50 protein-coding genes, 2 pseudogenes and 1 riboswitch (2 of these 53 cut by a window edge) are annotated in these 57671 nt (G+C 39.2%); of the genes and pseudogenes, 10 read left to right on the plus strand and 42 right to left on the minus strand.

Translation table 11 applies throughout. The annotated features are described in order from the left end of the window. Positions 1-436, minus strand: partial view of a nitroreductase family protein gene (locus TR08_RS04490; protein WP_045516096.1) — the 5' portion only. The gene continues 233 nt to the left of window position 1, outside the view; only the first 436 of its 669 coding nucleotides appear in the window; the start codon lies at positions 434-436; its stop codon lies beyond the left edge, outside the window. A 481-nt stretch (positions 437-917) separates the two neighbouring features. Between TR08_RS04490 and TR08_RS04495 the strand changes: the two genes are divergently transcribed. Further along, positions 918-1535: an NUDIX hydrolase gene (locus TR08_RS04495; RefSeq protein ID WP_045516097.1), complete on the plus strand. Its 618-nt coding sequence runs from the start codon at positions 918-920 to the stop codon at positions 1533-1535. 181 nt (positions 1536-1716) lie between these two features. Here the strand turns inward: TR08_RS04495 and TR08_RS04500 are convergent, their stop codons facing one another. From TR08_RS04500 to TR08_RS04515, 5 genes are all read right to left on the minus strand, one after another. After that, positions 1717-2214 carry a peptidoglycan recognition protein family protein gene (locus TR08_RS04500; protein ID WP_045516099.1) on the minus strand — a complete coding sequence of 166 codons (498 nt, stop codon included), beginning with the start codon at positions 2212-2214 and terminating at the stop codon, positions 1717-1719. Between the two features lie 15 nt (positions 2215-2229). After that, positions 2230-3042 carry a protein phosphatase 2C domain-containing protein gene (locus tag TR08_RS04505; protein WP_045516100.1) on the minus strand — a complete coding sequence of 271 codons (813 nt, stop codon included), beginning with the start codon at positions 3040-3042 and terminating at the stop codon, positions 2230-2232. A 268-nt stretch (positions 3043-3310) separates the two neighbouring features. Continuing rightward, positions 3311-3817: a hypothetical protein gene (locus tag TR08_RS04510; protein ID WP_045516101.1), complete on the minus strand. Its 507-nt coding sequence runs from the start codon at positions 3815-3817 to the stop codon at positions 3311-3313. 311 nt (positions 3818-4128) lie between these two features. Next, positions 4129-4227, minus strand: a complete 99-nt coding sequence (locus TR08_RS33830; protein ID WP_441911153.1) for a hypothetical protein — start codon at positions 4225-4227, stop codon at positions 4129-4131. Then, positions 4214-4609, minus strand: a complete 396-nt coding sequence (locus TR08_RS04515; protein ID WP_370576272.1) for a YitT family protein — start codon at positions 4607-4609, stop codon at positions 4214-4216. The genes TR08_RS33830 and TR08_RS04515 overlap by 14 nt, the downstream gene beginning before the upstream one ends. Positions 4610-4781: 172 nt before the next feature. Here TR08_RS04515 and TR08_RS04520 point away from each other — a divergent pair, with 172 nt between their 5' ends. Further along, on the plus strand, positions 4782-8444 hold the full coding sequence (locus TR08_RS04520; protein WP_052427339.1) for a metallophosphoesterase: 3663 nt from the start codon (positions 4782-4784) through the stop codon (positions 8442-8444). A 263-nt stretch (positions 8445-8707) separates the two neighbouring features. Here TR08_RS04520 and TR08_RS04525 read toward each other — a convergent pair whose 3' ends face one another. The 18 genes and pseudogenes from TR08_RS04525 to pdxS all read right to left on the minus strand — a co-directional run bounded on the left by TR08_RS04525 (position 8708) and on the right by pdxS (position 30751). Continuing rightward, positions 8708-8902 (minus strand): hypothetical protein, encoded by a 195-nt coding sequence (locus tag TR08_RS04525; protein ID WP_045516102.1) that lies wholly within the window; start codon positions 8900-8902, stop codon positions 8708-8710. A gap of 616 nt (positions 8903-9518) precedes the next feature. Beyond that, a pseudogene (locus TR08_RS30740) lies at positions 9519-9869 on the minus strand (glycine betaine ABC transporter substrate-binding protein); the annotation flags it as partial. A gap of 227 nt (positions 9870-10096) precedes the next feature. Beyond that, entirely contained in the window at positions 10097-13690 is a 3594-nt protein-coding gene (locus TR08_RS04530) for an outer membrane protein assembly factor BamB family protein (protein WP_045516104.1), read from the minus strand. 98 nt (positions 13691-13788) lie between these two features. Continuing rightward, positions 13789-14874 carry a HupE/UreJ family protein gene (locus TR08_RS30155; RefSeq protein WP_052427340.1) on the minus strand — a complete coding sequence of 362 codons (1086 nt, stop codon included), beginning with the start codon at positions 14872-14874 and terminating at the stop codon, positions 13789-13791. A gap of 522 nt (positions 14875-15396) precedes the next feature. Beyond that, positions 15397-16683: a Glu/Leu/Phe/Val family dehydrogenase gene (locus tag TR08_RS04540; protein WP_045516106.1), complete on the minus strand. Its 1287-nt coding sequence runs from the start codon at positions 16681-16683 to the stop codon at positions 15397-15399. A 120-nt stretch (positions 16684-16803) separates the two neighbouring features. Further along, positions 16804-18306: an amino acid permease gene (locus TR08_RS04545; RefSeq protein ID WP_045516107.1), complete on the minus strand. Its 1503-nt coding sequence runs from the start codon at positions 18304-18306 to the stop codon at positions 16804-16806. A 295-nt stretch (positions 18307-18601) separates the two neighbouring features. Further along, the gene (locus TR08_RS04550) at positions 18602-18880 is read right to left on the minus strand and encodes a YokU family protein (protein WP_045516108.1); all 279 of its coding nucleotides are present in this window, start codon (positions 18878-18880) and stop codon (positions 18602-18604) included. A 2-nt stretch (positions 18881-18882) separates the two neighbouring features. Beyond that, a complete protein-coding gene (ablA, locus tag TR08_RS04555; protein WP_045516110.1) occupies positions 18883-20292 on the minus strand; it encodes a lysine 2,3-aminomutase in 1410 nt (469 codons plus the stop codon). A gap of 74 nt (positions 20293-20366) precedes the next feature. Next, on the minus strand, positions 20367-20846 hold the full coding sequence (locus tag TR08_RS04560; protein ID WP_045516111.1) for a GNAT family N-acetyltransferase: 480 nt from the start codon (positions 20844-20846) through the stop codon (positions 20367-20369). Next, positions 20834-22354: a M81 family metallopeptidase gene (locus tag TR08_RS04565; protein WP_045516113.1), complete on the minus strand. Its 1521-nt coding sequence runs from the start codon at positions 22352-22354 to the stop codon at positions 20834-20836. Before TR08_RS04565 ends, TR08_RS04560 begins: the two co-directional genes overlap by 13 nt. Before the next feature lie 21 nt (positions 22355-22375). After that, complete coding sequence (locus TR08_RS04570; RefSeq protein WP_045516114.1) at positions 22376-23836, minus strand: aldehyde dehydrogenase family protein; 1461 nt, start codon at positions 23834-23836, stop codon at positions 22376-22378. Between the two features lie 42 nt (positions 23837-23878). After that, the gene (locus tag TR08_RS04575; RefSeq protein WP_045516115.1) at positions 23879-25174 is read right to left on the minus strand and encodes an aspartate aminotransferase family protein; all 1296 of its coding nucleotides are present in this window, start codon (positions 25172-25174) and stop codon (positions 23879-23881) included. Then, positions 25158-26543 (minus strand): aminotransferase family protein, encoded by a 1386-nt coding sequence (locus TR08_RS04580; RefSeq protein ID WP_045516116.1) that lies wholly within the window; start codon positions 26541-26543, stop codon positions 25158-25160. The genes TR08_RS04575 and TR08_RS04580 overlap by 17 nt, the downstream gene beginning before the upstream one ends. Next, a complete protein-coding gene (locus TR08_RS04585) occupies positions 26531-27721 on the minus strand; it encodes a thiolase family protein (protein WP_045516117.1) in 1191 nt (396 codons plus the stop codon). The genes TR08_RS04580 and TR08_RS04585 overlap by 13 nt, the downstream gene beginning before the upstream one ends. Further along, positions 27721-28383: a 3-oxoacid CoA-transferase subunit B gene (locus TR08_RS04590; protein WP_045516119.1), complete on the minus strand. Its 663-nt coding sequence runs from the start codon at positions 28381-28383 to the stop codon at positions 27721-27723. Before TR08_RS04590 ends, TR08_RS04585 begins: the two co-directional genes overlap by 1 nt. Position 28384: 1 nt before the next feature. Beyond that, the gene (locus TR08_RS04595) at positions 28385-29041 is read right to left on the minus strand and encodes a CoA transferase subunit A (RefSeq protein WP_045516121.1); all 657 of its coding nucleotides are present in this window, start codon (positions 29039-29041) and stop codon (positions 28385-28387) included. A 187-nt stretch (positions 29042-29228) separates the two neighbouring features. After that, positions 29229-29558: a DUF3870 domain-containing protein gene (locus TR08_RS04600; RefSeq protein ID WP_045516122.1), complete on the minus strand. Its 330-nt coding sequence runs from the start codon at positions 29556-29558 to the stop codon at positions 29229-29231. Positions 29559-29827: 269 nt separating this feature from the next. Further along, on the minus strand, positions 29828-30751 hold the full coding sequence (gene pdxS, locus TR08_RS04605) for a pyridoxal 5'-phosphate synthase lyase subunit PdxS (protein ID WP_193747676.1): 924 nt from the start codon (positions 30749-30751) through the stop codon (positions 29828-29830). A gap of 341 nt (positions 30752-31092) precedes the next feature. Between pdxS and TR08_RS04610 the strand changes: the two genes are divergently transcribed. Continuing rightward, complete coding sequence (locus tag TR08_RS04610; RefSeq protein ID WP_045516125.1) at positions 31093-32535, plus strand: sigma-54 interaction domain-containing protein; 1443 nt, start codon at positions 31093-31095, stop codon at positions 32533-32535. Between the two features lie 282 nt (positions 32536-32817). Here TR08_RS04610 and TR08_RS33835 read toward each other — a convergent pair. Further along, positions 32818-32916 (minus strand): annotated as a pseudogene (locus TR08_RS33835) (recombinase family protein); the annotation flags it as partial. A gap of 284 nt (positions 32917-33200) precedes the next feature. On the opposite strand from TR08_RS33835, the gene TR08_RS04620 reads away from it, so the two are divergent. The 3 genes from TR08_RS04620 to TR08_RS04630 are packed head-to-tail and all read left to right on the plus strand — an operon-like array spanning position 33201 to position 34262. Next, positions 33201-33566, plus strand: coding sequence for a DUF2089 domain-containing protein (locus TR08_RS04620; RefSeq protein WP_045516129.1), 366 nt, complete (start codon positions 33201-33203; stop codon positions 33564-33566). A 13-nt stretch (positions 33567-33579) separates the two neighbouring features. After that, positions 33580-33969 carry an SHOCT-like domain-containing protein gene (locus TR08_RS04625; RefSeq protein WP_045516131.1) on the plus strand — a complete coding sequence of 130 codons (390 nt, stop codon included), beginning with the start codon at positions 33580-33582 and terminating at the stop codon, positions 33967-33969. An 11-nt stretch (positions 33970-33980) separates the two neighbouring features. Beyond that, a complete protein-coding gene (locus TR08_RS04630; protein ID WP_045516133.1) occupies positions 33981-34262 on the plus strand; it encodes a hypothetical protein in 282 nt (93 codons plus the stop codon). Between the two features lie 481 nt (positions 34263-34743). On the opposite strand, the gene TR08_RS04635 is transcribed toward TR08_RS04630, so the two are convergent. Next, on the minus strand, positions 34744-35502 hold the full coding sequence (locus tag TR08_RS04635) for an SRPBCC domain-containing protein (RefSeq protein WP_238579078.1): 759 nt from the start codon (positions 35500-35502) through the stop codon (positions 34744-34746). 462 nt (positions 35503-35964) lie between these two features. Further along, a complete protein-coding gene (locus tag TR08_RS04640; RefSeq protein ID WP_045516135.1) occupies positions 35965-37008 on the minus strand; it encodes a hypothetical protein in 1044 nt (347 codons plus the stop codon). Positions 37009-37306: 298 nt separating this feature from the next. Between TR08_RS04640 and TR08_RS04645 the strand changes: the two genes are divergently transcribed. Beyond that, on the plus strand, positions 37307-37996 hold the full coding sequence (locus tag TR08_RS04645; protein WP_045516137.1) for a class I SAM-dependent methyltransferase: 690 nt from the start codon (positions 37307-37309) through the stop codon (positions 37994-37996). Between the two features lie 202 nt (positions 37997-38198). Here TR08_RS04645 and fdhD read toward each other — a convergent pair whose 3' ends face one another. The 5 genes from fdhD to TR08_RS04670 form a co-directional block, all read right to left on the minus strand. Then, complete coding sequence (gene fdhD / locus TR08_RS04650; RefSeq protein ID WP_045516139.1) at positions 38199-39017, minus strand: formate dehydrogenase accessory sulfurtransferase FdhD; 819 nt, start codon at positions 39015-39017, stop codon at positions 38199-38201. Positions 39018-39046: 29 nt separating this feature from the next. Further along, entirely contained in the window at positions 39047-41404 is a 2358-nt protein-coding gene (locus tag TR08_RS04655; RefSeq protein ID WP_045516141.1) for an FdhF/YdeP family oxidoreductase, read from the minus strand. 155 nt (positions 41405-41559) lie between these two features. Then, positions 41560-41922 carry a DUF2294 domain-containing protein gene (locus TR08_RS04660; protein WP_045516143.1) on the minus strand — a complete coding sequence of 121 codons (363 nt, stop codon included), beginning with the start codon at positions 41920-41922 and terminating at the stop codon, positions 41560-41562. A gap of 95 nt (positions 41923-42017) precedes the next feature. Further along, the gene (locus tag TR08_RS04665; RefSeq protein ID WP_045516144.1) at positions 42018-43289 is read right to left on the minus strand and encodes an L-lactate MFS transporter; all 1272 of its coding nucleotides are present in this window, start codon (positions 43287-43289) and stop codon (positions 42018-42020) included. A gap of 573 nt (positions 43290-43862) precedes the next feature. Beyond that, positions 43863-44570: a DNA alkylation repair protein gene (locus TR08_RS04670; RefSeq protein WP_045516146.1), complete on the minus strand. Its 708-nt coding sequence runs from the start codon at positions 44568-44570 to the stop codon at positions 43863-43865. Positions 44571-44906: 336 nt separating this feature from the next. On the opposite strand from TR08_RS04670, the gene TR08_RS04675 reads away from it, so the two are divergent. Continuing rightward, positions 44907-47939 carry an efflux RND transporter permease subunit gene (locus TR08_RS04675; protein ID WP_045516147.1) on the plus strand — a complete coding sequence of 1011 codons (3033 nt, stop codon included), beginning with the start codon at positions 44907-44909 and terminating at the stop codon, positions 47937-47939. Between the two features lie 194 nt (positions 47940-48133). On the opposite strand, the gene TR08_RS04680 is transcribed toward TR08_RS04675, so the two are convergent. Together TR08_RS04680 and TR08_RS33540 are read right to left on the minus strand one after the other, a co-directional pair. After that, positions 48134-49066, minus strand: a complete 933-nt coding sequence (locus tag TR08_RS04680) for a DUF7916 family protein (protein WP_045516149.1) — start codon at positions 49064-49066, stop codon at positions 48134-48136. A 125-nt stretch (positions 49067-49191) separates the two neighbouring features. After that, positions 49192-49323: a hypothetical protein gene (locus TR08_RS33540; RefSeq protein WP_274520992.1), complete on the minus strand. Its 132-nt coding sequence runs from the start codon at positions 49321-49323 to the stop codon at positions 49192-49194. Positions 49324-49572: 249 nt separating this feature from the next. On the opposite strand from TR08_RS33540, the gene TR08_RS04685 reads away from it, so the two are divergent. After that, on the plus strand, positions 49573-50190 hold the full coding sequence (locus TR08_RS04685) for a hypothetical protein (RefSeq protein ID WP_045516151.1): 618 nt from the start codon (positions 49573-49575) through the stop codon (positions 50188-50190). Positions 50191-50328: 138 nt separating this feature from the next. Here TR08_RS04685 and TR08_RS04690 read toward each other — a convergent pair whose 3' ends face one another. The 8 genes from TR08_RS04690 to TR08_RS04725 all read right to left on the minus strand — a co-directional run bounded on the left by TR08_RS04690 (position 50329) and on the right by TR08_RS04725 (position 57417). Further along, entirely contained in the window at positions 50329-51069 is a 741-nt protein-coding gene (locus TR08_RS04690) for a nucleoside phosphorylase (RefSeq protein WP_045516153.1), read from the minus strand. Continuing rightward, the gene (locus TR08_RS04695; protein ID WP_045516155.1) at positions 51041-51703 is read right to left on the minus strand and encodes a sulfite oxidase-like oxidoreductase; all 663 of its coding nucleotides are present in this window, start codon (positions 51701-51703) and stop codon (positions 51041-51043) included. The genes TR08_RS04690 and TR08_RS04695 overlap by 29 nt, the downstream gene beginning before the upstream one ends. Before the next feature lie 20 nt (positions 51704-51723). After that, positions 51724-52641, minus strand: a complete 918-nt coding sequence (locus TR08_RS04700) for an ABC transporter permease (RefSeq protein ID WP_045516157.1) — start codon at positions 52639-52641, stop codon at positions 51724-51726. Then, complete coding sequence (locus tag TR08_RS04705) at positions 52628-53704, minus strand: ABC transporter permease (protein ID WP_045516159.1); 1077 nt, start codon at positions 53702-53704, stop codon at positions 52628-52630. The genes TR08_RS04700 and TR08_RS04705 overlap by 14 nt, the downstream gene beginning before the upstream one ends. Then, positions 53670-55208 carry an ABC transporter ATP-binding protein gene (locus tag TR08_RS04710; RefSeq protein ID WP_045516160.1) on the minus strand — a complete coding sequence of 513 codons (1539 nt, stop codon included), beginning with the start codon at positions 55206-55208 and terminating at the stop codon, positions 53670-53672. Before TR08_RS04710 ends, TR08_RS04705 begins: the two co-directional genes overlap by 35 nt. Before the next feature lie 63 nt (positions 55209-55271). Beyond that, positions 55272-56291, minus strand: a complete 1020-nt coding sequence (locus TR08_RS04715) for a BMP family protein (RefSeq protein WP_045516161.1) — start codon at positions 56289-56291, stop codon at positions 55272-55274. Between the two features lie 188 nt (positions 56292-56479). Next, positions 56480-56587: riboswitch (SAM riboswitch) on the minus strand. A gap of 190 nt (positions 56588-56777) precedes the next feature. Next, positions 56778-56969 (minus strand): hypothetical protein, encoded by a 192-nt coding sequence (locus tag TR08_RS04720; RefSeq protein ID WP_045516162.1) that lies wholly within the window; start codon positions 56967-56969, stop codon positions 56778-56780. A 73-nt stretch (positions 56970-57042) separates the two neighbouring features. Then, a complete protein-coding gene (locus tag TR08_RS04725) occupies positions 57043-57417 on the minus strand; it encodes a DoxX family protein (RefSeq protein WP_045516163.1) in 375 nt (124 codons plus the stop codon). A 177-nt stretch (positions 57418-57594) separates the two neighbouring features. Between TR08_RS04725 and TR08_RS30745 the strand changes: the two genes are divergently transcribed. Then, a protein-coding gene (locus TR08_RS30745; RefSeq protein ID WP_081954345.1) for a YjcZ family sporulation protein crosses the window boundary here: on the plus strand, positions 57595-57671 show its 5' portion. 70 nt of this gene lie beyond the right edge of the window; only the first 77 of its 147 coding nucleotides appear in the window; it begins with the start codon at positions 57595-57597; the stop codon falls past the right edge of the window.

Below are 57671 nucleotides of genomic sequence, written 5' to 3' on the forward strand. Positions count from 1 at the left end.
CATCCGTATATACGATTTGGCGAGCCACTTCAGGCGGCAAGTTTGAGTACATGCCGACTGTTCGTTCGATGAATGATTTAGCCGTATCAGCCGGCATAAAGCCTGCTTCAACTGCCTGCCCATAAATTTTTTCGGCTTTCTTGTAGCTTTCCACATCCCCAAGCACAGCAATTATGGCTGAAGCTTCGACTACTTGTTGTTGGTTAAACGCGATTGGTAAAAGCTTTTCCTTCAACTCCGGTTTATCGATGACTAGAAAACGCCAAGGTTGCAGGTTCGAAGACGAAGGTGCCAACGTTGCCAGCTCCAATATTTCGGTCATTTCTTCGCGTGAGATCCGCACTGTTGGGTCATATGTACGAACAGATCGACGTTCGCGAATAACATCTAAGAACATTTGCTGTTCGAGCTTTTCTATAGTTTGAGTGTTTGACATAATAATTCCTCCTAGTAATGATAGTTTACTTTATCTCTACTACGAACATTTTATGGGATATTCAAATATAGTAAGAGTTTATAACCCTATCATGAAAAATGTGATAAAAGATACTTCTGCCACTAATGTTTGCATCTTACTAAATTACCTTACTCACATTGAACCCAATTGTCAAAAATAATACATTAGTAACTTAAACCATTAAGCCCGCTAATACCCTTTCATTTGGGAGGAAAAAAGCCGATTTCCCCTACGCTAAGGGGGGTAGCTTCAGGAATTGCGGATTTACAAGGTAAAGGAAATTCTAATATAAAAAGCCCAATTTCTCAGTATTTACCATGAGAAATTAGGCTTTTTCGTTAATCCATTAATGTGCCCGATTGCAAAATAATCTATAAAGTACAGGAGTTGTAGCAAATTTTTGCTTGATTAATATATATGATAATATTAGATAGTATTAGACAAACAGGTGGTGATGATATTGGAACCTAAATGGCTGGATTGGGCGAAACAACTTCAATCCATTGCGCAAACGGGATTAACGTATTCAAAAGATGTTTATGACTTGGAGAGATTTGAATTAATAAGAAATATAAGCGTTGACATTTTAGCACATCACACAGCTATGGACAGGCCTGTAATTAAAGATTTATTTGCAGGTGAAACTGGTTATGCAACACCTAAGGTTGATATTAGGGCAGTAATCTTTAAGGATGATAAAATACTTATGGTCCGTGAAAATACCGATGGTAACTGGGCATTACCTGGCGGCTGGGCTGACATTGGACATACCCCAAGCGAAGTCGCTGTTAAAGAAGTAAAAGAAGAATCGGGATTTAATGTGAAACCGATCAGAGTATTAGCTGTAACCGATAAAAAGTGCCACCCACATCCTCCTTCTGCTTTTCATGTTTATAAAATATTTATACAATGTGAAATAATTGGCGGGCAGCCAGCTATAGGAATTGAAACAAGTGAAGTGAAGTTCTTTGCTGAAAACGAACTGCCTCCTCTGTCAACAGCTAGGAATACAAAAACACAAATTGAGATGGCTTTTAAATACTTAAAAAATCCCCATGAAGCCGTTTATTTTGATTAAGTATATTATATAAAGGTAACTTCATTTTTTTAATCTCTAAATGTTTAAGACCAAGATATATTTGAAATCCCTCAAAATACATCTTGGTTTTGAATTTCTATTTTCTTTAAAGCCCCGAATCTTCACACTAAAATTTATACTCCTATATTTCAAGAATCTTATAATGTGTCTTGTTTGAACTTCACTCTTTATCTTTATATTTTGGCCATTGCATCTTAATAGATTCTCTGAATTGGTACATATTAAAGTTTTTACCAGGACAACTTTTTGCGATACCTTTTAATTCACGATGTCCCAGAATGTTAGTAGTTGATAAATTATATTGATGTAGTAGGAAAATGCATAGTTTCCTTAATGATTTTAGCTGCTCTAATAATGGAGTATGAATATCAAAGTTACCAGCTAAACAAATACCTATTGATTTTTCATTATATGAATATGCGTGTGCTCCAATATGGTATCCTCTTCCTTTAATAATTTCACCATTTTCCTCAATAAAAAAATTGTATCCTATTCCACTCCATCCACGATGATCCTGATGAAACCTATGCGTCTTATTAATATCCCAACCTATTTCTTCTGTATGATGTACAATGATGTACATGACATCTTTTAAAGGAATCAGCGGTTCTTTAAACGATAAATTAATATCTTTAATCAATCCCGGTTCAACTTTCATGTATACTTCTCCTCATCACATAAACTGAATCATGATCCCAGTCTTATCATCTGAGCGAAGATAATTCCTTTTCTCATATTGTTCTAATGCCATAGCATATACATGTAAACCGCTTGTATTTATCCTATTAAATGTTTCTTCAATTGAATAGTTTGGATGAAAAAGACCATCTGTTATCATTAATAATGTTTTGATTTCACTGATATATACTTGACCATGCTGAATAAAATTTAAAACTTCTTTTTTTCCATTCGCTACAGTGTACCCATATTCCATATTAGCTAATGAACGATTAAAGATAAGCTGTTGAGTACGATTCTGATAATACTCCTCATCTGGAATTTTAATTCCTTGCTTTCTTTGTTCCTCACGCCATGCCTTCGATCTATAACTTATACCTTTTACAGTATCCCTTGTTAAGGCTTTTATGGTTCCGTTTTGATACTCAGCAATGATCATACAATCACCAAGCTGTGCATAAGAAATCTTTCCGTCTTTTTCAATCTTTATAATTGCAGCACATGTTGACCAAAGATTTTCATGTTTTTCCTGATTCACCTTGTATTTTTCCATGAGTTCTCTCAACATTCTATTTGCAGCCATGATTCCTTCACCTAATGAAAGATTACTTCGGTAGTGTCTAAAGAAATAATCTTTAAATATATTAGATGCTAAATATGCACCGTTCATTCCGTTTTCATCTTTGAATGGCATTAATGGAGTTGCCCCATCAAAAACCCCATAAACATTTATCTTTTCATTTAATACTAATGAATCTTCACTAACACTTTTATGAAGGGCAGCACTAAAAAAAGACTCAACTTTCATTGGTTGTCCACCTCCTTTTTTATAAAAATTAACAGAAAAACGATTAAATAGATAAAGAAATTATATGATTTAATAGGAAATTTTATGGCTACTAATTTTCTATTGCTCTATTAATTTCCATAAACACGAATCAATAAAAGCGAATGTTACCATCCAAATAAAAGGAGAGTAACATTCGCTTTTTTTGTTATGAATTCGTGGTTTTAACTGTCCTGCCACTTCCTTTATTAAGGAAATATAAAATAAAAAACCTTTTTCTTAACTCTAATCAAACTTCAATCTTTTCTGGATAAGAATACGATTCCTCAAGAAGCATTTCCCACTGTTCATACAAGCTATTAGCTGTCTCATAGTCTTCGTAGTCCAATGACAGATCTTCCTCTAATTTCTCTTTTAAACGAGAGCACATTCCTTCCCATCCCTCTAAGCTTTCGTTATCAACAAAGTTTGATAACATCGGTTTCGTTCTATTCCAATTTGAATAAAGGATGTTACACCATTCCAATAAATCCTCTCGGTATTGGTTTAGTTCCTCCATATCGACATATTGTTCAAATTCAAACTCCATCTCGTCTTGAAAAGCATTTATTTCCAAATATTCTTCATCGATTTGGATTTGCCCTTCCATTTCCAAACAATATACAGAATCGACTTCAATTTCTTCTTGAAAAGCATTGGATTCTCTTTTTAGCAGTTCCAATTGTTCAAATAAAATTTTAGATGTTTCATGACACCATTCCAACAAATCGTCACGGTAACGTTTTTGTTCATTCATTTTGATTCATTCCCCCACCCAGGTTATTTATTTCATCATTCTCTTCACAAAAGAACTGGTTATTTCTCGCCTATTTAATAACCACAATCTCATACTATGTAGAACAATTGTCCCAGGATTAGGCTATTACCTAATACAAAACACAACACTTCAGTAATGAAATGGAGAGAGAATCCCTGAACCAAATTCACTAATCACATTAAATCCCTTCAATCACAAAAGTTGTTACTCCAACAGTCGAAATAGCCAAGCATGAATAAAGGAAACTATCTAATTCCAGTACTGTAAAACCTACTAAAACAATAAGTCCATCATGGAAAATAATGACAAGTGCTAAATTTAAGGAAAACTCCAGAAATGATTTTGGCAATTAGGCCCGTTCCACCCGTGCTCGTCTTATATCGGAGCATTAAACCAATACCCGTTCCAATGATGTCTCCTCCTACTAATACTGCCAAGGTGGGATACGAAGAATTGATTACGTAAGGGTGCAAGCAAATCGATAAACAAAGAAGAGATTAACAACCCTTGTAAACTGCTAAAAAAATAGCCTCTTTCATTCAATGAAGCGAAAATACAGATCGGGACGCTCAAAGGTACCATGGTCATTCCTGTCTGAAAATGAAAGAAATAATGAAGTATTAATGCAATACCCAGGATTCCCCCATCAATTAAATGATTAGGCACGAGAAACCCATTTACCCCAATTCCTAATAGTAAGCTGCCAATAATCGTAGCCATTAATTTCTGAAAAATAACAATCACCTTGTCCAGTCTTTTTATTCTATACATATTCACCATCTTAAAATTAAGAATAAGGGACAAATGCTATTTCCCTGCATTTATTTATTATGGAACTGTCACTAGAAAAGTTTAGAAAACTTTTACATAAATGTAAAAGTTCCGAAAAACAGATGTAATAAAATAAATTCGAACATCAAGAACATACAACAAGGAGGACAGCATGATAAGAAAATGGAGAAAACAGCTTGTAGTTTGGATGATAACAACATCATTGGTACTTATTAACTTCGAGATATTTTTCCCAAAAATGGGAGAAACGTCATCTAAAGATGATGTAGGTTATAAACTTAAAAGTGAAGTAGTTGAAGAGTATTGGATTACTCAATCGAAGCCGAATATTGATTTTACAAAGGTACCTATTTTTCTTGTAACTGAAATCGTACCTGACAGCACCAACACTGGAGGTGCAGATGGCTATGAGTTTATTGAAGTCTATAACAATACCGATACAAGTATCAATTTTAAAGATTATAAGCTTATGTATCGAAATGGAGCACAATTAACAACAGACGTTATTTGGCCTTCCGTACCAGATGAGTTGTTTATTAAATCGAAGGATACGCTGGTTTTCTGGATCATTAACGATAAAAATGGAGAAAAAACAGTAGAAGACTTCAATAAAAACTATGGAACCAGTTTAGTGGAGAACCAAAATATTGTCCGGGTCTACAACGCTAGCATGGCAAACACTGGTATGCATGGACTTGTAGTAGCCGATAACACAAAAAAAGAGATATCTGTATCGTATTATAATGATCAAGAAGGCGGAGACGACACAAAACGGAACAAAGGCATTCTATTCCAATTTCCCCAAAACAGCTCAACCATTTCATCAAAAGTTAGTGCCGGAGTGAAAAATGGTACTCCCGGAAAGATAGAAGCTTATCAAGTCCCCACCCAGCCGGTGCATATTGAAGAAGATCATGGAAAACCAACCATTGAAAATCTAACCACACAAACAGAAGTGAATGAAACAGAGAATATTAAGCTCACTGTAGATGCGGAGGACGACAAAGCGTTAAAAACAGTTAGTGTCTCCTACAAGATCAGTGGTGCAAGCGACTACAAAAGTGTGATTTTACAGCAGGACTACAACACCATGTTTTTTAATTATACGGTTTACTCACCAGAAATTATAGGAAAAGAATTCATTGAATATTTCTTTGTAGTATCAGACGGAAAAAATGAAACAAAAAGTAACACGTACAAAGTAAAGATAACCAATGAACGAAATAAGGATAGTCTTCGTGTAAATGTAATAGATAACCAAATTCTATCTAGAAAGGCAGTCATAAAAGGAACCTCTAAAGATGAACCAGCTGACCTTATCAAATTGCAAATTAATGCCCGGAGGGTTGTCGAAAAAACATACAATACAATTGAAAACACTGCTTATCTCGCATTTGAAGTTAGCAACGTAGATATGTTTTTTCAAAATGCAGTGACGATTGGAGATGAAGTACTTCATATTTTTGACACCTGGATTTTAGATTGGCAAACCATCACCGTTCCAATCCAACCTGACCGTTTGAAAGTCGGGGACAATATGTTTACCATTCGCACTGGCAATAAAGCATCTCCGTTTGATTTGAATTCGGTTGAAAATCGTGATGATTATCTATTGCGAAACGTTCGTTTAGTATTAGGAGATGGCACGATTATTACGGATTCTTCCTTCAGCAACCCCAACAAAATAATGTCCATGAAGGACAGCAATCCCTTTAAAGAATTCCATTTCATCCTTTCAGAAGCGGTTGCAACTTCAAAAGCATACAGTTGGAATACAATGGCTGTGACTGATGGAGCGCATATGATTGCAGTTAAAGATTCAAATGAAGAAGTAAAAGTCCCCGTAATGGTTGATAACACTGCTCCTACTATTGACCCCTCCATTGATAAAAACAAGCCGTACAAAGGTGAATTGGTGATAGACCCTGTCATTACTGATGCAATTGCAGGAGTAGCCTCCTCTGAAGTAACACTGGATGGAAGCAAGATCGCAACACCCTACTATACTTCATCGTCACAACTGGCTCCTGGGAACCATGTATTAAGCATAAAAGCTGTTGATAAAGCAGGAAATACAAAAAATGTGAATTATCCATTCAATGTAGTGGATGAAAACCCCCGTAAACCAGAGTCCGAAATATCAACAGGTAAGATAAATGGAACTCCGACCATTCGAGTAAAAGTAAGTGACCCAACAAATGATGACATGGATGTTACTTTTTATCAAGCATTCCAATATTTACCGAAGGATTCGAACAACATAACATCCTATCAAAACACAGCGAATGTAGAGCCTCCCCCAATACCTGTTCCGGAAGGAGAGCAGCCATTGACAAAAGCAGAACTTTCACTGATTTCAACACGAGATGGAAAGTATTTTACAACCAAATCCTCTGACAAATTCCCTTATCATCGCTTTGATGTGACAGTAGACACTTCAGTAAATGAGAAAGATGTAGTTGAGCTTGTATGGAAAGGTAAATCGTTAAAAGGTAGAAAAGTGACCATGTATGCATGGAATCATTTAGAACACAAATGGAAAGTTGTGACGAAAAAAATTGCAGGCAAAAAAGATTTTACATTAAGAGGTACTGTAAATGTTTCGGAATACATGATGGATCATAAAATAAACGTACTGATTCAAGATGAAATTCCAGCATCCGCAAACGACTATGATTACACATTTGTGTGGATGTCTGATACCCAGTACTATTCCATGACCTATCCCTATATTTTTGATACACAAACCCAATGGATCGCGAACAATAAGAATGTATTGAAGATCAAGTATGTTTTCCATACCGGTGATTTGGTAGAAGAATCGTTCAAAGATGAGCAGTGGAAACATGCTGATCAATATATGAAAACATTAGAAAATGCCAATGTTCCATATGGCGTTTTAGCTGGAAACCATGATGTAGACCATAAGTCTAGTGATTATACACAATTTTATAAATATTTCGGTGCAATCCGCTTCACTGATAAACCGTATTACGGAGAAACTTACAAAAATAACCGTGGTCATTATGATTTAATCTCTGCACATGGGAACGACTATCTTATGGTGTATATGGGCTGGGGAGTGGACGAAGAAGGGATTGCCTGGATGAATCATGTTCTTGCGGAGCATCCTGATCGAAAGGCCATATTAAGTTTCCATGAATACTTGATGGCCAGTGGTTCCAGACACCCAAACGGAGAAATAATATATAAAGAAGTTGTATTGAAAAATCCAAATGTTATTGCTGTTCTTTCCGGTCATTATCATGAAAGTCAAACAATCGTAGATGAAATCGATGATAATCGTGACGGTAAACCTGATCGCAAAGTATATCAAATGCTTGCTGATTATCAGGCAGGACCGGAGGGTGGTCAAGGGTACATGCGTCTTCTTCACATTGATCAGGACAACAATCGAATCATCGTGAATACGTACTCCCCATATATGAAGGATTACAATTTTTATAATACGGATGTATATCCTGGCAAAGATGAATTCGTCATGGATTTAGATATGCAACCGAGTGAAAAGAGAGTCTCTACTGATTCCTTCGAAGTAAACGTCTATACAGATACAGAAATTGGAAAAAAAGAAAATGTGAATAGCGGAATGTTTGCAGAAGTACAATGGAATGGGTTAACTGAAAACAATTCCTATGCCTGGTACTCAGTCGTAACAGATGACTTTACTGGAAAAACAGTATCGAAAATTTGGACATTTACAAAAGGAAAAGCTTATGAGCAGTCCCATGAGACAGTCATAGATATTACTATGAGAAAACATCCAAGAACAAGAACTGGTGAAACTCAGTAATATACAAAAAACTATATTCGAAATCGGAGTAGCCAATATCCCTGATTGGCTACCCGCATTTCTCTATTTAGGTATTTACTGTAGCCAATACCATTGAAAAATTCACGTTTAGTTGCTCTTTTTAATAGATTTAATGCATAGAAGGAACTGTAAATACGCTAAATCTACCACTAAAAAAGGTTTTGGAAAAACAAACAGAAAAAACCCGAAAGACTATAAATCTTTCGGATTTTCTAGGTGTTTAGTTTCTTATCGTTTAGTTACTACCAACAACATTTTCTATGACATCTTCTATCATCATGTTTATCATCATGTTTATCATCATGTTTTTTTTCACAACGGCGTACAGCTTCGCAAAAATCATCAAAATCAAATTCAATTTTTGCATTCAATTTGACTTTTCTATCTTTTTTACAACAATCATCATCGTGATGGTCATGGGATCTTGAGCAGCTCATCTATTATCCCCCCTTTCATTTTTTATAAATTACATTTGTATTTTATTCAGTCCTTGGACAAGCCGTAAGGGCGAATATCTTTTAAATGAAAAAAATGTGCTATTAAAACACAATTCGCAAATTCAGTTAGTAGAAAACAATTAAATTCCTCACCCTAGATTTACTTGATCCTTTTAAAAAAAGGCTGTGTTAGACAATATTTTTGATTCTTCCAAAGTTATCAATCTTTATGAACAACCAAGGACATTGAAGGATTTGAAAAACATTATTTCAATGTTCATGCCCCTCTAGCTATGAAGATCCCCCATATTATGAGTGAATCGATTAGAAGTGTCATTCAGTCCCAAAATACCAACTTAAACTTTTACTAAATTACAGAACTTGAATTAGAAAGCATGGATACATTAAATCCAGCAATGTCTAGCCCTGAGGCACGAGCAACCGAGGCGGATGGAATAAATTTTTTTAAATACCTAAATAATCATCCAATCTTCACAATTGTTGAATAATCGGAGTGTAGAATGTTTCTTAAAAATAAAAGCGAATGTTACCATCCAGATAAATGGAAAGTAACATTCGCTGTTTTCAGTTTTAACTGAGTTTGGCACTACCAATCTTATTTTTCCAACAATCCTTCTTTTTCTAAGTACTGCTTTGCAACTTCAAAGGCACTTTTGCCGTTACCATTAACTTGATAGTTCATTTCTCGCATTTGGTCGTCCGTTATTTTTCCTGAGAGCTTATTTAACCCAGTTTTGATTTCTGGGTATTTTTCAACAGTTTCTTTTCTTACTAATGGTGCACCTTGATACGGAGGAAATAGATTTTTGTCATCCTCTAAAACAAGGAGGTTATATTCACGTAATTCGCTATCGGTTGAATAGGCATCGACTAAATCTAGATCACCTGTTTTGATGGCATTATACCGGAGCTATGGTTCCATTTTTTTTACGTTAGCAAATGGAAACCATAAAAGAAATACGCTCAATTTGGCGTAGTAACAGGTCAAAAAGAATAACAAGGATGGCTGCAGGTATTGCGCCAAGAATAATAGTTGACTACTATCATCAGAACATTAATTTACAAAACTCGACATACTTCGGCGTGTGCCAGGCACCGGATTTCTTATAATATCTCAATTAATAAAAAAGGGGAAAATGTCCTCTGAACATTATCCCCTCCCTATATAATATATTACTGATTGTACAAAACGCTTAAAATTGAGAATGGGTTTTCAGGGTGAATAGCCTTTATTGCAGTAACTTTTCTATTGATTGTATAGCTTTCACCTGCTGAAAGTTCAATCTTCTTCTGGCTCATAATCCAATTGCCATTGCCATAACCCGTAAGACCACTAGTTTCCTCAGGGTATATGATTCCATATACTTGTTTGTCGTTTCCTGTCATGCCAATCCATGGTTCACTTAAATTGAATTCTTGTGGATTTGAATAAGGAAGCGTAATGGAATTATGCCCTCCTGCCCCACTTTTTTGTCCTGAACCATCATAATCAAGAGCATCACCGATCCATAAGGTTTGTGTATCCGAACCGGTATTTTTGAAAACGGTTTTAGCTGAAATCCAATCTTGATTTGCTTCAATGGTAAATGTAGTTGCCACATCAATACTTGGCAGAGCAAGAGATTTACCAATAGCTTTTACAACTGCACGATCTTGAGATACTTCAATCACTTCTACTTTTTCACTTTCTACTGTAAGCTGTTGCCAAGCCTCTGGTCCTACAGGCTTCTCTTTCGATGCATAAGGCAGATTAAACCAATCCATTTGGTCTTCCAACCCTTTTGCTGCGAAGTCAATGACCTTTCCTCTAGTAACTCCTGGAAGCTGGGAATCCACACTTTTCTCGGCAATAAGCATGGCCATTTTATTGTTTTCCATCACGATATCTTCCATTTTCCCTTCTGATATCGGACCTGGAATTGTTTTTCCAAAGCCTGCGTCAACCGTGACAGGAGCTAATTTGATTTCCATACTTTCCGCACCACCATTAGCCAATTCGATATCGATTCGGTTCGTCTGGTAAGATAAACGAGATGCAACCAATTGATATTTACCAGGCTCAACCGCTAGTAAGAAGGTTCCATTCTGATCTGTCATTCCTGTCCGCACCTTTTCTCCTTTTTCATTTGTAATCGTTATATTCGTAGCTTTAATAGTTTCTCCTGTAACAGTATCCATCACCTTTCCAGTCACTCGAGGCCAACGCTGTACAGCTTTTCCGCCGGGAGTGAAAGCATATAGATTTCCATCAAGTGCTCCCACCACCAATGTATTACCGGAAATTGCAGGCGAAGAAGCTACCCAAGCTCCGATTTCATGCTTCCAGAGAGGTTGTCCTGTTAATCGGTCAAATGCATACAAATTCCCGTCGTTCGAACCAATAAAGACGGTTTCTCCACTAATGGCGGCAGAGGAAATGATTCCTCCGTTCGTACGATGTTTCCATTTTAATGAACCGTTCACCGCATCTAAAGCTGCAACATTACCATCCGGGAATCCCATATAAACGATTCCATCGACAGCCGCAGGTGAAGATCCTGTTGCATTCCCGTGAATGTAAGACGAATCGGAACTCTTGTACCGCCATAGCTCTTTACCTGTGGATGCTTCAAGGGCCACTAATAATCCACCCTGATATCCCATGTACAGCTTTCCTTCGTAGATCGCTGGCATCGAGTGCATCCATCCCCCAGCAGGCTTTTTCCTCCACAGTTCTTTTCCAGTAGAGGCATCAAGAGAGATGATCCAACCTCCGTCTGCACCAACATAAACCTTACCATCCGCTACTACAGGAGTGGATTCAACAATCCAGTTCCCCGCTAAAGCAGCACTCCATAATTCTTCACCGATTTTAGCATCCATCGCCATGATTTTTCCGCCGCTTCCAGTGCTGTATGCTTGGTAGACGACTCCATCTGCTACGGTTGGTGAATAGTACATCCAAGCTCGCTGTACTTCATCCTTCCCAAAGGATTTCTGCCAAATAATCTCTCCATTTTCTGCATTCATAGCATACATCGTACCGCGAATAGAGGAAGCGTATACAATCCCGTCCACTACAGCTGGAGACGCTTGTACTTGAGCATCGGCTTGAACCTGCCATACTAATTCGCCTGTTTTTTGATCAACGGCATGGATCGCATGATTAGCATTGCCATCCTCATCACGTGTACCAATATAGACCATTCCTTTTGCAATCGCAGGGGAAGAAGTAAGAATCGTTCCCGGTGTCCGATACGTCCAATTCAGGCTAAGACCTGCATCAAGTGTATCTTTTGCTGCTCCTGTATGTTGTGCATTTCCATGGAACATACTCCAGTCTGCACCACTCATTGGTGCAACGCGTTTTTTGCTGTCCACTATTGTGAACGTATGATTTTTAGACCAAACCTTGCCAGCATCATCGGTCACTCTCACTTCAATGGCATGTTGGCCTTTTTCAGCATTTTTCCCATCCCATTGGTCAAACCATGCCATTCCACTGCTTTGTTTTAATTTTTTCCATGGACCAGAATCGACTCGATATTCTACACTTGTTATCGTACTTGTCGAATTGTATGCATTTACTAACACATCCATTTTTCCTTGTGAAACTTCACTTCCTGCAGATGGGTGGACAATTGAAGCACTTTGTTTCACATCATACATTTTAAACTTATTGTCCTGTTTCCCGCCTTGGAAATTAACGATCCGGAATCCGTTCGGCATCTGATCAATCGTGTAAGAACTAGACACAGTTGTTACATGATTAGCTCCCGGAATCGTGTCCTGGGCAACATCGTTTACATGTGTATGTCCTACCATCACTAGTCGTGTCTGATATTGACTGAGAACATCAATAAATTCTTTCGTCTTATCAGGTGAAGGAGTTTGCGGTGTATTCAACGGTTTATGCACAAATACAACCACTTCCTTATTTTTGGCATTTTGAGCAAGATCCTGCTTTAACCATTCCAATTGGTCTGTTTCAATGAAACCCAGATTATTTTCCAATGTAATAAAGTGCCGATTGCCGTAATCGAAGGAATACCATTCAGGCCCTAGATATTCTCGATAACGATCAATTCTTGTTTTATAGTCTGAACCAGGAGCAAAGTCATGGTTTCCTACCGCAGGGTATACAGGCAATTTGGAGGTAGCGGTGCTTGCTGTATAATCCTCAAATTCTGCATCTGTTGCACGATTTGTTAAATCGCCGCTAACCGCTATAAAAGCAGGATTTCCTGTCGATTCATTGATTTGTTTTAGCTGTTCTGTGAATCGTTCTTGGTTATTGGTTGTACCAGCTTCCACGTGAACGTCTGCAACATTGGCAAAAGTAAAATTTGGATTACTTGTTTCAGGTGTATGTAGCAGTCCGAAATGTTGCTCCCGTGTTTCATCTGCCTGAAGGTTCCCTAACTGTGCATAAAACTGCGGTGTTTTGTTTTTATCTGCAGGTACACTATATCCGCTTGGTACAGTGACAAATACGATATCCTTAACACGTCTTTCCGTATCAATGATTAGTTGATAGTTTCCCTGTTCATCGGTTACGGACAGAGTTTTCCCATCAGAGACGGTGACATTCGGTATCCCTGGTTCGTTCCCATCCTGCACTCCATTTTCATTTTTGTCCTGGTAGACGGTTCCTTTAACGGTCGCATTCTGATTATCGGCAGTTACTGGTTTGAGCACGGTCGCTAACGAAAGACCCGTCATTAGCACAATTACACTTGGTTTTAACACCTTATTGATTTTTTTCATTTTATCTGGTTCAAGTATCATTCTTTCTCCTCCTCCTTATTTTTTTTCCGGTTATGACGAAATCGCATCGGTCATTTTATAGGCATCACCTCCTCTTGGAATGGCTGACATGGTAACCATTAAGACAAAAAGCGTTGAAAATACCATGTTAATCCGATAAAGAAGATGGCTATGTTCGTCGCCAGGTGTACGGAATATGACCATTTATATTTTCGAATCAAGATAAGGATTGGGAAAAGAAGAGCAATGATGAGAGCTTGTCCCATTTCTACACCCACATTAAAAGTGAAAATGGGCCAAATCGCAGTCCAATCGGTTGTATTTAATTCCAGTGCCCCCGCAAAGCCAATTCCATGAACTAAACCAAATAGAAAGACAACTCCATTTCGATATTTTTCTGAAAGTCCAATGTATTTTTCTATTGCTACAAACGCCACACTTAATGCGATTAACGGTTCTACTATTTCAGCAGGAATAGATAGTAGATTAAAAGAAGTGAGTCCGATTGTGACACTATGGGCTAATGTAAACAATGTCATGATTTTTAGGACATCGATGAATCTTTTTGAGGTAACAACAAGAGCAATGATGAAAAGAATATGATCTAGACCGATCAGAATGTGATGAAAGCCCAGTTTAATAAAAGGGATACTTTGACCGATGATAGTTTGTTCACCTACGTGAAGTTCCCTCTTCTCTGATGTAAAGACAAATTGGCCTTTACTATCTCCGATTTCATAGGAGGCAATATTCCTGTGAGCAGAGTCATTATCTTCAAAGAAAATATCATAGGTAATTTGTAAAGCAGCAGAATCCTTGTTTTTAATCGGATAATGGAAAGTAAGATTGGCATAATCTCGATTCAATTTTCTTTCCACTCCCGTTTCGCCCAAGCTGCCTTCCACTTTTGCCCCCTGATTAAACACGGCTAGTTTTGAGTGAAAATATTCTTCTAGCTTATTTTCATTTTTGGTTAATGCATACGCTAAATCAGAAGCTGTCGTGTTGGTTGTTACTCCAAGATCAACAATTCGTGCCAATTCAAGATAATCCAGTTGTATTTCATATACCAATCCGCTGTCATCCATCGATAGTTTGGAATATCCTTCACTGTTGTCCGTATGGGCAGAAGCTCGAAACGGAAAAATCATCATACATATACATAACATTGAAAAACCTAAATATTTTTTTACTTGACCAGCCATTAGCCACACACCTTTTTTATATTTTCGAAAAATTCACTCCTCGTTTATAGTAGTTAAGTAGTTTTAATACAGGATTAATTATTTGTAAAGATGATATGAAGAATTGTGTAGAAATGGTAAAAAAAAACAGTGAAATGGTTGCAGGTAATAAGTATTAATCTATGAATTTAAATTATTAACACTAGTGACAAAATACTAGACAATGAATGAAAAAATAACCCCAATAAACTCAAACAGCCGAATATTGTGTCACGATTGCTACGTATCTATAAAAACGAGCTTATTTGCTTTTATTGTAAATGTGTCAAAAAAAGACGGTGCCAATTAGAATGGCACCGTCATCATAAGAAAAAGAACTGCTGGAGTAATCCTTACTCCCTTAATTATAAAAAAAGGATGCTACCGAAGCTCAAAAGGAACTTTTGAACACCCTTGTCTCTTAGAAAAATCACAAAAAACCTTGCATAATACCTGCAAGGATTTTTTGATCTGAAGTGAAATCTAGCTTTCACCTTATAGAATTTATACCCAGCCTCTAAACCTTGAAGCTTCAGACATTTTACGAACACCTACCATATATGCGGCTAAACGCATATTAATATTCCGTCGCTCGGATGTTTCATAAACATTATTAAACGATTGGACGAGTACCTTACGAAGTTTTTCATTAACTTCTTCTTCACTCCAATAGTAGCCTTGGTTGTTTTGAACCCATTCAAAATAGGAAACAGTTACTCCTCCTGAACTAGCTAAAACATCCGGCACTAACAGAATTCCTCTTTCAGAAAGTATTTTAGTCCCTTCTAGGGTTGTTGGGCCGTTAGCTGCCTCGACAACAATCGAAGCTTTGATATTATGTGCATTAGCTGTGGTAATCTGGTTGGAAATTGCAGCTGGAACTAGAATATCACAGTCAAGCTCGAGTAACTCTTCATTTGTAATCGTGTTTTCAAACAATGTTGTTACCGTTCCAAAGCTATCTCTACGGTCTAATAAGTAATCAATATCCAAACCATCTGGATCATAAAGCGCACCATAAGCATCAGATATCCCAATGACTATTGCACCTGCATCATGCATAAATTTTGCTAAAAAGCTCCCTGCATTACCAAACCCTTGAACAACCACCCGAGCTCCTTTGATGGTAATTCTACGTTTTTTTGCAGCTTCCTCAATGCATATGACAACCCCTTGTGCGGTAGCCTTTTCACGGCCATGTGAGCCGCCAAGTACAAGTGGTTTCCCTGTAATGAATCCAGGCGAATCGTATTCACGAAGCCTGCTGTATTCATCCATCATCCACGCCATAATTTGTGAGTTTGTATAAACATCTGGAGCAGGTATGTCCTTTGTAGGTCCTACAATTTGGCTGATTGCCCGAACATAAGCCCTGCTAAGCCGCTCTAGTTCTCCCATTGACATCGTTCTTGGGTCGCAAATAATACCGCCTTTTCCGCCTCCATATGGTAGGTCGACGATGCCGCATTTTAAACTCATCCACATCGACAATGCCTTAACTTCGTCCTCGTCCACTTCTGGATGAAAACGAACTCCGCCTTTTGTCGGTCCAACAGCATCATTATGCTGCGCGCGATATCCAGTGAATATTTTAGTCGACCCGTCATCCATTCTAACAGGCATTCGAACAGTGAGCATTCTCAATGGTTCTTTTAATAGTTGGTACATCTCATCTGCATAACCTAATTTATCTAAGGCTTCTTTTATCACAATCTGTGTTGATGTTAAAAGGTTCAAAGACTCATCTGACTTTTGTTCTGTATTGCGCTCTGTTACCCCTACTTCTCCCATATGGCACCCCTACAGTGTTAGTTGAAAATCTAAGACAATACTTTTTGAATTCGTTCAATCGCCTAATCTAAATCCTCTTGGCTAATAATGAGTGGCGAAGCGAAATGAATCACGGTTTCTCTATTTAGATGACATCTCTTCAAAAGAACATTCCTTTAGTGGAACGACCTTCGTTTTATGAACGAGTTTATACCCGATCCAAAATGCCAAAAAGATCGGTAAACCAATATAGGACACGGCTACTCCATACCAATCAATCTCACTAGTTAAAAATGCTTGATAATTTTGTCCCAAAATGACAATGACACACATCGCAAAAGCGAGAATTGGACCGAGCGGGAACCATTTCGCTTTAAATTTCAAAGCATTCATGTCCTTGCCTTGGGCCATATATGCTTTTCTAAAACGGTAGTGGCTGACTGCAATTCCAAGCCATGCAATAAATCCCGTTAATCCTGACGCATTTAATAACCATGTATACACTTGATCTCCAAAAATGGACGTTAAAAAGGCTAATCCTCCGATAATCGTCGTGATGACAAGGGCATTCATCGGAATCCCCCGATCATTTACATTTTGTAAAAATTTAGGTGCCTGACCGTCCTTTGCCATGGACCATAGCATGCGTGTCGAAGCGTATAAACCGGAACTCCCTGCCGATAAGACCGAAGTCAAAATGACCGCATTCATCACAGATGCCGCAAATGCAATGCCCACTTTGTTAAATACAAGGGTAAAAGGGCTGACAGCGATGCTGTCGACATCCCTGCCTAACAGGTTTGGACTTGTATAAGGAATAATAAGGCCAATGACAGCAATGGCAACGATATAGAACAGAAGAATACGCCAAAATACTTGTCGAATCGCCTTTGGTACATTTTTCTCCGGCTCTTCACTTTCTCCTGCAGCAATCCCCACGAGTTCCGTTCCTTGAAACGAAAAACCTGCGATGAAAAAAATACTAAAAATGGACAAAAGACCGCCATGAACCGGAGCATCTCCTAAAGTAAAGTTTTTAAACCCGATAAAATGTCCGCCCAAAATACCGAAAATGGTGAGCAAACCGACTCCAATGAAAACAATAATTGTCACTACTTTTATTAGGGAGAACCAATACTCGGATTCTCCGTAACTTTTAACCGATAATGCATTCAATAAAAAGATTAGACCTAAAAATAGTGTACTCCACACGATGCTTGGTACATCCGGAAACCAGAACTTCATAATAATAGCTGATGCGGCTATTTCAACCGCCAGTGTAACAGCCCAGTTGAACCAATAATTCCAACCAAGCGCAAAACCAAATGCAGGATCGACAAAACGACTGCCATAGGTTGAAAAGGATCCTGAAACCGGCATTAGAGTAGCCATTTCTCCGAGACTTGTCATCAAAAAGTAGACCATGATGCCGATAGCTCCATAAGCTATTAGTGCTCCACCAGGTCCAGCTGTTTGAATGGATGACCCTGTCGCTAAAAATAACCCTGTTCCGATTGACCCTCCAATAGCAATCATCGTCATGTGACGTGCCTTTAGATTGCGTTTAATATGCTCTTTACTTTCCTTACTATTCTGATGTTTCTGATTATTTTGGTCATTATTATAGTTTTGGATTGCTTCCATTCTTGTCCTCCCTAACTTTTTAACTATTAGCATCTATCTAATTTTTTAGAAAACATATGTTCATTGTCCATCTGTTTTTTCGATGTATTTACTTAGCTGACAAGAAAACGCATGCAAATAATACATAATAAATAACCTCAATTAGTTGGATTATGTTTATCCCTACTGATTGTTAGCCAAACTTTCTGGTTCTTAAGGACAATTTATCCCTTCTTAAGGATGATGGGGATACATTGTCCATAAGAATAAAATTCATCTCTCGCTTACTATCGAAAAACGGGAGACGGCTAGCTAATTATTTCGAAAAATCAAAGTAGTTTCGCTTCAATAAGCGTGGAGCGGCCATAAGTGTTTCATACGTCATACTTTTTTCGAGCTTTGAGCAATCGATTAAAAATAGATGATCCTCAATTTCTTTCACCGTATTATCTGTTTGATAGGTCATACCGCATTCCAAGCAATGAATGGATGGTGTGTCCTTAATTTCGATCGCATTTGTTCCATCTGGAAGTTCCCAATACACGGTGTTGCTCGTTTCACGTGCTGTGTCAGATTCGCACCATTGACAAATCAAAGTTATTCCTCCTTTGCTCCCACTGTTTCATATTTCTTCATTTGCGATTGGAATTTTTTCTCTTTTAACTCGTCACGTTTGTCACGTTTATCTTTTAATGAACTATGCTCAGTATTTTCCTTATACGTTTTGCGGCGATCTAACCGTTTTAATCCTTCAGGTGTAAGGTTAAATTTCGTATCATCAATAATGGATAGAACACCATTACTTTCAAACTTTTCAAACACTTCAGGATATACCTTTTTGTAGTAATCCTCTGCACTGCCTGACTGATAATTTGTTGGTTCTGGATAAGATGTAATGACACCTTCAAAGTTACGTAATACGACTTTATTAGAACTTTGAGAAATGATATAGTTCGGCTGCAATGGAATTTTGCCTCCTCCACCCGGGGCATCAACAATAAATGTCGGAACGGCATAACCCGATGTATGACCGCGAAGTCCTTCCATAATTTCTAATCCTTTGCTGATTGGTGCACGGAAATGGCCAATCCCTTCAGATAGGTCACATTGGTAAATATAATATGGACGAACTCGAATTTTAACAAGGTCATGCATAAGCTGTTTCATGATCGGTACACTGTCGTTAATGCCTGCTAAAATAACCGACTGGTTACCAACAGGTACACCAACATTTGCAAGCATTTCACATGCACGCTTCGATTCTTCCGTAATTTCAATAGATGTATTAAAATGTGTATTCAACCAAACTGGATGATACTTTTTCAAGATATTACAAAGATTTTCGGTAATACGCTGTGGGAAAACGACAGGTGCTCTTGTACCAATACGAATAATTTCTACATGCGGAATCTCACGTAAATTCTTTAAAATATATTCTACAATATTGTCATTAATAAGGAGCCCGTCTCCTCCGGAAATTAACACATCTCGAATTTGTGGGTTAGATGCGATATAATTAATCGCTGTGTCTAACTGTTTCTTTGGTACACCCATTCCGATTTGTCCAGAGAAGCGCCTTCTTGTGCAGTAACGGCAGTACATGGAGCATTGGTTTGTTACTAGGAACAACACGCGATCTGGATAACGATGTGTTAACCCAGGCACTGGTGAGTCTTCATCTTCGTGAAGGGGATCTTCTAAATCATATCTTGTTTTATTCAATTCCGCAGAAATCGGAACAGACTGCATTCGAACCGGACATCTTGAATCATCAGGATCCATAAGCGATGCATAATAGGGAGTGATGTTTAATGGGATTGTTTTTGTTGAGATTAAAACCCCTTCCTCTTCTTCTGGTGTTAAGTTAACTACTTTCTTTAAGTCTTCTAAATTTTTGATAGTATTCGTCAGCTGCCAAACCCAATCGTTCCATTGCTCATCTGTAACATCCTTCCAAAGCTCGATTTCTTTCCAATGTCTTTTTGGTTTGAATAAAGTGTTTCTCATCATAAACTCCTCCTAAAATTAGCCTATTTTTTTATTGACCATATTTGATGAATTCTCCTCTGATCATTACTTTATTAAGAAATGAGGTATTCCATATAATAGCGATTTTCCCCTTCGCCAAATTCATCGAGTCTTGTCTCTTTTATGACAAACCCTAATTTTTCATATAACTTGACGGCTGCCTTGTTTTTAGTACTGACCGTTAAGCAAACCTTACGAAAACCATCTTGCTTTAGAATCGGATAAATTTCCTGTAAAAATAATTTCCCGATTCCTTTCCCTTGCTGGTCGGAGCGGACATAAAACCCAAAAATGTAGGCTTTATGAATATCATTGTAAGCTCTCATCACTTCGCAAATCGCAATCGGCTTTGGATCATTTTGCTGCCGGTATTGAATGAGTTTTCCGTAGCGTGTAAGCGGGACAAGGGATTGTTCATCTACTGCTCCTAATCCTGGAAACGCATCTTGCTCAAGCTCCATCATCATTTTTAGCTGTTCTGGATTCAATGAAGCTGGTACTTCGACATAATAGGTTTTGTTCAATGTTTCCATTTTTCTTTCCCCCTTAGTTCTACTTCAAATTCGATATCATCCAGCGGCCAAATTGGCTTAGGAATGTAACGATACGTAAAAGCTGTTAAACGATTGGATGCAACACCAGGTGCATCCACATAAATGATACGGCCAACAATCGGCTCAAACGCTGCCCGGAAATGATTTTTAGCCTTTAGCGCAAGAATTCTCTTTGCCTGCGGCTCAAGACCTATATGACGAAACATTTCCGGATCATTCGCTGACATCGGCCTTCCAATAAGGAGGATATCCATATTGCCAACGCGAATGTGAGCCGCCCCCTTTAAATCAACTCTTAAATGCTGATTGAACGGCCCAGAATTGTGAAATACACCGGCTGATAAGGCCACTACCGTTGCTTCGACCTGTACGGGCTCCCCAAATTCAGGCGATACTTTCCCTCCAAGTGACAACAATACCTTATTTCCGGCTCCCTTCTTGCGGCAAGCCTCAATAGATTCTGGATCGTAGAGTCCTCCAAACAGCGTGTTAGGAATGTTCATCTTCACCATCTCCCGAAGCAGCTCTGTTGTATCCCCGCTGCCGCAGCTTAAAGGATTATCCGAGATGTCCGCCAGCACGACCGGCTTGTCATCTTCAATCGACATCGCCAAATCGAGCCCTTCTTTTACACCGGGCAAATCCATGATAAATTCTTCTTTTACACTCCAGAACAAGGAAGCCATCTTTTGGGCAGTCTCTTTTCCTTTTTGTGGATCCAGCGAAACAACAAGTACACTTGCACCGACCATGGGAATATCCGAGTAAGGAAAGCCACCAAATACGGACACATTATAAATGCCTTCTTCCTCTTCGGCCTGTTTCGCCCACTCTATCATTTTGTGCATCGGCCCTTCTGCAGTTCTCATATTGATAGAGGGAGGCATCATCGGCAATTTTTCAAAAGAAGCGTAGTAAGTCACACTTTCCTTTAATTGTTTTATCAAAGCGATTGCCGCATGAATGCCTTGTTCGTACATATCAATATGCGGATATGTTTTAAATCCAAAATGAAGCGGTGTGTAATCAATCATTTTTTCGCTTAAATTGGCGTGCATGTCCAGCGTCGTCGCGATTGGAACATTCAATCCGATAAGCCCGCGAATTTTTCCCAGTAAATGCTCTTCCGGATCAAGGAGGTGCTCCACGACCATCGCTCCATGCAGTGCAAGCAATAATCCGTCCAGCCTTCCAGCCTCCCGGATTGACTGGAGCATTTGCTCTTCGATGATGGAATACGCTTCTGTTGATACTACGCCCGATGGGACCGCTGCCGCACAAAGCAGCGGTACGATTTCTACATCCATTTCTTGATTCAATACATCCAAAAACCCGCCCACTTCCGTTTTCGTACCAATATAGGCATCATAAATTTCATCGCCGATAAAGTAGCCTTCATTTCGAAACTGTTCGATTTCAGTTTTCATCGGGCTGAAACTGTGGGATTCATGGTAAAAGAATGCAATACCGATACGATGTTTTCTCATGTTCTCCCCCATCCCGTCCATTTAATAGTTCGTATAAATCGACTTCCACTCTGTCATGACATCAAATGCATGATGGGAAACTTCACGGTGTCCATTTCCGGACATTTTCATGCCTCCAAATGCCACTCCCATCTCGGCATTGGACGTTCCGTTATTAATATAGACAAGTCCGCTTACCGCTTCCTTTGCAGCACGGTTCGCATAATGAAGGCTCTCTGTATAAATGGAAGTTGATAGACCATAAATAGTCCCGTTATTTACCTCCATGGCTTCCTCATATGAATCTACTTCAATGACGGCAAGAACAGGACCAAATATTTCTTCCAGTGCAATGGTATCATTGGGTTTCACATTCTCAATGATTGTCGGCTCATAATAATAGCCGCCCAATTCTTTGACACGCTGCCCGCCTGACACAATTTTCCCACCCTCTTCAATCGCTGTTTTTACATATTTTTCGACTGTATGAAGCTGGTCTTCATTTACGAGAGGGCCCACTTGATTCCCTTCTTCAAGTCCATTTCCTATTTTCATAGAATGTGTTAATTCTATTACTTTTTGTACGAGCAGTTCCTTTACTGGGCGCTCGACAATTACTCGGCTTGCCGCTGTACAGCGCTGACCAGTTGTCGTAAACGCTGATTTTACGATTCCGTCTGCCGCTTTGTCCAAGTCCGCATCCTTCAAGACGATCACTGCATTTTTTCCACCCAATTCCAATGAAATACGTTTTAACGTTTTACTGCTCATTTCAGCCAGCTTTTGTCCGACTTCTGTTGAGCCCGTAAACGAAATGACTTTAACATCCGAATGCTCTGCGAGTGTTTGTCCAACTGTTCTTCCTGAACCGGTAATTAAGTTCACAACCCCTGCTGGCAACCCAGCTTCATCTAACACTTCCACAAAAACCTTTGCCGATAATGCAACCTCTGAAGCAGGCTTCCATACGACGGTATTACCCGCAAGCAGAGCTGAAAAGATTTTGTAGGAAGCTAGTGCAACCGGGAAGTTCCAGGGGGTAATGCACGCCGCAACTCCAAGAGGTTCACGAACCATTCTTACGTTCCGGTCTGGGAAGCCGGCAGGGACTGTTTCTCCAAAGAGGCGTCGTCCCTCGCCTGCCATATATTGAGCAGTCGCGATGACCACTCCAACTTCGCCTAAAGACTCAGGTAGCACTTTGCCCATCTCCATTGTCATGACTCTAGCAAGTTCCTCTTTTCGTATTTCAAACAATTGGACTGCTTTCGTTAAATAAGCCGCTCGTTCTGGAATGGGGGTGTTCTTCCATTGTAAATATGCTTCATTCGCTTTTGTGACAGCCTCATCCACTTGCTCCGTTGTGGCGGCCGCACATATGCCGACAAGTTCCCCCGTTGCCGGATTTAAGCTTTCAAAGTAGGACTGATCGGGGGCACTTACCCATTTTCCATTTATATAAAGATCTCCCTGAAGAATATCTGTTTTGATTTGACTAGACATATACTTGACCTCCTTTTTCGTTGTATACTTGGGAAACGAAAATTAGTTTCCTGAAATTGTCTCTGTTATCACATCTTCTAAAATCGTTAATCCTATATCAAGCACATCTTCTTGAATATTAAGAGGTAGCATTAATCGGATCGTTTGCCCGCTTACACCGCAGTTCATAATGAGCAAGCCATTTTCCAGTGCTTTCGATTTAATTTCCGGTACAAAGGAAGCAGCAGATTGCGAATCGAATTCAATACCGATCATCATGCCGACTCCTCGGACTTCAACAATGCCCGGTAAATGTCCTACCGAGTTATGAAGTCGGCCGACAATCTTGGCACCGAGTTTAGCACTGCGTTCTACTAACTTCTCTTCCTCAATGACCTCAATGTTTGCCAATGCTGCAGCACAAGAAACTGGATTTCCTCCAAATGTCGAACCATGACCGGCCGTCGGCCATTTTTCATGAAGCTCACGACTTGCTACAATGGCACCAAGAGGCATGCCGCCGGAAAGGGCTTTTGCCAGTACTAAAATATCAGGAGTCACATTCGCATGCTCTGCCGCGAACATTTTGCCTGTACGGCCAAATCCTGTTTGTACTTCGTCAAAGATAAGCAAAATGCCGTGTTCATCTGTAATCTTTCTTAACTCCTGCAAGAAGCTTGGCGGTGCCGGATAATAGCCGCCTTCACCCATTACAGGTTCAATGATGATGGCTGCTACACGTGAAGGATCCACGCGTAAATCGAACAATTTTTGAAGCTGATTCAAGCAATACTCTTCAGCTTCTTCTTCTCTAATGTTTTTCAGCTGGCTGGGATACGGATATGGAACGTGATACACCTCGCCTAAAATCGGTTCATAATAACGACGGTATTTAGAGCTTGATGCCGTAATGGCTGTTGCTCCTAATGTACGGCCATGAAACGATCCTTCAAAAGCAATGATGGCGGGTCTGCCTGTGGCCGCCTTTGCTAGTTTAAGTGCACCGTCAATAGCTTCAGCTCCCGAATTGGAGAAAAAGACAGTGTCTAGATTTCCTGGTGTGATATGAGCAAGCTTTTCCGCCAAATTCGCTGCCGTTTCATAATAACCATAGTTCAATCCAAGATGAATCAAGGCTTCAGCTTGCTTTTTAATGGCTTCCACCATTTTTCCGTTCGTATGCCCGACTGCATTGACGGCCACTCCTGAAACGAAATCGATATATTCCTTTCCGTCTGTCGTCCAAAATTTGGCGCCATGCGCTTTTTCAATGACAAGCTCCGTTACCCTTGTCATAACCGGGGATAAATGTTTTTGTGCTTTTTCTTTAATCTCTTCTGTTTTATTTTGTAATTTCATATATCTCATCCTTTCTTAATTGACCTTTGAATATCGTAAATGATTCATCTAAAATTCTCACAATCTCATCAATTTCTGTTCTCGTAACATTTAAAGGAGGGCTGATGATGAGGTGCTCCCCCTTTGTTCCGTCAATTGAACCGGAACCGGGATAAAAAACCGCACCGAGTTCCATCGCAATTCCATTCAATCTTTCAGCAGCTTTTTCAGATGGATCGAACAACAGATCCTGCCCAGGATCCTTCACAAGCTCCATACCTATTAAAAGCCCTCTGCCCCGAACATCAGATATATAAGAATGTTTTTGCTTCAGCTCCATAAGACGTTTGACAAGGTAGGTACCTTGTTTATTAACGTTTTCCAGCACCATATCTCGCTCATATACCTCCAATGCAGCAAGACTGGCTGCAACAGCAACAGGATGCCCGCTATATGTGTAACCGTGAATGAATTTCCCGTCGCTGTTTTGAATGAGCCCATCGATTAACCGATCATGAACGATCATTCCGGCGAGCGGAGCATATCCTGCCGAAACCCCTTTTCCAAACGTGATGATATCAGGTTCGATTCCAATCTGTTCTGTCGCGAAGTTGGTACCAGTACGGCCGAATCCAGTCATCACTTCATCGATAATTAAGACGATTTCGTAACGGTCACACAGCTCTCGAACTTTCTCAAAATACCCCGGCGGCGGTGGAACAGCACCTTGCTGGCTTCCGACAATCGGTTCGGCGATAAATGCCGACACGTTCTCAGGGCCAAGCTCTAAAATGGTTCTTTCAATATCCATTACACACGTCCAGTTTTGTTTGGAGAGACAATCATCTTTTTGACGATCGTATGGACATCGGTGGCAGTACGGAGAATAGACATGGGCATAGTTTAAAAGATTAGGAGTGTATGCATGCCTTCTTTTAATGTCTCCTCCTGCTGATAAAGAACCGATTGTGTTACCGTGATACGATTGCCATCGCCCGATCACAATGTGTTTTTGTGGTCTGTCAGCATCCCTATGATATTGCCTCGCCAGCTTCAAAGCACTTTCATTTGCTTCAGAGCCTCCTGTTGTAAAATACACTTTATTTAAATGGTCTGGGGCCATTTTTCCGATTGTTTCAGCCAGTTCATGCAACGCTTTCGTCTCGAACCGCATTGTATGGACGAAAGCTGCTTTTTTTGCTTGTTCTGCCATTGCCTCTCCTATAGAAGTAATACCATGGCCCAAGTTGGCTGCAACCGCTCCTGAGCAAGCATCCAAATATTTTTTCCCATTCTCATCTATGAGATATACCCCTACACCGTGGGTAATAATCGGGTACTCCTTTTTTAAATCACGATGAAACACGTAGTCTTTTTTTATTCCCTCCATCTTTCCACCACCATTGCCATTCCTAATCCACCCGCCACACAAATCGTCGCAAGGCCAAATTGCCGTTTTTGTTTTTCAAGCTCATGACATAATGTAGTGACGATTCTTGCACCGGAGCACCCAAGTGGATGGCCTAAGGCAATCGCCCCTCCGTTAACATTCACGTTATCCCCTTTCAAGCCCCATTCTTTTAAACAAGCAAGACTTTGAGCAGCGAATGCTTCATTTAATTCAATCAAATCGATATCTTCTAAGCGAAGACCTGCCTTTTTCAACGCAATTTGGGATGCAGGAACCGGACCGATTCCCATTTCTTTTGGTGATACGCCCGTTGCAGCAAAGGAACGAATCCTTGCCATAGGAACTACTCCAAGCTGTTCCGCTTTTTCTTCCGACATTAACAGCAGCATAGAGGCTCCATCATTTCTGCCGGACGAGTTTCCGGCTGTTACCGTCCCATCCTTTTGAAACACAGGACTTAGTGTTCCTAACTTTTCAATGTCCGTCAATCTTGGATACTCGTCTATCGCAAAGTGTCTGATCCCCTTTTTTCCTTCCTTTACCGGAACTGGAATGATTTCTTCCTCAAAATATCCCATTTCAATTGCACGTTTCGTTTTCTGCTGACTCGTGAAGGCAAATTCGTCTTGTTCATGGCGGCTAATGTTATATTTTTCAGCCAGCCACTCGGCTGTTTGCCCCATCGTGAAATGACCGTATATCTCCTCTGGCTGCGATTTTGGCTGACTCTCCGTATTTGAATCATACAGCGTCATATCTCCCATCTTGAGGCCGAATCGAGTATCAACCGTATAATGAGGAGCTTGTGACATGCTTTCGACACCTCCTGCTAAAACGACTTCTGCCTGACCTGTCAAAATGGACATCGCCCCGTTAATGACAGCCTGCAAACCCGAACCGCACTGACGATGAACTGTATAAGCAGGAATCGATTCTGGAAAATGGGCCTGTAATGCCGCGACTCTTGCAATATTCGGAGCATGCGCACTCTGCTTTGTTTGGCCGACGATGACTTCATCTACAATATTGGCACTGTAACCGGAAGACGAAAGATTATTTTTCATGATGAGGGATACAAGCTCTTCCGGGCGCGTATCCGCCAGTGATCCGCCGAGTTTTCCGATTGGAGTCCGAAATGCATTTACGATTACAACCACTATGCAGTCACCTCTTTGCCTTTATTGAAAGATTTAGCAATAAGGAAGGGTGCGTCTGTTTTCAGTTGAACTTCCTCAAGGGAAACTCCAGGGGACAGCTCAATAAGATGAAGTCCATCTTCCTTTACAGCGAACACCGCTAAATCGGTAATAATTAAATCCACTATTCGTTCCGATGTGATCGGATAGGTTAATTCATTGACGATTTTTGACTCTCCCTGGTTAGACGTATGCATCGTTGTTACGATTATCTTTTTGGAGCCTTCCAATAAATCCATCGCCCCGCCTACACCAAGAACACTTTTTCCTGGTACGGCCCAGTTGGCAATCCGCCCAATTGCATCGATTTGCAGCACACCAAGAATTGAAACGCTTACATGTCCTCCGCGAATCATCGCAAAAGAGGAAGCACTATCAAAATAGGATGACCCTTCCAATACTGTGACAGGCAGTTTCCCTGCATTGACAAGATTTTGGTCAATATGCTCTGGATCAGGGGTAGGACCAACTCCAAGGATGCCGTTTTCTGAGTGTAAAAAAACTTTAACATCTGATGGAATATAATCAGCCACCAGTGTTGGAATCCCTATCCCCAAATTGACGATATCGCCATCCTTCAATTCCTTGGCCGCTCTTGCAGCAATGTATTGTTTCACGTTCAAGCTATTTACCGCCCTTCACAACGATATAATCAACGTATAAATGAGGGGTCACAATTTCTTCAGGAGAAATTTGGCCTACCTCCACAATCTCGTCCACCTCTGCAATCACTACATCCGCAGCTGTTGCCATCATCGGATTAAAGTTTCTTGCCGATTTGTTGTATATGAGATTTCCTAATTGATCCGCTTTTTTCGCTTTAATTAAAGAAAAATTGGCTTTAAGAGGCTCTTGGAACACATATTTTTTACCGTTAAGGGTACGCTCTTCTTTGTTTTCGGCAATTTTCGTTCCAACGCTGACCGGTGTATAAAACCCACCTAATCCAGCACCGCCCGCTCGAATGGCTTCAGACATTGTTCCTTGCGGGAGAAGCTCCACTTCCAATTCTTTATCCTGATAAGCTTTAACCACCTCCGGATTGGATGTAAAATACGAACCTATTGCTTTTTTCACTTGCTTTTGCCGTACTAAAACTCCAAGACCTCTTCCTGGTTCACCAAGGTTATTACTAATAATCTCTAAGTCTTTCACTTCCGACTGAGCCAAAGCGGCTATTAAACTAAGCGGACTTCCTACAAGTCCAAATCCACCTACCATAATTCGCGAGCCGCTTTTAACCTTTTTTACAGCTTCTTCGCATGTAATCAGCTTGCTCATCCTTTTTTCCTTCCTCTCCATAGACTTTAGTGGGATTAACAGTTCGGAAAAATAAAAACCGAGCAAAACATAAATCCTCTATAAAGAATGTCGTTCCAACGAACATTCCTTACAAAGAGTCCATGTCTGCCCGGTTTTAATAAGACCATGGGAAGAGGTCATCTTCCCACTTTATTATAACCAAACGTTATGTATTCATTTGCTTCACGTTATCCCAGTAACGTTGAACTGCAGCTTGAAGAGCTACAATGATCGCTTGCTGGGATGGAGCAAAATAAAAGCTTTGAATTCGTTCAATCAGCTGCTCAACACCGTCTTTAAGACAGTAGCCTATCAGAAGTTTTTGAAAATAATTTTTTGTTAGTTCTGCTACGAATGTGAATTCAGCGCCGATAATTTTATGTTCTTTCAGATCCACTTCGAGTACAATTCCCGCATGCTTATACATTTCATACATGGAAGTTCCCTGTGGAGCTTTTGCATATCCTGTAACAATCACTGTTTCAAGTTTTTGCATGCCCCCTAAAACTCCTTTCAAAAACCAACTGATCATTTTCTTTTTCTAACTCGAGTATATGAGTCAGAAAAAACAATGTCAATATAATTTTTCTAAATTTTCAAAATTGTTGAAGCGCTTTCAATAACAATTAACCGCATACGATTATTTTATAGAACTATAACATTTTATAAATAAATAATTCTCCCCTTGTATGCCAAAAAACAAACATGTTCACGTACAGCCTCTTGTAATGCGAATACTCCAACCTTAAGCAATAGAAAAACTCCTTACCAACCACGATCCTGCATACGTGCTTCTGGAAGCAGAGTTGAAATTTCAATACCTTTCATTGCAATTCCAAGATTTTTTGAAATCTCTGCAATTAGTTTATAGTCCTGGTAGTGGGTAGTTGCTTCAACGATTGCTCTAGCGAATCTTACTGGGTTATCAGATTTAAAAATTCCTGAACCAACAAATACTCCATCAGCACCTAACTGCATCATAAGTGCAGCATCAGCAGGCGTTGCTACTCCACCAGCTGCAAAGTTTACTACAGGTAGGCGTCCATGTTGTTTAATCTCAAGAAGTAGTTCATATGGAGCTCCAAGTAGCTTTGCCTCTGTCATTAGTTCATCTTCACTCATTGTAACGACTTTACGTACTTGTGCATTTACCTTACGGATATGACGAACAGCTTCTACGATATTACCAGTTCCCGGCTCTCCTTTTGTACGAAGCATGGATGCACCTTCACCAATACGGCGTGCCGCTTCGCCAAGATCACGGCAACCACAAACAAATGGAACAGTGTAAGCTTTTTTATTTAGATGGTATTCTTCATCTGCTGGTGTTAAAACTTCACTCTCATCAATATAATCAACGCCCATTGCTTCAAGAACTCGGGCTTCTACGATGTGACCGATACGTGCTTTTGCCATAACTGGAATGGAAACCGCATTCATGACTTCTTCAGTTATTCGTGGATCTGCCATTCTTGCTACTCCGCCAGTTGCACGGATATCAGAAGGAACGCGCTCTAATGCCATTACAGCTACCGCTCCTGCTTCCTCTGCTATTTTTGCTTGCTCTGCATTCACAACGTCCATAATGACGCCGCCCTTTTGCATTTCAGCCATGCCTCTTTTTACACGATCTGTACCTGTTTTCAATGTTAAGCCCCCTTTAATAATTAAAAATGCATGCGTTTCCATTTTTTTCAATGATAGCGATAAAATTTTCAAAAAATAATACTTTACATTCCTGTCACATTTTGATGATAAGGCCTATATGAAACTTTACAACAGCCAAATAATTCAAAATTATCACTATTTCAAACTATTAATTTGCAATTTCCGTGCCAAATGTAAAAACCCCTATTTGTGAACTTTTTGTGAAACCAATATGCCAAATTTCTTGGCACTATCTTTATTTATTTTGCACCTTAACTGCAAAAAGACTCATTCTAATGAAATAGAAACGCAAAATAGTTTTGTGTTAATAAGATTTTTTTGTTTTAATAGTTGGGAACGGGTTTAAATAAGGAGAAATTAATATGGAAATTTCAAAAAGATCAATTCAATATCTTGAATATTTAACCAGAATGTATGAACGGATTTTGGACGAAGTGGATGTAGGTGTCCATGCAGTCGATGAAACGGGTAAGACGATTATCTACAACAAAAAAATTATGCAAATTGAATCTATGGATATTCAGGATGTTATTAATAAAAATCTATTAGATGTATTTATGTTTAAGGATGATCAATCTAGTACTTTTGTAAAAGCTTTACAGGAAGGCAGAGAAACGTATAATGTCAAGCAAACCTATTTTAATAACAAAGGTCGCGAAATTACGACGATTAACAATACCTTTCCTATTTTTAACGATGGAAAAATTCAAGGTGCTGTAGAAATTGCCAACGATGTAACCAAATTAGAACGCCTGATAAAAGTGAATATTAATAGTAAGGGAACACCTAGATTTACGTTTGATCGTATCATTGGCAGCAGTCATACAATAAACGAAGTTATTGAAGGTGCAAAGCGTGCCACCCGTACCTCCTCATATGTCTTGATTGTTGGGGAGACAGGGACAGGGAAAGAACTTTTTGCCCAAAGTATTCATAACGCGAGCAATCGATTATCAGCTCCTTTTATTTCACAAAACTGCGCAGCTCTGCCTGATAATCTAATAGAAAGTCTTCTTTTCGGGACCAAACGAGGCGCTTTCACCGGGGCAGTCGATACCCCTGGTTTATTTGAACAGGCAAATGGAGGAACATTGTTGCTTGATGAAATCAACTCCTTAAATCTAAATCTTCAAGCAAAATTATTACGTGTGCTTCAAGAAAAAACGATACGACGTGTAGGTGATACGAAAGATACACCTGTTGATGTAAGGGTTATTGCCAATATTAATGAGGATCCCATTGACGCCATTGCCAATAATCATTTGCGCAAAGATCTTTATTACCGTCTTGGTGTTGTAACCATCTTTATTCCTCCATTAAGGGAGCGAAAGGAAGATATTCCATTATTAGTCCAACACTTTATTGAAAAATACAATGACCGATTTCAAATGAATGTAAAAGGCTTATCTGAGGAAGTAAGACAGTCTTTTATGGAGTATGATTGGTTAGGAAATGTTCGTGAACTTGAACATATTATCGAAGCCGCGATGAATATTATTATGGATGAAGAAATGATTCTTTACTCCCATTTACCATATCAATACAGAAGCAAAATGCAATTGAAAGAAAGAATGATCCCTCTTTCTATGGTGGACACATTTATTAGAGAAAGTGGAGAGGCTGCAGTTCCCTTAAAGGACCAAATGGAGCTATTTGAAAAATCCTATATTGACCATGTTCTGAAAAAAAATAATTTTAATATTTCACGAACTGCTAGTTTACTAGGTTTAAGCCGGCAAAGCCTGCAGTATAGAATGAAAAAACTTAACATTACAAATGGAAAAATACAACATGTTGAAAGATAATAAATGCGGGGCAAAAACCGTAAAAGAGCGGTTGAAAATAATAGGAGCCGGTGAAGGTAAAAGCAATTTAGAAGAATGCAATATTCTAACCTGAATGCCCTTTAACTTAACAACAATTATTTCAAATATCACAAATCTTGCAAATCTTACAATCACTTATTACGGAAAATGAGCACTCTCCAGCTATTCCCGACATTAATGGTAATACCAGGTCCGTGCAACCAAGAGCAAAGTAACTTTCATTAGTGCTACTTTGCTTTTTCGTATTCCTTTTATAAATTATTAAAATGTATTTTTCTTTAGTTCTAACATTTCCATAAACAAAACACCTGTTACTTCTCTTTTTTTCCATTTTGAATAAGTTTCTTCTATTTTTCTTAGTTCAATAATCGTAAGTATAGTAAACTCTTCTTTTACGATAATCCAATATAACTTGAAAAGACCCCATTGTGTGAATAACCTACCCAAATTCTTATTTTGTGGTACAACAATTTTCTCTAAACAAATGGAATGCCTATTCCCTAGCAGTGTTTCTTGATAGAGTTAATAAAATTAATTTATAAATTAATTATTTTAATGTTTTTTAAAATAAAATTAACTTTCATTATTTACCATTTGAATTTCTTGATATATAATCAAATCAAATGGAAGAAAGGAATTTCATTATGGCTTATAAAGTAATTACAAATTGTCCTGTCTGCAGCAAAACATTGAAGATTATGAAGTTGCAGTGCTCTCATTGTCACACTACGATTGAAAATGAGTTTGAATTATCCAAGTTAGCGTCATTATCAAAGGATCAGCTACATTTTGTAGAAGTATTTTTAACATGCAGAGGGAATATCAAAGAAGTTGAAAAGGAACTGGGAATTTCGTATCCAACGGTCCGAAGCAAGCTAACTGACATAATTTCATCCCTTGGATATGTGCAGAAGAAGAAAAATGAAGTAGACGAGAAAAAGGTTGTCACCATGTTGGAAAATGGCGAAATCACTCCAGAGGAAGCCATTAAGCTTTTAAAAGATGAATAGGGAGGAATTTACCATGAAAGAGGAAATTGCAAGAGTATTAACTTTGGTGCAAGAAGGGAAAATTGATGCAGATAAAGGATCAGAACTGATTCAAGTATTAAAAGAGAAAGAAGAAGCAGGAAGTAAGCTTTTAGAAAAACCGACTAAATATTTAGATAAAACATTAAAGATTCGTGTTCTATCAGCTGAAAATGATAACGTTACGGTCAATTTGCCCATAAAACTTATCAAGGTAGTACTAATGGCTGGACACAGCATCGCAGCTAGTATTCCTCAATCAGAAAAATATGTAAAGGATCTTGACATAAATCTTATTATTGAAGCAATCGAAAACGAATTAGATGGCCAAATTGTTGATATTAAGTCGGCAAACGGAGATACCGTTTCTGTCATCATTGAATAGTGGATTTGCTTATGCTGCATATAAAAGTGAAAGCAAAAGACGTTCGGTTTACCATCCCAGTTCCATATGCCATTCTAACCATTGGTATTTCAATTTTGTCTTCAAAATTTTTACATCAACATGCAAACAAATGGACAAAAGAGCATTTCGAAAGAAAAAAACTTGACTTTACTATTCCACTGATAGATAAAGAAACGCTAAAGCCAATTATCAAGGAACTGAAAAATCATAAAGGTATCGTGCTGGTAGATGTCAAAGCTAAGGATGGTACTGAGGTTAAGGTTCGATTGTAATTTTTTAAGAATATAGTGGATCAATCTTCGGATTCGTGGTCTCCGTACCATTTTTGAGCTTAAAATATAGGACTATTAAAAGGTTGCCTTTATTCCCAAATGTCGACCCGTTTGGTTTTGATTCGATATGATTGTTCAAAATCTTTCCCCTTTCATTTCCAAGTCAACCTTTCTTACTTTCATGTAACATTATACACATTTATAGAAATAGCCATTCCAAGTCCTCTGAATCTGAACTAATTAAAATCCCAATCTCTCATTGATTTAAATGAGAAATTGGGATTTAATTTTTTCAAAAGCTCTTCTCGCAGCCATGAATCTTAAGAAAATGGCAAACTGGACACGGAAGAAACCATGTCCAGCTTACATTTAGCCCCAAACATTGAACCTCTCGTAACGTTTTCGGTCACTTTCAAATGCTCAGCAATTTGATGGTACCTTTCTTCAGCAGACATTTCCTTTCATCCCACTCTTCCCACTTTTATTCTCCTGGGCGTTTACCAGTTTCTACAAATTCCTTTAAAAACACTCCCAGCAGCTCTCCCCACCCTTTACGATGACCTTCTTCCCATCCATGTTCGATAAGACCAACCGCATGATGAGAAAGCTTTAACAAGGTTGAGGATCCCTTCTCTTCTAAGACATATTTATAACTGCTATTGACTGCTCCATGCATTCCGAGTAGACCTTGTAACCGGATTTCTTCTGGTTTTTTTAGATACGTTACTGTACCCCAGAGAGCACCTTGTCCATTTCCAAAATCCTCATAAAATGCTCCTCCAATTTTCGGTTCTAGTAAAAGTGGAGAATTTTTGTCCTCTCCCAATCGATATGCCCACCATTCTCCAATCCTTTGAGTTAATGCATCGTATACACGTTCACGTGGAGCTCCAATAGTAATTTCTTGTTCAATTTGAAACGAGGTCACTCCGAGCTTTTGTTCTTTTTCAGTCATAGCTTTACTCCGTTCTTCTTCCTCTAACATTTCCTTTAAATTAATTAATGATGTCGATGCTTGACTGGCATAGCTGTTAACCCATCGCTGATACAGTTGCTGCAATGGTACAGCATTAAGGTAATTCAAACGGCTTCGTCCTACTTTTCGAGGAATTAGCAGTCCAGTCTCTTCTAATACATCAATATGTTTCATTACGGCAAATCGGGTAACTTGAAACTGTTCGCTTAATTCTCCTGTGCTCATCGGATGATCTTTTATTAAATCTAATATTTGGATTCTCATAGGATGAGCCAATGCCTTAAATATATTCGCAATTTTTTCATTGTCCATCATTTTGTAGTGAAAACAAGTCTCCTTTCTATCTTAAAAATGTTTCAAAAATAAATGTGACTAAACACTTGGTCTTACAATTATTAATGGAGAATTCCCAATCATTTTTCTAATATTATCACAATAACTCATAAAGCCCTCCAACAATATTTGATTAATAAACTTTGTACCATTTTCCTTAACAACAACTACCTTTAGGACTGTTTACCTTACAACCAATCTAGTACAATTTCTTAATAACCCTAACTTACCCTTTTACTTAATACTAATTATTTCAAATTATTAAATCTTGTACAATGATATTACCTATCTATATTCCAAATAAATAAGGGCGGCTAAATTAATAAGCGCCCCCGATTGTGAAAGATCAAAGGCTATCGAAACAGGATCACACCTATGATATTTACTCAACAATCACTTGATTTCTCTCCAATTCTCCCCAACAAAGCGTCGTTCGCCAATTTCTCTCCATTTCTCACCAACAAAGCGTCGTTCGCGATAACGATGTTTTTCAGAATCATGCTGTCGTTCATCCTCGGAATGCCTAATGTTACGGCGTTTTTTATGATCATCATGGTGGTATTTATCTTCATCGCGATGGTTTTCCTGAGCCTGATTTACAAGTTGTTCACGTTTATCCCAATATTCATCAATCTTTTCCATAACCTTTTCCGGGTCATCTCCACGCGCGAGCATCAATTTTATCCATTCCTCTTTGTAAACCTTGTGAACTAGACCTTGAAGCAGAACTACATAATTTTTCTCATCATCTGTTGTCAACAAACTATTGCTTAAGTTCTTCAAGGTTTCCTTATCTGGTTCTTGTGAAAGAAGTACTTCTGTAATTTGCCTGGATAGTTCCTCCATCTGGATGTAGTACAGCCATTCCTCGTAAACATGTGGTGCCATTTCTAGAACATGTGTTAAAAACAATGCCTTATTTTCTTCCCCCAAGGAAGTTAATAATTTACGTGGATAAGGATATTCACGGTCACGCCAAACCATCCCCGCCACATCCATTACTTTTATGTTCCCATCAAGCTGAAGAAAGATTTGTCTTTTATGAAGGTCAATTCTTTGAAAGCCAATTTCTTTAAACATGATTAGCATATTTATCAATCTAGCAGACAGTTCTGGAGTTAGTGGTTGGAATTGCAAGTATTCCCGCAAATCAACGCCCTTAACTAGTTCCATTGCAATGAAGTCCGACCCTTTCCTGTAAATGCGAGGGAAAAGATTCGTTTTTTGTCCAAGGGATAGTGCATAGTATTCTCGGTCACATTCCTCGGAATTACTGAATACCTTCATACAAATGTCATCATTAACTTGAAAAACTGCCCCCTGACGCCCTTTACCAATCATTATCAACGGTGAATGATTGACTACTTCAACATCAGCATGAGCTGTAGAATTAACTTGAATGTCATTAACCCATTTATCCAATTGTTTAATTTCCATATTTCCCCCTCCTTTCTGTAAGAAATGTAAAAACATTTAACCTAGGTTTAGTCATTTTGTTATTAATTAGCGCTCGCTTAGATTAATCACCCACCATGGCAAACATCTTTAATGGACATGTAGCATGTCCTAATTTATTTAATTCAATAATGTCAAAATATGTAACGGCAAATGTAATATATTGAAAAAATAGCTCCATTATAGTTATTTTCTATCTTATTATTCTTAAGTATTAAAGTTAAAATCGATCTTTAAATGGTAAAATAGTTAATAATAGATATTTAAAGGTGGTTAGGAAATGGCACAAGAATTCAAGTTTGATGAAAAATTAGCAGCCCAGTATGAGGCAGGGATTCGCCAATCTTTGCCTACTTATGAACAGTTATTTACTATGATCCAAGCTTATTTCCGAGTTAATTTAAGTGAGGATGCAGCCATTCTTGTTGTAGGAGCAGGTGGTGGAAAAGAACTGTCAACATGGGGACCGGCTAACTTAAATTGGACATTTACGGGTGTTGACCCTTCGGAAGCGATGCTAAATGTCGCCGAGCATAAAGTGCGTCAATTAGATTTACAACAAAGAGTGCAATTGGTTCAAGGAAATGTGAGTGATCTTCCACAGGAAATGAATTTTGACGCTGCGACTTGTATTCTGGTCTTGCACTTTTTACATGATGATAAAGATAAATTGAATTTACTTAAACATATTTCTAGTCGTCTGAAACCCCATTCCCCTTTTGTTATCGTAACCAACTACGGTGAACCAAATGACACTGAGTTTCAGGAATCGTTAAATCTTTGGAAAAGTTTTTGGCTGGATTCTGGTCTTCCTCATTCAGATGTAGAGGAAATGGTAAACGGTGGCGTATTGCAGCTTTCATTTTTGCCTGAGGAACAAATAAAAGCGCTATTAATGGAAGCAGGTTTTAAAAAAGTTAGCCGCTTTTTCACGACGACCTTCACCGGCGGATGGATTTGTCATACATGAGTATCCCTATTCAAATGTTTGACGATGAGAAAAAAAGCTCCAAACCTATTTTTCTGAGTTTGGAGCTTGTTCTTTATTATTTTGTAAATAAATTATATCAGTACAAATGTTATTACTAGTAGGTAAGTAACTATTCAATCATTGTTATTGCACCGATAAGCCGTCTCTCTTCGATGATATTCCGTGTAATTTGGATATCTACTTATAACACCGAAGATGAACGATCATATTCAATTCCTTGTATCCGTTGCTGATGGGTGTATACATTAAATCCGTTCCCCCGTATAAAACCTACTGCCGTTATTCCAAGTTCCTCTGCTAAATCTAAGGCTAGGTTGGTAGGAGCAGATTTTGAGAGGATAATTCCGACACCAATCTTAGCAGCTTTTAGTAACACCTCGGAAGAAATTCGGCCACTGAAAGCAATAATTTTATCCTTTAACGGAATTCGATTGATAATACAATAACCAAATAGTTTATCTAGGGCATTATGGCGACCGATATCGGTTCGAGATACAACGATTCCTTCCCTTGTGCATAATGCAGCATTATGCACACCCCCTGTTTGCTGGAAATGTGAGGAGCTTTCCTGCATCTTCTTCATCAGCTCGCGGCATTGTTCCGGCGTAATAGTCAATTTCGTCATCACCGTCTTTGCGGTCTTCATGTCATTATGAAAGTAAAATTGTCGTCCTTTTCCGCAGCAAGAGCCAATAAATCGCTTTGAGTGGAAATCCTTTTGAATACAGTGTTTATTCACAAGTTCAACATAGGCGAATCCCTTTTCTTCATCGATGTGAAGTGATTCGATGTCTTGATAAAAGCGAATAACACCCTCAGAAGCTAGGAAACCGACAACCAATTCTTTCAGTTCAGAAGGAGTACAAACCATGGTGGCAAACTCGCTACCATCTAAAATAATCGTTAAGGCAGATTCAACGGCAATGTCATCCTCTTCCTCGTAAAAGCTCTGTCCATTATACCTGACAATGTTTTGAGAAGTTGTTATCTCCTTTAACAATGATGTCGCCTCTTTCCTGTTTTTTTCTATTAACTAACTTCTGTTTCAAGGTCTTCAATTGGCTTTTCTTGATATTGAGTGTCTTTACGAGCGTTATACCGCTCGGCTTTTTCAACATTTACTGTAATGTTGTAATCTGGGATTCCTGCAAACTTCTCGTATCTGCCCCGCGGCAGCAAGAAGTTACCTTCTGGGAAGTGTACTTCTAAATTCCCAGGTGCAATATCAACGAACTTCGCAGTACCTTGGAAGACACCAAAACCGTTGTATACAACTATACCTTCACCCTCAGCGATGCTTAATTTTTGACCATCAACAGGACTCATTAATACGTCATATCGTCCTGCACCGTTTAATGGGTCAACTTCTTTATACACCATCGAATTAAACTGTTTTCCTCGACGGGAGGTAATGATAAACTGTTCTGGCTTTTTATTTAAATCTGGAATTTCAACTGGAATTAAGGTTGCTCTGCCATCTGGTGTTGGACAAATCCCATCTTCACATAGCCAAGCTCCACCCCACTGGAATACGTCCCCTTGCTTTTTCAAGTGCTGGATGCCTTCATAATCCGGATTTGCTTTCGCAATCTCCTCTCGAATCGCAAATCCATCGGCAAAATCAACCAAGTGTGCTGTTTCTGGTTTTACACGCTTAGCAAGGTCAATGTATATCTTCCATTCAGCACGGGCTTCTTCAATTTTATTTTTGTTACCTGAAATTTCAGGTGAAAAGTAAACCATCCGTTCTGTGGACGTGCTCGTCCCGCCGTCCTCTTGCTCATAACGAGTTTTTGCGGGCAGTATGATAACCGCTTCTTTTGCATCAACTAATGTGGAGGTATTTAGTATAATATCTTGATGCACACGAATTTCGAGCTCAGATAAGGCATATTCAATGAAATCTGGATCTGGCATCGTTTCTAAAAAGTTTCCTCCAGATAAGTAGTATAGCTTCATTTTCCGTTCATGGTTTTCTGGAAGTACGATATTTTCCAAGGTCACACCAACAATATCTCCCTGCCATTTTGGAAGCTCAAAGGCCCATAGTTTTTCCATTCTTCCCACTGTCTTCGCATCCCAGCCGCCGCCAGGCAGCACGAATGGATCTGCTCCCATTTCACCGCTTCCCTGAACACTGGAGTGTCCACGGAATGGCATGAGACCAGCGTGTTTTCTCCCTAAGTGTCCACGTAACAGTGCCAGATTTGCCACTTGTGAGATATTATCCGTTGCAAAGGAGTGCATCGTTAGTCCAAGCGCCCATGCATACACAGCATTTTTACTGTTTGCTAAAACTTCAGCTAATTCAATAATCCGTTCTTTTGAAACACCTGAAGATTCAATAATTTCTTCCCAAGATTGCTCCTGGACTGCGCTCTTTAGTTCTTCATAGCCGTTCACATGTTCTTTTACATACTCATGGTTTATTGCTGAGCCATATGCTTTTTCTTCCATGGTAAACCAATGCTTCATTATTCCATGCATAAAGGCAATATCTCCTCCGATATTGACCTGGTAGAAATCATCGGCAATTTTAGTTCCGAATAATGCAGACTCAGGATTTGAGGGAATCCAATATTTATCCATTGCCGGCTCACGGTATGGGTTGACAACGATGATTTTGGTTCCTTTTTTCTTCGCTTCAAGCATGTATTTTGATGATACAGGTGAAGAGTTTGAAGCTACACTCCCCCAAAACAATAAGACATCGGTTCCGATCCAATCCAAATAATTGGATGTGGAAGCCCCTACTCCAATCGACCGTTTTAAAGCAGTCTTACTTGGAGCGTGACAAATTCGGGAAGCGTTATCAATGTGATTTGTTCCAAGAAAACGGGCTACTTTTGCTGCAACATAATAACTCTCATTGGTAATTCCACGAGCAGTTAGATAAAACGAATATTGCTTTGGGTTCAACTTTTTCATTTTATTAGCTATTAAATCCATAGCCTCATCCCATTCAATCCGAGAAAATTTTCGTTCTCCTTTTCTGCGGATCATGGGATAAGGAATTCGACCAAGCTTTCGGAGCTCAGTACTATCATATTTTCTTAATTCATCAATATCAGCATGAAGAATTTCTGGATTAATTGCAGGCATTGTATTTAGCCTAAGTACATTCATACGTGTCGTACAAACATGTGGTCCTTCCAATGTCTGATCATATAAACCAGATACACCAAGTGCGCACCCGTCACAAACACCTTTAGTTATAATGTTTGTCGCATAACCTATATTATCTCGATTATCCCAAGCGATTTTCATGGTATCACGAATATGTTTTGGCTTTATTTTTCCTAGTCCAAACGGGATTGGACTTACCCAATGTTCAGGAGCCGGTAATTTTGCTTTTTTTTGTGGTCCCGGATGTAATGTTTTTCCCATTTCTATTTCCTCCTCTATCGTTCCCAGTTCTAAAAAAACCAATTAAAAAACCACCAAGGAGAGCATCTAATACTGAGGTGAATTCTCCGAGGTGGTTAGTCTTTAACAGGTTCGCTGTCAAGTGCCAACAAGATATAGTTGGGTAGAAGTAATCGTTACAATTCTTTAAACTTTTTTTCAATATCTTGATCAAAAACGAATATGGACATCCCTCTGTCATCTTCAATATCAATATCGACAAATACATAGAGGAAGCTTGCACCCAGCAGTTCCTCCATTTCTATAGGATGGTTTTTCTTATAAATATCTTTGACCATTTCCGTACGTGCAGCACGGAGCATTTGTTTTCCATCATCTGCAGTCGCAATAAATTTTTCAATCGGTGATAAGTTTCCTTCTAATTCACAAATCGCCCAGCATTTACAAAAGGTTGTTCTCACTTGACTTGGACCTTTTCCCATATGACGTTTTCGATATGCGCGAACAATATTACTAAATTCTGCTTCATATTTATTCACTTTAATTCATCTCATTTCACTTACTTTTACTTCTTATATTCACTGTGTCAATGTTGTTTTCATTGGATAAGTATACAATATAATCAGCCAGATTACTAACTTGCTTGATTATTAAATGATGAGTGAACAGCTTGTTGTTCTTTCAATTTCTTAATATCTAGTCGAATGAGCATTGAGATGATAAAGGCGACCACGAATAATCCTGAAAAAAATGTTAAGCTGCCTGAGTAGCTTCCTGTTGTATCCTTAATCCATGCAGTAAATAAGGGACCAACGAGTCCTGCTGCTGCCCATGCAGTTAAGATGTAACCATGAATGGCTCCCAGCTGCTTCGTCCCAAAAATGTCTCCAATAAATGCCGGTATGGATGAAAAGCCACCGCCATAACAGGTGTAAACGACAATTAACATCCCCATAAACAACCATTTAATCGATACATCAGGAAGGAAAAAGAAGATGACCATCTGTAGGACAAAGAATGCCGTGTAGGTAGTAGGTCTGCCTATAATATCAGAAAGACTTGCCCAGCCAATTCGACCTAGACCGTTAAATATTCCAATTGCTCCAACAAGGGCTGCTGCAGCGGCCATATCAATTCCGATGCTTTCCATCGCAAGCGGTTTAGCAACGGCTAAAATTGCGATACCGCAAGTAATGTTTATGAATAACATCATCCACAAGTACCAGAAACGTCTTGTTTTTACAGCCTCATTGGCCATAAGCTGTGCTAAATCGATCTTTGGCTTCGCTTTTCCACTTTGAATTTTTTCCTTAAAGCCTTCTGGCATCCACCCTTCCTCAGGCTTCTCAAGATAAAGAGAAGAAAGTGTCATAATGACAAAATAAGAGCTTCCTAAGATATAAAATGTATTCGCAACACCTACTGAAGCAATCAGCGAGTTCATAATTGGGCTGCTGATTGCAGCTGCGAATCCAAACCCCATAATCGCGAGTCCAGTAGCAAATCCACGTCTATCCGGGAACCATTTTACCAGCGTTGATACGGGAGAAATATAGCCTACCCCTAAGCCAATACCGCCAAGTGCTCCATAGAAAAGATATAACAACGATTTTGAACCTAAGTTAACTGCAAAACCAGAACCTATGATGCCTATACCAAAGAATGCTGCTGCAACTAACCCCGATTTTCTTGGACCATGTTTCTCAACAAAGTGCCCCATGAAAGCTGCGGACAAGCCTAAAAATAAAATTGCAATACTAAATGTTAGGGCCACTTCTGAATCAGTCCAGCCAAATAGATCTTTTAGCGGGGCTGTAAAATTACTCCATGCATAGACGGAACCAATTGAAATGTGAATTCCGACCGCAGACAAGGCAATTAGCCACCGGTTTTTTCTCTTTTTCATTAAGATCTCTCCCTATTGAAACCATTTTGATTAAACAGATTCGTGAACAAAAATAAAAAACCGTCATAAAGATTCATTTCATCGATTCCAAAAAAGACGGAATCCAAAAAGAATCCTTACAACGGTTTGCCTTAAACAGGGACGCTGTTAAGTACCAACAGTTATAATTATGTAACCCATAATATTAGATTAATCTCTCTTAACCGATAAACAGGTTCGCTGTTTCGTATTAAAAGAGTCTCATATTTTAAGATAAAAGTTATATGTCACAATTTGTTCACAATTTATTTTTATAATAACATGGTAGCGAATTCAATACAATAGATAATATTTTCAAATCTTATTCTTTGCATTCATGCAGTACTAGAGTGATCCTTTAATAATTGAACTAGTTACTCCCGTCATTAACTCAAAAAAAGGTATTAAAAAGTAATGGGTCATGCAATAATGTCTGCATGACTCATTTTTTTTATGATTTTATTTAACTAGTGTAGACTATTTGTTTTAAGAAAATCCGGGTCGCTCCAGTCAGTAGGATTAAAATGTATCAGACTATTTGAACTACAAACTATGCTAACACCTTACATATTTGCGTTTGAATCCAAGCTTCCCTCTATCCATTTCCTTTTGAATATTTTCGGAGGCAACCAGAATACTGCTTTTTTTCTTGTCCCGCTTGACTTCGACTGGGCCTACCGCCTCTGCGGTTTCAATCGCCATTTCATGGAGCGGTAAATATGATATCCCGACTGTGTAGAGAAAATTATTCATTGCGGATTTTGTTCGCTCAGGAGAATCGTGAATCGTATTTTTCACCTGTTCAAGCATAATCGCCAATTTGCTTGAACTAAATTCAGTGTCCGGGCGATTCCCCAAAAGCCAGCAATAACAGCTCCAGCCTGCTGACATTCTAAGTTCTTCACCGCTTGCGATCCATTTATCGGCAACATCTTGTGCAATATCAGCTTCTGACAAAGTCACAGCGACCACGTAATCGGACAGCATATAAAAATAGGCACCGTCCATCCAACGCTCAAAATCTGCCTCCGTCATTATCATTGGATCCGCAATGATGCCGGCAAAATACATGGCATCATAGTTCCCGGTGGCGTAAAGCTGCTCGGCTAAAGGCTGATTTTTCTTGATTTTCTTTGCGATCGGCTTCATTGCTCCTGTAGCCACGCCAAAAAGCGGCTCGTGTGCACCATTGCCTATGTACATCTTTTTCATTCGTTCCTTGCCGAGCGCCTCCAATTCCTGCATAACCATTTCGAAATCCATCGTTTTGCACTTCCTTCCTCTATCATCTTACCCAACATGCCCATCTTAATATAATTCTTGAACATGGTTCCATTATCCTGCCACATAGTTACCGCTAAGACTTAAGTCGTAGAAAAAATTCAGTCTCCTCAAAACAAGTCAAATATGGGATATTTAGGTAGTCAAAAAACACTACAAAAATTTTTTAAAAAGGCGGTGTTGATCAAATTCATTATCGAATTTTATTAAGAGATTGTAAATCCCTTGATATTTAATGGTAAATATTGGGCAAAAATTTCAGAATTATGTTACGATTCTACTTGGACTTTATATCTATTGCAAAGGGGAGATGTTTCTGTGTCAGTTTTCACGAAATGGGCTTTTCGGAACAAAGCCGCTGTATCATTGATGACAATATTAGTATTAATCATTGGAGTTGTTAGTTATTTTAGATTACCCATGGAGTTCTTGCCATCAGCAGACAATCCGCAAATAACAATTATTACAATGGGGCAAGGAACCGATTCAAAATCAATGGAAGGTGATGTCACTTCTCCTATCGAGCGAGCGGTTACCGGAATAAAAGGAAAGAAATCGATTTATTCCACAACAGGAGACGGCTTTTCCAAAGTGGATTTATTTTTTGAAGCTGGCTCCGACATGAAACAGGCAAAATTAGATGTTCAAGAGGCTTTATCGAATGTGGCATTTCCAGCTTACATATCAAAGCCAATCGTTTCGCAGCTAAATACTTCCATGATTCCCATCTCTAACATCGCTGTTACCTTTAAAGATGGTCTCACAACCGAAAACCTGGCATTTGTAAAAGAAAAAATTGAACCATTATACAAAGAAATTGACGGTGTTTCCCAAGTTCAAACATATGGCTTGGTTGATCCTGTTATCTCAATAAAAATTGACAATCAAAAGTTAGCCGAAAACCAGGTATCCCTACAAACTGTGCTGGGAATTCTTCAAGGTCAAAACACTGCTCTTGCAATTGGCGAAAAGAATATTGACGGAAAAACAAGCAATATTAAGGTGATTGGCGACCTATCAAGTCTCGAAAAACTTAAAAGCCTACCAGTTGCACCAAACGTAACCCTTGATGATATCTCATCAATTGAGGAAACAAAACAATCCAATTTTCTTAACCGTTTCGACGGGAGCGAAGCATTAAGCATCAGTATTACGAAGGACAGTAATTCAAATGCTGTGACGATTAGTAAAGAAATCGAAAAAGTAACAAAGGAAATTAACAAAAAATACGATACACAAGAATCTACAATCTATGTTGCCTCTGCTGATATGGTTGAAACATCGGTTCAAACGATGATGAAAGAAGTCCTTCTGGGTGCTTTATTTGCTACGATTGTCATTATGATCTTTTTACGTAATATTAGAACAACGTTTATTACGATCGTTTCCATCCCGCTATCACTTTGTTTTACCTTGTTCTTACTGTCACGTTCCGGGGTAACGTTAAATATTTTAACACTCGGCGGGGTTGCGGTTGCCGTTGGGCGGCTTGTTGACGACAGTATTGTTGTTATTGAAAATATTTACCGCAAAATGCAAACAGAGAAATTTTCAGTTCAAATGGTAATTGATGCAACGAAACAAGTTGGTGTTGCGATTACGGCCTCCACGCTAACAACGGTCGCGGTTTTCCTTCCAATGAGTTTATTAAATGGAGGACTTCAAGAATTCCTTTTACCTTTCGCTTTAACCGTTACCTATTCATTGCTCGCTTCCCTTCTTGTGGCATTGACAGTAGTTCCGTTGATGAGTGCGGGGTTGTTAAAAAATACAAAGCTTCCTGATCATAAACCTGCCGTTCGCTTTCCAAAAGCAGTTAAATGGTCTTTAAATCATAAATGGATTGTTTTTACGATTTCCTTCCTTTTGTTTGCCGGATCAATAGGTGCTTACTTTGTCGTACCAAAGGGTGCAGTTGACAATTCTTCTGCTGACTTTGTTTCAGCCACCTTGAAATACCCAAATGATACGCCTTTTGAAACGGTCAAAGAAGAGGCAATTGAGCTTGAAAATTCGATAGCTGAAATGGATGAGGTTGAATATATTTTTAACCAAGTTGGTTCATCGGCTGATTTCGCTCAATTTGGCCAAATCGGTTCTCCAACCGAAGCGGTCATAAGTATACTTTTAAAAGATAAAGATGATACAGATAAGGTTTTAAAAGAAATTGAAAATAAAAAGGACGACTATAAGGATGCGGTATTAGAAGTCGCCACGGCTTCATTTATGATGGGTGGATCGGCAACCAATATTACCATCGATGTTATTGGTGAGGATGTCAATCAACTGGAAAAAACTGCAAACAGTATTAAAGATATAGTATCGGATATTGATGGGGTTGAAAAAGTAACAACGAATCAAGAGGAAAAGAAAACCGTCTACTCTTTAGTCGTAGATCCTGCAAAAGGGAATACACAGCAAATTGCCCAGCAGCTTGGTGTCATGTTAAATCAAACACCACTTGGAACGATCACGGTAAATGAAAAACAAACGACCGTTGTTCTTGAACCTTTACTTAACACAGAAACACAGGATGATTTAAACAATATTCCGATTATGACAGAAAGCGGAATGGTTCCGGTTTCCGAGATAGCCACATTACAAAAGGCTGAAACTTCAACAAACCAATTCCATAAGGATGGGGAAACGTATCTACAGGTCACAGCAACCGTTGATCCTGCTAAGCTCTCTGAAATCTCGACTATGATTAACCTAGAATTATTCGGAGATCAAAAAGGCAATAAAGGAATGGAGCTTCCAGATGATGTCGAAGTTCTCGTTGGAGGAGCAAGTGCCCAGCAAATGGAGGATTTTACCGATCTTTTCTTAACGATGCTTATTTCAATCGGAATTGTGTTCTTGATTATGGTTATTACGTTTAAGTCGATTAAAGCGCCAATCGCGATTTTAACCTCCCTCCCGCTTGCGGCCATCGGTGCGATATTAGGAATCTTAATCAGCCGGATTTCAGTTGATATCACTGCACTACTTGGAGCGCTTATGCTTATTGGTATTGTTGTAACAAATGCGATTGTTCTGATTGACCGGGTTAGACAAAATGAAGAAAAGATGACGATTCGCGAAGCGATTGTTGAAGCGACTGCTACCAGGATGCGGCCGATTATGATGACCGCAATCGCAACGATTTCTGCGATGATTCCACTCTTGTTTAAAGCATCTCAGAGCGGAAGCTTGGTTTCACAAAGCTTGGCGGTTGTCGTAATTGGTGGGCTGGCTCTCGCTACACTCTTGACGTTGATCGTCATCCCATGTGTGTATGAATTATTGTATTTTAAAAAATCAAAGAAACAAAGAATGTCAGAATCAACAGATCAGCCGATTCAAATGTAAAAAAAGTAGCAGTCACCTTTTTGATAAGTTTCCAATAAAGTAGACAGAACGTATCTGTTATTCAATATCAAAAATCCTAAAACATGCAAGAGATGAATAAAAACTTGCATGTTTTAGGATTTTCATAATTTTAGAAAATAAACAAAAGCCCCTGATCGTGATGAACGCCAAATGGAGGGAAAATAAGGATGCTTTTATCTTAAGGCAGATGCGGCCATTCTTATATATGTATGTCTTTTACCCCTGACAGTAATCGAAAGTGTCTGAATATTTTCCGGTAATGCCATACCAGAATACCCAGCATCCCCTATATGAAAAATATCGACTCCTGCTCTTTTAGAGCTTAAAGCGATTGCCCGTATTGTTTCTTCATCGGCTCCTTCTTGGCTTGTTCCAATTGCAGCAAGGGTTAATGCCCCTTTATTTTTAACGATTTCAATTGCTTTAGCAAGAGCTTCTTCACGAACTCCAGGTACTGTTCCTGGTGCAGGAAAAAGTATGACATCAGCGCCTGCCTCTGCAAAACGTGACACCGCCTCATAATCAAATACGCTTCCTTCCGTTCCAGCATTATGCATTTTACCCGCTATGATTAGTCCTCCAAAATGTTTATTCGCCAATGTAATTGCCTGTTCAATTTTCTCATTCGTAACCCCCGATTTTGGGTTACCAGTTAAACAAATAAAGTCACATCCTAAATGCTTTGCCATCGCCAGCGAATTTTCGGTAGCTGTACGCCCTTCCGGCAATGAATGCAATTTTTCTAAAGCATTAGCATGCGGATCAACAGGTTCAAGATTGATGCCGACTGGCAGACCAGTTAGTTCTTTTATTATTTTAATAATTTTTTCATCTGCTTCACTTTCTGAAGCATTTGGTTGAAATCTGCTGTATGATTCCACCCCTTGTACCCTAGGATTCATCACATCAAACATGTTCAGTAATATCATGTCTGCTCCGAATGCCTTCATCACTTCTGGGTTTGATACCTCTGGAAGCAACGGTTGAGATGTCACTACTGTTTCAGCAATAATCGTTCTTCCTTCTGCTGCCAAAATGGCCTGTTTTAATTCCTTTTTACCCATTTGCCGAAAATCTGATCCTCTACAATCTAATATTCTTTTCATCTCATTCACCTCTTCTATTTAAGCTAGATTCGTGTTTCTACAGTAGATATGCTTCCCCAATTTCTTAAACATATTTTCTTGTCATTTCATTTGGTCGTGTATTATCTTCTTAACTCCTGCTACTTCTAGTTCAGCAGCAGGACACATCCTAAAAGAAGTCCAAGTAACAAATGTATCTCTTGATTATTATACCAATCTAATAAAATAGGAACATCGCTCATTTCCAAACGCCTGACGAATTCATATACTACCCTCATTTCTAAACTAAACTCCTATTATTTGAGTTTATCATAATAAATATTTCACATACTGTAATAAATAAAGTTAACATAATAGTATTATGTTAACTATTTCTTTGTTTAGGGAACTATCTCTAGCATTTCAGAACTGTGCAAAAAATTTATCAGTCACCCTTAAATTTTTTTGAAATGGGAAATGGTAAAGATGTTGATATCTGAATATATTTAATATTACGTTTAACAAACAACAAATAAGGGGTCGTTATAATGAATGGGCAGCTAAATAATGAGATAGCAAAGGAAACGAGTACAAATCGTTGGGCCAGGTTCCCTCGGAATTTAGGTATTAGTTTTATGGCAGCTGTTTTTTCGGGGATTATTATAGGTCTTTTATTGCGGCTCGTGATGGGAATTATTGCGATTTTCTTCCCCCATCTATCAAGTGGGTTTACACTAAGTGGTACTCTTTTATTAGTAATCCTTGGTATTGCCGTAACATTAGCCAACAGTATTATTTACACCGTTATTTTTCAAAAATCAGGAAAAACCTGGGTATCAAAGGGCATATATTTTGGTTTGTTGAGTTTAGTGATTTATGGCACACCTTTGTTTTTGTCAAATCCCAACAACGAATTATTTGGCCCCCAAGCTCCACTAGGCGTTTCTTTATTTTCGGCAATGTTCTTTATTGGAGCTCTCACTCTTGTCTACTTCATTGATACGATTACCAAATGGGTTGACCAATCGAATGGAAGGACGAAACTTACTTATGTATGTTTTGCGATTCTAGTCATACCTGCATGCGTCATGCTGATCAACATTATTGCCGAGTTTTTCTATGAAATGCTGCCGAAAATCATTACTAACCTCTCACAGGTATTGTAATAGAACCCCAGACATATATTCAGGAAAAAAGCCGACTCCTCCTTCCAATAATCCGCAAGGAGAGTCGGCTTTTTTTATCTTTTCAACTTTTATTACCGAAAACTAATAGTCTAATAGTGGACTTCTTAACTTCGCCCCTTATAACGCTGTAATCGCATCCAGTGCTATTTTCATTTCTGCTTCCACTGCATTTGAGACCAAGTCATTGTGTGGATTGTATTCGTCTCGAAGCTCTGCATCTGCATAACCATCAATCGCTAGAATCGCTCCTGCTTGTACCCCTTTTAAAGCGGCAATTACGAATAATGCGGAGTTTTCCATGTCTACTGCTAATACTCCTGCCTTTTTATAAAGCTGATGTGGAAATTCGAGAACCCCTGAATAAAAGGCATCAAGTGTAAGGGTAATCCCTTCTTTTACAGGAATATTTTTTCCTGCTGCATTGGATAATGCCTCGACAACTTTCCGGTCTGCCACTGCTGGGAATCCAGGAGGGACAATTTGTTTCGTTAATCCATCACAGCTCACCGCCGCGGTGCTGACCACAAGGCTGCCCGGTGTAACCTCTTTTTGATAAGATCCTGCTGTTCCTACTCGAATGATGGATTGTACGCCACCCATGATTAGTTCTTCAAAACATACCGCGGCACCAGGTGCTCCAACACCGTGGCTGACCACTGCTACTTGTTTTCCATTCCAGCTTCCGCTGTACGTGTGGTACTCGCGATTTTGTGCTAGTTGAACAGGATTATCCAATAAATCAGCTATCATTTTCGCACGACCTGGATCCCCGCATACTAGAACGCGTTCTGGTAATATATCTGATGTTAATTTTAAATTTGGCAGTTGTTTAGTCAAAGTCTTTTCGCTCCCATTCATCTTCTGGTATTGGCAGGTCTTCTCCGGAGAATCTTTCCTCTTTAAACGGATCACCATTGATATGGAAACCGTTTTGCTCCCAGAATCCCGGCTGGTTTTCGTTAATAAACTCAATTCCACGTATCCATTTTACACTTTTCCAAAAATAAAGATGCGGTACGACCAGCCTTAACGGCCAGCCATGCTTTTCCGTTAAAGGCTCTCCTTCAAAAGTATGTGCTAGAAGTACATCCTCATTAAGCAGATCCTCTAAAGCAATATTGGCTGTATAATCATGGTCCGCATGCAGCATTACATACTTACTTTTAGGAGTCACTCCTATCTCCTTTAGGAAATCACTGAATTTAACACCGGTAAAGCTATTGTCAAAACGAGACCAGCGCGTTACACAGTGGATGTCCACGTTGATGGTCGACTGTGGCATTTGTTTGATTTGGTCATAAGAGAGAACAGCCTCTTTGTCGACTTCGCCGAACACCTTTAAATCCCAATTTTCCATATCATACACTGGCACGTCGCCTTCATGAAGAATTGGAAAACGTTCTGTTAATGCCTGACCTGGCGGAAGACGTTTTGCGAGCTTAGGATCAACTGCCGGAACTCGCGTCTTTTTAATTCTTTCTGCTTTATTCATAGTTTCAATCCTCCTTGTCCTTACCTAGAGCTTTGCTGTCCTGAAAGCTGAGAGTCCGCACCGCGATCCTTTAGGAAGAACATCGCAATGATGGTGATTATATAAGGCAGCATCGCTGTAAATTGGGTTGGCATCGAAAAACCTTGAAGTCTAATACTCAACGCATCCATTAGCCCAAATAATAAGCTTGAACCAACAATACCTATCGGGTGGGATTGACCTAACATCATTGCCACAAGAGCGATGAAGCCACGTCCAGCCGTCATCCCCTCTGTAAACATAGTTACCTGTCCCAGTGAGAGCTGGGCACCTGCCAAACCGCAAAGTATTCCACACGCGACAATGGCTCCATATTGTAAAACGGTAACCTTTAAACCGAGGCTTCTGGCAGCTGCTTCATTTTTCCCAACCGCAAGAACTCGGAAGCCTGTAACGGTGCGGTAAAAGAAAATGTACAACAAAATTCCTGCTAGAAAAGCGATATAAACAAGTGGTGAGTGCCCGGATAAGAGCTTCCCAACTACTGGAATCCCTTCAATCACCGGGATGTCCAGCTTCGGAAGTCCTTCCATGTTTTTATCATAAAAGGCACCCTTCACATCGAAAATGGCGCGAAGTCCAAACGTGGTCAAACCTAGTACTAAAAAGTTAATAGCAATACCTGCTACAATCGGGTTTGCTTTCAAACGAATGGCGGCTAAGCCAAATAACAACGAAACAAGGACGGATCCTAATGCACCGACTAAAACAGCCACAAGCACACTGCCACTATAGTAATTTCCAACGATAGCGGAAAATGCACCTGCTAAAATTAAGCCTTCAAGACCAACATTAAAGATTCCAACGCGAGCACATAGGGCTCCTCCTAAAGCTGCCAAAAGAATAGGACTGATCATTCGAATCGCTGACGTAAAAAAGGAGAGATCAAGCAGCTCCATGGATGTCACCCGCTTTCTTCTTTACTTTCCACCAATTCATGGTGATTTTTGCTGTAACAAATAAGATAAGAACTCCTTGAATGACACTGGCAATTTCAAGCGGAACCTCGGTATTTCGTTCCATTCCCATTGCACCAGTTTGAAGTGCTGCAAGCATGATTGCGGCAACCGCAGTACCAAGTGGGTTAGAGTTTGCCAACAGTGCTGCCATTAACCCTGTCCATGCATAGCCTGGTACAGTCAAGGAACCTTCTACATATCGATATTGTGATCCGAGGACTTCTACCGTCCCAGCTAGACCTGCGATTCCGCCGCTAAAGAACATGCTGAAGAGGAGAACTTTTATTTTATTAATCCCACCATATTCAGCAAAGAACGGGTTATATCCAAGCATTCTAACTTCATATCCTGCAGAAGTGAATCGCAGAATAATATATAGAATTATCGCTAAAACAATCGCAATTACAAATCCCATATGAACACTCATACCTTGGAATAACTTAGGAAGCCATGCCGCCTGATCAATCATATGAGTCTGCGCTAGTGCAGCCGATCCACTTTTGTCTTGAAACGGACTCGAAACTAAATAACCGGCAAATAAAACCGCTACATAGTTTAAGAGTAACGTAGAAATCAATAATTGTACTTTGAATCTCGTTTCCATCCATCCTGCTAGGAGCGACCATAAGCCCCCTGCTAAAAATCCAGCCACTAATGCAGACAGCATTTTGATGATTCCAGATCCTGGAACATATAAAGCGGCAAGTGCTGCACTCACAGCACCTAAAACCATTTGTCCTTCTGCTCCCATATTGAAGACACCAGCACGAAAGGCAATCGCCAATCCTAACCCTATCAATATAATGGGTGTGGCACGAGCAAGCGTGGCGGTAACAAAGTAAAAGTTTCCGAATGCGCCGTCCCACATAACTTTGTAGGTTTCCAAAACAGATGCGCCTACTATACTAATGGCAACCGCCCCTGTCAGGAGCCCAATCAACACGGCCGTAAGAGGCTGTACCAACGATCTAAGCAGTTGTTGTAGTTTTCGTTGAAGATTCATTCTCGTTTCCTCCTGCCATAAGTACACTTAATCTCTCTTCCGTTGCATCATTTCGATCAAGGATATCGACAATTTTCCCTTCATACATAACAGCAATCCGGTCTGATAGCGTCAGTATCTCCGTTAACTCCGACGAAACGAGAAGGATTCCGTCTCCATTATTTCTTTTTGCAATGATGGCTTCATGAATATATTCCATCGCGCCGATATCTACACCACGGGTCGGTTCTGCGGCAATGAGAAAATCAGTTTCAAATCCTAGTTCACGAGCGACAATTAATTTCTGCAAATTTCCACCTGATAGGTTTCCTGATTTTTCATCTAACGAAGTTGTTTTAATTTCAAAGCGTTCTATCCATCCTCTAACAAGCTTGCGGAATCCATTAAGTCGAATAAAGGAAGATTGATTGAACTTTTTCTTTCGATAATAGCCCATCAATCCTGTTTCCTCGACCGAAGCTTCCTTCGCAGCTCCCCATAGGTAACGGTCTTCCGGAATATGAGCAAGTCCCGCATTTCTTATATATGCTACGGATTTGCCATTCAAAATTGTCTCCCCTAAGCGTATGCTGCCACTGTCTATTTTTCTTAAGCCTGATATCGCCTGAATCAACTCTGACTGACCATTCCCCGATACTCCGGCAATCCCGACAATTTCTCCACGGTTTACGGTTAAGGATAGATGGTCCAAGATTGGTTTCGCCTCTTTAACACCAATGTTAAGATTGTCGATTACAAGAAGTGGTTCTCCTTCTAATTGATTTCGGTCGGTTAGCTTTTGGAGCTCACGACCAACCATCAGCGTCGCTAACTGTTCGATATCCGTATTTTGTTTTAGTACATTTCCCGTAACCTTGCCATTTCTTAAAACCGTAATTTGACCTGATACTTTCATCACTTCAGGAAGCTTATGCGTAATTAAGATAATGCTTTTCCCTTGTTCTGCTAAAAATTGAATTGTTTTTAAAAGTTCCTCGACCTCAATTGGAGTTAATACCGCTGTCGGTTCGTCAAGTATAATAATATCTGCACCCTGATATAACACTTTTAATATTTCAATTCGCTGCTGTTCTCCTATCGAGCAATCTCCTGCTTTTTTCAAAGGATTCACATGAATTTTATACTGTTCACTCAGTGCCTTTACTTTTTCAGCAGCTTCTTTTCGATCAAAAAAACCATTTCGCTTCGGTTCATGACCAATCACAATGTTTTCTGTTACAGAAAAATCAGAAAATAACATAAAGTGCTGATGCACCATGCCGATACCATTTTCAATCGCATCAAGCGGTCCCGAAAATTTAACCGTCTTCCCGTTCAGTTTTATTTCTCCGCTCGTCGGCTGTTCAAGACCGTAAAGCATCCGCATGAGGGTTGTCTTGCCGGCACCGTTTTCTCCAACAATGGCCAAAACCTCTCCCTTTTTTAGCTGTATCGAAACCTCGTCGTTAGCGAGGAACTCACCGTACTTTTTGGTCATTTCCTTCATTTCTAACCGATAGGTCATCGTTTTCCCCCCTTTTAAAAATGGAAACCGACTACAATGTGCAGTCGGTTTACTTTTTTCAGATTAATTGCTCAATGGATTTTTGATTTCTTTTTTTCCAGAAACAATTTCTTCATGAAGTGCTTTTACTTGGTCAATCGCTTCTTGACCAACAAAGCTGTTAAGAGGTGTTTTGCTTTCATGTGTTACATATGTTAAGCCAACGCCCTTTTCCTTCAAGCCATACTCGACAATGCCTGTTTTAAAATCACCGTTTGCAAATGCTTTTACCGTTTCATATGCAGCCGCATCTGTTCCTTTTAGCTGAGAAAGGACGATGTGCTCTGGATCTACCTCTGTACGGTCAACGTCCTGACCTAAAGTGAAGAATCCTTGTTCTTTTGCTGCTTCAAACACCCCTAAGTCTCCTACTGCAGAAGCTCCTGCAACGATATCTGCTCCTTTAGATGCTTGTAACAACGCTAATTCCTTCGCTTTTGCTGGATCTGAAAAGCTTCCAACATAGTTTACTAAAAACTCAGCATCTGGATTGGTTTCCTTTAATCCTTGTTCAAATGGGACTGTCCATTTTTTCATTAAAGGAATATCCATCGCCACTACCATACCGACTTTATCTGTTTTAGTAGAAAGGCCGGCTGCTGCTCCTAGTAGGTAAGCTGCTTCGTGCTCGCGGAAATTAACACTTTGAACGTTTGGGAGGTCTACAACTGTATCAATAATCGCAAACTGACGATCTGGATTCTCTGCTGCTACCTTTTTTAATGCATCTTCTGCTTCAAATGATGAAGTAATGATTAAATCATATCCTTCTGCGACTGCTACGCGAAGGTTTTCTTCGATTGCAGAATGATCTGTTGATTCGATTGTCTTTAATTCTACTCCAAATTCTTCAGCTGCTTGTTTCGCACCATCATCCATTTGCTGGAAGAATGGGTTTACCCCTATTTTCTCTGGCAACACAAGGGCAATTTTCTTCTTCCCCTCTTTAGTTGACGATTCATTTTTCCCCGCTGACTCTTCAGCTCCACATCCAGCAACAAGCAGGACTAAAGCTAGTACAATAAGTGAAAGTAGTTTTTTCATGATGTTCCCCCTGTGATATATTTCGTTTTTATTCCTATTTGTCTATTAATTTACTAAAAAAAAACAAAGATAGCAAGACATAAATCGAACATTTTTTATTTATTTTATCGGAACGTTCGTGTTTTTCCTTTCACACCTAAAAAATTCCCTCTACCGATTAATAGGAAGAGGGATTATGGATATACTCTTCCTTATCTTTCAGAACTCAATCGTTCTGTAGGATTTGGCACCATACTATTAAAAATAGCGGTTGCCGGGCGTCGTCGGGCCAGTCCCTCTGCCTCTCTTGATAAGGTAAATATTATGTAGTATCAGTTATTATTTTAGCCAAACAATATAAACAACTTAGAAATAATAAAAACTAGATTCATTATATTTTAAAGGTTTTTAAATTACAATACTATTTAAATATTCATATAATAAAAAAATTCCCGTTGGGAAATGTAATTCTCAACGGTTTATTTTAATAGCTAGTAGAAAATTTTCTTACTGTAACAATTTTTCAATTAATTCTATTGCACCTTTAAGCCGGGTCTCATAATCACCGTTCAAAATCTTATAGTTAATATTATGCTCATTTAATAATAGCTTTAGGTGCTGATTGTTTTGGTCTCTTACCGTCTCCTTGCCATGAACACGCAGCCCGTCATCCACCCATGCAATTGCTTTTCGGAACATGAAAAATAGCCTAGAGACAGTATCCCCTAGGCTACACATTTATCTATATAATAGAATGTGGTAAATTTTCTCGTTACCAAGTCCAATTTGTGATTGAGAGTAACATTAATGCAGCTGCTGCTAATGCAATATTCTTTAGGAATTGACTCTTCTCGCCTGCCTTTTCCGTCTGATCCTCACTCTTCCAGAAATTATGCATCATGAAAGCAGAAACAACTAAGAATAATACTAATAAATAAAGTCCCCATTCAATCCAATATGCCGTAAGAATACTCAATCCTCCCGCTAGAAGCATTAATCCGGTTACGACTACTGATAGTCCTGGTGCTGGGACTCCCTTATAGGACGCATACTGCTTCAAACCTTGAAATTGGATGAAATGATTTAGACCTGAATAAACAAAATAAAGACCAAATAATGCGCGACCAACCAGCCATAGCCAATCCATTCAGACATCATCCTTTCATTAGGTTATTTACTTCTCACTATACATATATACTTTTAATTCAAGAATATTCCATCTTTTCTAAAAGCTCCATAATTGTTCGGAGAACAAAGTTTTTTTGTATCAATTTTTAGGCGAATGTCATAGGATGTATTCTTCCCAGATGAAGGAGGTATTCACATGAGTGAAGGATTCGAATTAAGTTTTCCGTTAATTGTCGTACTGTTTATCCTATTAATAATTATTGGTGCAGGTTG

Source organism: Neobacillus niacini (assembly GCF_000759675.1).
GTDB lineage: Bacteria > Bacillota > Bacilli > Bacillales > Cytobacillaceae > Neobacillus > Neobacillus niacini_A.

Coding starts and splice junctions, on each gene's coding strand:
- TR08_RS04620 (WP_045516129.1), top strand. CDS start 33,201: ATGGCTTATAAAGTAATTACAAATTGTCCTGTCTGCAGCAAAACATTG.
- ablA (WP_045516110.1), bottom strand. CDS start 20,292: ATGAGAAACACTTTATTCAAACCAAAAAGACATTGGAAAGAAATCGAG.
- TR08_RS04625 (WP_045516131.1), top strand. CDS start 33,580: ATGAAAGAGGAAATTGCAAGAGTATTAACTTTGGTGCAAGAAGGGAAA.
- TR08_RS04645 (WP_045516137.1), top strand. CDS start 37,307: ATGGCACAAGAATTCAAGTTTGATGAAAAATTAGCAGCCCAGTATGAG.
- TR08_RS04520 (WP_052427339.1), top strand. CDS start 4,782: ATGATAAGAAAATGGAGAAAACAGCTTGTAGTTTGGATGATAACAACA.
- TR08_RS04715 (WP_045516161.1), bottom strand. CDS start 56,291: ATGAAAAAACTACTTTCACTTATTGTACTAGCTTTAGTCCTGCTTGTT.
- TR08_RS04545 (WP_045516107.1), bottom strand. CDS start 18,306: ATGGAAGCAATCCAAAACTATAATAATGACCAAAATAATCAGAAACAT.
- TR08_RS30155 (WP_052427340.1), bottom strand. CDS start 14,874: ATGGCTGGTCAAGTAAAAAAATATTTAGGTTTTTCAATGTTATGTATA.
- TR08_RS04515 (WP_370576272.1), bottom strand. CDS start 4,609: ATGTATAGAATAAAAAGACTGGACAAGGTGATTGTTATTTTTCAGAAA.
- TR08_RS04610 (WP_045516125.1), top strand. CDS start 31,093: ATGGAAATTTCAAAAAGATCAATTCAATATCTTGAATATTTAACCAGA.
- TR08_RS04530 (WP_045516104.1), bottom strand. CDS start 13,690: ATGATACTTGAACCAGATAAAATGAAAAAAATCAATAAGGTGTTAAAA.
- TR08_RS04635 (WP_238579078.1), bottom strand. CDS start 35,502: ATGAGAATCCAAATATTAGATTTAATAAAAGATCATCCGATGAGCACA.
- TR08_RS04505 (WP_045516100.1), bottom strand. CDS start 3,042: ATGAAAGTTGAGTCTTTTTTTAGTGCTGCCCTTCATAAAAGTGTTAGT.
- TR08_RS04510 (WP_045516101.1), bottom strand. CDS start 3,817: ATGAATGAACAAAAACGTTACCGTGACGATTTGTTGGAATGGTGTCAT.
- TR08_RS04640 (WP_045516135.1), bottom strand. CDS start 37,008: ATGGAAATTAAACAATTGGATAAATGGGTTAATGACATTCAAGTTAAT.
- TR08_RS04595 (WP_045516121.1), bottom strand. CDS start 29,041: ATGAGCAAGCTGATTACATGCGAAGAAGCTGTAAAAAAGGTTAAAAGC.
- TR08_RS33540 (WP_274520992.1), bottom strand. CDS start 49,323: ATGAGGGTAGTATATGAATTCGTCAGGCGTTTGGAAATGAGCGATGTT.
- TR08_RS04700 (WP_045516157.1), bottom strand. CDS start 52,641: ATGGAGCTGCTTGATCTCTCCTTTTTTACGTCAGCGATTCGAATGATC.
- TR08_RS04600 (WP_045516122.1), bottom strand. CDS start 29,558: ATGCAAAAACTTGAAACAGTGATTGTTACAGGATATGCAAAAGCTCCA.
- TR08_RS04705 (WP_045516159.1), bottom strand. CDS start 53,704: ATGAATCTTCAACGAAAACTACAACAACTGCTTAGATCGTTGGTACAG.
- TR08_RS04580 (WP_045516116.1), bottom strand. CDS start 26,543: ATGGAGGGAATAAAAAAAGACTACGTGTTTCATCGTGATTTAAAAAAG.
- TR08_RS04570 (WP_045516114.1), bottom strand. CDS start 23,836: ATGTCTAGTCAAATCAAAACAGATATTCTTCAGGGAGATCTTTATATA.
- TR08_RS04690 (WP_045516153.1), bottom strand. CDS start 51,069: ATGAATGGGAGCGAAAAGACTTTGACTAAACAACTGCCAAATTTAAAA.
- TR08_RS33830 (WP_441911153.1), bottom strand. CDS start 4,227: ATGCTCCGATATAAGACGAGCACGGGTGGAACGGGCCTAATTGCCAAA.
- TR08_RS04685 (WP_045516151.1), top strand. CDS start 49,573: ATGAATGGGCAGCTAAATAATGAGATAGCAAAGGAAACGAGTACAAAT.
- TR08_RS04680 (WP_045516149.1), bottom strand. CDS start 49,066: ATGAAAAGAATATTAGATTGTAGAGGATCAGATTTTCGGCAAATGGGT.
- TR08_RS04695 (WP_045516155.1), bottom strand. CDS start 51,703: ATGAATAAAGCAGAAAGAATTAAAAAGACGCGAGTTCCGGCAGTTGAT.
- TR08_RS04655 (WP_045516141.1), bottom strand. CDS start 41,404: ATGGGAAAAACATTACATCCGGGACCACAAAAAAAAGCAAAATTACCG.
- TR08_RS04710 (WP_045516160.1), bottom strand. CDS start 55,208: ATGACCTATCGGTTAGAAATGAAGGAAATGACCAAAAAGTACGGTGAG.
- TR08_RS04720 (WP_045516162.1), bottom strand. CDS start 56,969: ATGTTCCGAAAAGCAATTGCATGGGTGGATGACGGGCTGCGTGTTCAT.
- TR08_RS04575 (WP_045516115.1), bottom strand. CDS start 25,174: ATGAAATTACAAAATAAAACAGAAGAGATTAAAGAAAAAGCACAAAAA.
- TR08_RS04630 (WP_045516133.1), top strand. CDS start 33,981: ATGCTGCATATAAAAGTGAAAGCAAAAGACGTTCGGTTTACCATCCCA.
- TR08_RS04670 (WP_045516146.1), bottom strand. CDS start 44,570: ATGGATTTCGAAATGGTTATGCAGGAATTGGAGGCGCTCGGCAAGGAA.
- TR08_RS04500 (WP_045516099.1), bottom strand. CDS start 2,214: ATGAAAGTTGAACCGGGATTGATTAAAGATATTAATTTATCGTTTAAA.
- TR08_RS04725 (WP_045516163.1), bottom strand. CDS start 57,417: ATGGATTGGCTATGGCTGGTTGGTCGCGCATTATTTGGTCTTTATTTT.
- TR08_RS04665 (WP_045516144.1), bottom strand. CDS start 43,289: ATGAAAAAGAGAAAAAACCGGTGGCTAATTGCCTTGTCTGCGGTCGGA.
- TR08_RS04565 (WP_045516113.1), bottom strand. CDS start 22,354: ATGAGAAAACATCGTATCGGTATTGCATTCTTTTACCATGAATCCCAC.
- TR08_RS04540 (WP_045516106.1), bottom strand. CDS start 16,683: ATGGGAGAAGTAGGGGTAACAGAGCGCAATACAGAACAAAAGTCAGAT.
- pdxS (WP_193747676.1), bottom strand. CDS start 30,751: ATGGAAACGCATGCATTTTTAATTATTAAAGGGGGCTTAACATTGAAA.
- TR08_RS04525 (WP_045516102.1), bottom strand. CDS start 8,902: ATGAGCTGCTCAAGATCCCATGACCATCACGATGATGATTGTTGTAAA.
- TR08_RS04560 (WP_045516111.1), bottom strand. CDS start 20,846: ATGGAAACATTGAACAAAACCTATTATGTCGAAGTACCAGCTTCATTG.